The sequence below is a fragment of the Achromobacter sp. 2789STDY5608621 genome (assembly GCF_001299375.1).
In the GTDB taxonomy this organism is placed as follows: Bacteria; Pseudomonadota; Gammaproteobacteria; order Burkholderiales; family Burkholderiaceae_B; genus Achromobacter; species Achromobacter insuavis.
This window is the reverse complement of the sequence record NZ_CYTU01000002.1, coordinates 312278-357283: the sequence shown is the minus strand read 5'-3', so window position 1 is coordinate 357283 and position 45006 is coordinate 312278. Positions and strand designations below refer to the sequence as shown.

Below are 45006 nucleotides of genomic sequence, written 5' to 3'. Positions count from 1 at the left end.
AACGCCGGCAAGGCGCGGCAGGCGGCGTCGATGCGCACCACGGTGGGCATCGCGCTCAGGTCGCATTCGAAGCGGCGCGCGTTGGCCACCTGCGGCACCAGGCACAGATCGGCGATGGTCGGCGTGTCGCCATGGCAGAACGCGCCGGTGGCGGCCGAGCCGGCCAGCTGCGCTTCCAGGGCTTCCAGCCCCTGGCGCACCCAGTGCTGGTACCAGGCCGTCTTGGCGGCCTCGTCCACGCCCAGCGTGTGCTTCAGGTATTTCAACACCCGCAGGTTGTTCAGCGGATGGGTATCGCAGGCGATGCCCAGCGCCAGGTCGCGCACGCGCGCGCGGCCGATCGCGTCGGCCGGCAGCAGCGGCGCCTGCGGATGCGTTTCCTCGAGGTACTCGATGATGGCGAGCGACTGGCCGATGACCGCATCGCCATCGACCAGCGTGGGCACCAGTGCGGTCGGGTTGACCTTGCGATAGTCGGCCGACAATTGCTGGCCGCCGTCCTTGAGCAGGTGCACCGCCAGGTATTCGTACGGCAGGCCCTTCAGGTTCAGCGCGATGCGCACGCGATACGCGGCCGAGCTGCGGAAATAGCTGTACAACTGCATGGAGTCTCCTCGATTCTTGTTCTGCGCGACGCCCGCGGCGGGCGTCGCGCTCATTCCAGCGATTCGGTCTGCGCGGCCTTGCGCGACAGGCCCTTGGGCAGCGGGAACGCCACGTTCTCTTCCAGGCCCGGCATGGTGCGCACCGACACCGCGCCCAGTTCCTTGACCCGCGCGATCACCTGCTGCACCAGGATCTCGGGCGCCGACGCGCCGGCGGTCACGCCGATGCGCTTGCGGCCCTCGAGCCAGGCCGGGTCGATGGAATGCGCGCCGTCGATCAGGTACGACGCCACGCCCTTGCGGTCCGCCACTTCGCGCAGGCGGTTGGAATTGGAGCTGTTGGGGCTGCCGACCACCAGCACCAGGTCGCACTCGGGCGCCAGCACCTTGACCGCGTCCTGGCGGTTCTGGGTGGCGTAGCAGATGTCGCTTTTCTTGGGCTCGACGATGCTGGGAAAGCGCGCCTTGAGCGCCTTGGACACGGCCGCGGCGTCGTCCACCGACAGCGTGGTCTGCGTGACGTACGCCAGGTTCTCGGGATCGGTGACCTGCAGGCTGGCCACGTCGTCGACGGTCTCGACCAGGTACATGCCGCCCTGGGCCTGGCCCAGCGTGCCTTCGACTTCCGGATGGCCCTTGTGGCCGATCATGATGATCTCGCGGCCGGCCGCGCGCATGCGGGCCACCTCGATGTGCACCTTGGTCACCAGCGGGCAGGTGGCATCGAACACCTGCTGCCCGCGCGCCTCGGCTTCGGCCCGCACCGCCTTGGACACGCCATGGGCCGAGAACACCACGATGGCGCCGGAAGGCGCATCGTCCAGTTCGTCGATGAAGATGGCGCCCTTGGCGCGCAGGTCTTCGACCACGTAGCGGTTGTGGACGATCTCGTGGCGCACGTAGATCGGCGCGCCGTGCAGCTCGAGCGCGCGCTCGACGATGTCGATGGCGCGATCGACGCCGGCACAGAAGCCGCGCGGCTGCGCCAGCAGGACTTCGGCGCCGGCGGCGGTGACAGCCTGGCTCATCAGAGAACTCCCAGCAGCGCCACGTCGACCCGCAAGCTGATGCCCGCGAGCGGGTGGTTGAAATCGAACAATGCCGATTCCTCGTTGATTTCCTTCAGGACGCCCGAATAGCGGCCGCCGTTGGGCGCCGCGAACTCGACCAGGTCGCCGGGCTCGAAGGTGGCGTCGGCGCCGGCGTGCTCGGCGAGCATCTTGCGCGTGACGCGCTGGATCAGCTCGGGGTTGCGGTCGCCATAGGCGTCGGCCGGCTCCAGCGTGACGCTGAAGCGGTCGCCCTCGGCCTTGCCCAGCAAGGCGGTCTCCAGGCCCGGCGCCCATTGGCCGCTGCCCATCTGCAGCGTGGCGGGACGGCCGTCGAAAGTATCGGTGAACACCGAATCCTTGCCGGGGCCCGAAGCCAGGGTGATGCGGTAATGCAGCGTCAGGTAGGAGTCCGGACGGACCAAAACATTCATTTCGTTAGAGGCGATGCTCAAGATCTGCCACCGTAGTCAGACAGTAAGTGAACCCTGATTTTAGAGCCTCTTATGAAATTGTCTGTCCAGGTGTCCAAACACGAGCGTCCCCGCGAGCGCCTGCTGCGCCTGGGCGCCTCGTCGTTACAAAATACCGAGCTGCTCGCCATCGCCCTGCGCACCGGGGTGCCCGGGCTGAATGTGCTGGACCTTTCCAGCCAGCTGCTGGACCGGTTCCGCGGCCTGCGCGGGCTGCTGGGAGCCTCCCCGGAAGAGCTGCTGGCCGTGCCCGGCCTGGGCACGGCCAAGGCCTGCGCCCTGGCGGCGATCCTGGAACTGGCCAAGCGCGCCATCGAGGAGGAACTGACGCTCGCCAGCACTCTCGACCATCCTTCGCAGGTGAAACAATATTGCAAGGTCACGCTGGCCCACCGCCGGGTCGAACATTGCATCGCGCTCTACCTGGACAGTCAGCTGCGGCTGATCGCCAGCGGCGAACTGGCGCGCGGCACGCTGTCGCAGGCCTCGGTCTATCCGCGCGAGGTGGTGCGCGAGGCCCTGCGCCATCACGCGGCGGCCCTCATCATCGCCCACAACCACCCGTCCGGCCTGGCCCAGCCCAGCGCCGCCGACCTGGCGTTCACCCGCCACCTGAAGCAGGCGCTGGCGCTGGTCGACGTCGCCCTGGTCGACCACCTGATCGTCGCCGGCGACGAAGTCGCCTCGATGGCGGAACACGGCCGCATGTAAGGCTGCGCCCGCGGCGGGAATTCGTTAGACTACGGCCCGATATTGTTTTAGGCTTAACCTAATTTCCGCTTCCGCGACCTCGCGCCTCCATGAAACGCCTGTGGGATATCTCCCCTCCCGTCTCCACGGCCTCGCCCGTGTTTCCTGGCGATACGCCGTATCGCCAGCAATGGAAGTGGTCGCTCGAACCCGGCTGTCCGGTCAACGTCAGCGAAATCACGATGTCGCCGCACGTCGGCGCGCACGCCGATGCGCCGCTGCACTACCAGAACGGCGGCGCCGCCATCGGCGCGGTCTCGCTCGAACCCTTCCTGGGCCCCTGTCGCGTCATCCACGCCATTGACTGCGGGCCACTGATCACCCCGGAGCACCTGCTCCACGCCGCCAACAACCTGCCCCCGCGCATCCTGGTGCGTACCGCCAAGCATGCCGCGCAGGAATGGTGGACGGACGACTTCTCGGCCTACGCGCCCCAGACCATCGAATGGCTGGCCGAACGCGGCGTCATGCTGATCGGGTTGGACACCCCCAGCATCGACCCCGCGTCCAGCAAGACCCTGGACAGCCATCACGCCATCCTGCGGCACGACATGCGAGTACTGGAGAACCTGGTGCTCGACGACGTGCCGGAGGGCGATTACGAACTGATCGCACTGCCGCTGGCTTTGATCCAGGCTGACGCCAGCCCGGTGCGCGCCGTCTTGCGCGAACTGGGCTGATACCGGCCACCGGGCAGGCTGCGCGCGAGACGCGGCGCGATGAGCGCGCCGCCCCGTCACGCGCGGCCCGCCTTTTCGAAGAAGCACGACCATGAAGACTCCCTCCGATCCGCGCATGGCGCTTGCCTGCGCCCGCCTGCCGCATTCCGGCTGGCGCAGCCTGCCCGCCTCGGCCCGCCGCGCCGCCCCGCCCTGCCAGGGAGGCCGCGCATGAGCCAGAGCCAACGCCCCGAAGACATCGTCCGCGAGGAAAAGGCGCAGCTGGATTTCACGCGCGACATGACCTACGGCGATTACCTGCACCTGGACGAACTGCTGGGCGCGCAGCATCCGCTCTCGCCCGAGCACAACGAGATGCTGTTCATCATCCAGCACCAGACCAGCGAGCTCTGGATGAAGCTGATGCTGCACGAGTTGCGCGGCGCCATCGCCAACCTGGCGGCGGACCGCCCGCAGCCGGCCTTCAAGATGCTGGCCCGGGTCAGCAAGATCATGGAACAGCTAGTCCACGCCTGGGACGTGCTGGCGACCATGACGCCGCCCGAGTATTCCGCCCTGCGCCCCTACCTGGCGCGCTCCAGCGGCTTCCAGAGCTACCAGTACCGCCAGATCGAATTCCTGCTGGGCAACAAGAACGCCGCCATGCTCAAGCCGCACGCGCATCGCGCCGACCTGCTGGCGCAGGTGCAGCAGGCCTACGAGACGCCGTCGCTGTATGACGAATCGCTGCGCCTGCTGGCGCGGCACGGCGTGGCGGTCCCCGCCGACCGCCTGGAACGCGACTGGACCCAGCCCTACCAGGCGTCGGAAGGCGTCGAGCAGGCCTGGCTGACGGTCTACCGCGACACCGACCGCTACTGGGACCTGTACCAACTGGGCGAGAAACTGACCGACCTGGAAGATGCCTTCCGCCTGTGGCGTTTCCGCCACGTCACCACGGTCGAGCGCGTCATCGGCTTCAAGCGCGGCACCGGCGGCACCTCGGGCGTGGATTACCTGCGGCGCATGCTGGAGGTAGTGCTGTTCCCGGAGATCTGGAAACTGCGCACCGATCTCTGATCGTCGCTTCGATCCGTCCCCGGATGAAAAATCCGGGCCTCCCCACCCGGACGGCCCGGATTGCCTGTTCCGGCCGGACGATCCCATGCTAGAATCCACAGTTACTTTTCGGATACGTGGCAAGAACGCCTGAAAAAGCGATTCGTGCTGGCGACCCTAACTTTTGACATGACTCCCTTGAGGGAGTCCTAGGAAAGCACCATGAAAGAAGGCATTCACCCCGAATACCGCGAAGTCGTCTTCGCCGACCTGCAAACGGGCAGCAAGTTCATCACCCGCTCGACCGTGCAAACGCGCGAAACCATCGAACTCGATGGCAAGACGTACCCGCTCTTCAAGTGCGACGTGACCTCCGAATCGCACCCGTTCTACACGGGCGCCCAGACGCGTATCGTCGAAACCGGCCGCGTGGAAAAGTTCCGCGCCCGTTTCGCCCGTACCGCCGGCACGGTCAAGTCCGCTTCCTGATCCTGTCGCTCCTACGGGAGTCACAGCAAAAAGGCAGCCTCCGGGCTGCTTTTTTTTCCCCTGATCCCGCTCCTACGCAAACCGGGGGCTGGCGCTTCCCGATCACTCGGTTACATTAACGCCCGTGTCCCCACTTTCCATTTCCACTCCGGCCAGGCTGACGTCCGTGGCCACCGCGAAACTGCCCAGGCTGATTCTGCTTGGGCTGGCGCTGGCGTACATCATCGCCGGCCTGTTCATGCGCGACCCGTGGAAAACGGACGATGCGGTCGGCCTGGCGACCATGATCACCGCCATCCGTGAAGGCGGGATCACATGGCTGCTGCCGCAAGTGGGGCACCTGGCTCACGCCGAGGAAGGCCCGCTGATCACCTGGATCGGCGCGATCAGCATCTGGCTGTTCGGCCCCTTCATCGGCGACATCACCGCCGGCCGCCTGCCCAACCTGCTGTGGTTCGGCGTGACGGCGATGAGCGTCTGGTACGGCACCTACCTGCTCGGCCGCCGCGCCGAAGCCCAGCCGCTGGCGCTGCCCTTCGGCGGCGAACCGGAGCCGCGCGACTACGGCCGCATGCTGGCCGACGCCGCGCTGCTGCTGCTGCTGGCCACCATCGGCATCCTGCAGCGCACCCATGAGACCACGGTGGTGCCCGCCATCATGGCCTGCCAGGCGCTGGCCTTCTACTCGCTGGCGCGCACCGTGGACCGGCCCGTCACCGGCTCGACCACGCTGGGCATCGCGCTGGCCGCCAGCTTCCTCACGCGCGGCTGGATCGGCGCCCTGCCGATCATGGTCGCCGCCCTGCTCGCCTTCTATCCGCGCGGCCCGCTCTGGAAGTGCAAGCGCTGGCTGCCCTGGGCCGCGCTGGTCGCCGCCGTCCTGATCCTGGCCTGGTGGATTCCCGCCAGCCAGAGCAGCGAGTACTGGATCCGCAACTGGAAGACCTGGAACCTGGCGTCCTTCGCCGTGCCCACCTGGCACGACGTAGGCCGCACCCTGCGCGACCTGCCCTGGTACCTGTGGCCGACCTGGCCGCTGGCGCTGCTGGCCATCTGGCGCTGGCGCGCCTGGATCTACGCCCCGCACATCTGGCTGCCGCTGATGCTGCTGATCTGCTCGACCCTGGGGCTGTTCGGGCTGGACGAGGCCAGCGACTCCGAATACGTGCTGCTGGCCGTGCCCTGCGCGGTGCTGGGCGCGTTCTCGCTGCCAACCCTGCGGCGCGGCGTAGTCAACACGCTGGACTGGTTCGCGGTGATGTGTTTTTCGCTGACCGCCGCCACCGCGTGGCTCGGCTGGATCGCCCTGCACTTCCAATGGCCCGCGCAGATCTCCCGCAACATCGGCCGCCAGACGACCGGCTATGAGCCCGTCATCTCGTGGGTGGCGTTCGCGCTGGCGGTGGTCTTCACCATCGGCTGGATCGCGCTGGTGGTCTGGCGCCTGCGGGTCAAGCCGCAAGCCCTGTGGCGCGGCACCGTGCTGTCCGCCGGCGGCCTGACGGTCACCTGGATCCTGCTGGTGCTGTTGTGGCAGCCCGCGGTCGACTATGCCCGCAGCTATCGCACCGTGTCCGGCGAGCTGGCGCAGGCCCTGGAGCAGAACATCCGGCCGGGCGAATGCGTGCGCGGCCTCAGCCTGGGCAGCGGCCAGCGCGCCTCGTTCCTGATCTTCAACAACCTGACGTTCACGTTCGATTCCAAGTGCACGCTGGTGCTGCAGCAGACCACCAACCAGAGCCTGCGCGACAACACCGCCGCCTACAGCGACAGCGCCGACGTGCTGTGGCAAGACGGCCGCCGCGCCGATCGCCAGGAAGTCTTCCGCCTGCTGCGCGTCGGCCCCACGCGATGACCCCCGTCCACGCGGCGCCGGCCAGTTTCGGCGCCACCCTGCGCTGCATCGCCAAGCAGGCCTGGCCGGTCCTGATCAGCCAATGGGCCGGCATCTCGTTCGGCGTTCTCGACACCGCCATGACCGGCCACGCCAGTGCCAATGACCTGGCGGCGATGGCCCTGTCGGCCTCCATCTACATCACCGTCTTCGTCGGCCTGATGGGCGTGGTCCACGCCCTCATCCCGATCCTGGCGCAGCACTTCGGCGCCGGCAACAACCGCGAAGTCGGCCGCAGCTGGGGCCAGGGCGTATGGCTGGCGCTGGGATTGTCGGTGGTGGGCGGCATCCTGATGCTGTTCCCGGACTTCTGGCTGTCGATGTCGGGCAACGTCGATCCCGGCGTGCGCGAGCGCATCGCTTCGTACCTGCGGGCGCTGATCCTGGCCCTGCCGGCCGCGCTGGTGTTCCGCACCATCTACGCGCTCGGCACCTCGGTCTCGCGGCCCAAGCTGGTGATGGCGATCAACCTCACCGCCATCGGCTTCAAGGCCTTCTTCAACTGGCTGTTCATCTACGGCAGCCTGGGCCTGCCCGCCATGGGCGCCACCGGCGCCGGCCTGGCCACGGCGGTGGTGTCGTGGATGAGCCTGGGGCTGGGCCTGTGGGTCATCACTCACGACCGCTACTACCGCCGCTTCCACCTGCACGTCGGCCGCCCCGACTGGAAGACGCTGAAGGAACTGCTGCGCCTGGGCATCCCGATGGGCGGCTCGTACCTGGTCGAGGTCTCGGCCTTCACCTTCATGGCGCTGCTGGTCGCGCGTGAAGGCACCTTCGTCACCGGCGGCCACCAGATCATGGCGAACCTGGCGGCGCTCTGCTACATGATGCCGATGGCGCTGGGGGTGGCCACCGCCGCCCTGACGGCGCAGGCGATCGGCGCCGGCAACCTCGCGCACGCCCATCGCACCGGCATGGCCGGCCTGGCGCTCGGGCTGATGGGCGCGCTGCTGACCGCGGCGGTGCTGCTGGCCGGCCGCCCCCTGATCCTGGCGGCCTACACCGACAACCCGCAGGTGACCGCCGTGGCCACCACGCTGCTGGCGGTGCTGCCGCTGTTCCACCTGTTCGACTCCATGCAGTGCATCAACTCGTACCTGCTGCGGGCCTACAAGGTCGCGGTGGTGCCGCTGCTGCTGCAGACCGTGGCGCTGGCCGGCGTCGGCCTGGTCGGCGGCTGGTGGTTCGGTTTCGGGCCGGGCCAAGGCGGCCTGGACGGGCTGCGCGAGATCCTGGTGCCGGGCTCGCCGCAGGGGGCGGGCAGCATGTGGCTGATGGCCATGGTCGGCCTGGCGCTGTCGGCCACGCTGCTGCACTTCTGGTACCGCCACATCGTGCGCGACGTGACGCGCCAGGCCTGACGGCGCGCCCGGCGGGAAACGGCGGCGTCGAAAAAAAAGCAGCCCGAGGGCTGCTTTTTTCATGGCGGCGTGGCCGTCCCGCCCCGTTGCCGGCGGCGGGGACGCGCAGCGCGCTCAGCCCTTCGGGCGCTTGTCGATCACGCGGCGGGCCTTGCCCGTCAACGTACGCTCGACGTGGCCGGCATCCGACACCTGGATGCGGGCGCTGACGCCGATGTGCGTCTTGACCGCGTGCTGCAGCTGCTTGCCCAGCGCCGCGCGCTCGGCGTCCGACAGGGTCGAGAACTCGGCCCGGACTTCCGTCAGGATCTCGAGTTCGTCCATATTGCCGGTGCGCGACAGCACCAGCTGGTAGTGCGGCGCCAGCTGCGCGATCTTGAGCACCAGTTCCTCGACCTGGGTCGGGAACATGTTCACGCCGCGCACGATCAGCATGTCGTCGCTGCGGCCGGTGATCTTGCCGATGCGGCGCATGCTGCGCGCGGTGGGCGGCAGCAGGCGGGTCAGGTCGCGGGTGCGGTAGCGGATGATGGGCATCGCTTCCTTGGTGAGCGAGGTGAACACCAGTTCGCCCGGCTCGCCGTCCGCCACGGGTTCGCCCGTGTCCGGATTGATGATCTCGGCGTAGAAGTGGTCTTCCCACACCACCGGGCCGTCCTTGGTCTCGACGCACTCGCTGGCCACGCCCGGGCCCATCACTTCGGACAGCCCGTAGATGTCGACCGCATCGATGCCGGCCTCGGCCTCGATGTCGGCGCGCATCTGCCCGGTCCAGGGCTCGGCGCCGAAGATGCCGATGCGCAGCGAAGTTTGACGCGGATCAATCCCCTGGCGGCGCTGCTCCTCCAGAATATTGCAGAAATAAGAGGGCGTGACCATGATGATGTCCGGACGGAAATCGTTGATCAGCTGCACCTGCTTTTCGGTCTGCCCGCCCGACATCGGGATGACGGTGCAACCCAGGCGTTCGGCGCCGTAATGCGCGCCCAGGCCGCCCGTGAACAGGCCGTAGCCGTAGGCCACGTGCACCGTGTCGCCGGGCTTGCCGCCGGCCGCGCGGATCGAGCGCGCCACCAGGTTGGCCCAGTTGTCCAGGTCGCGCTGGGTGTAGCCCACCACGGTCGGCTTGCCGGTCGTGCCGCTGGACGCGTGGATGCGCGAGATACGCTCGCGCGGCACCGCGAACATGCCGAACGGATAGTTCTCGCGCAGTTCCTTCTTGGTGGTGAACGGGAACTTCGAAATATCCGACAGCTGCTTCAGGTCGTCGGGATGCACGCCCATCTCGTCGAACGCCTTCTTGTAGTGCGGCACGTTCTCGTAGGCGTGCTTGAGCGACCACTTCAGGCGCTCGAGCTGCAACGCGCGCAGCTCATCCTGGCTGGCATGCTCGATGGGGTCCAGCCCCGGCTTGCTCATGGTGTTGGACATGGTTATCTCTCTCCTGGAATGCTCTACCCTCCGTGCCGGAGGACGCGCCGCGCGCCCGCCTCGGCCGGTGGCCTTGTCTCTGATTGGTTGACGCGTTCAAGCCTCGGCTGGCGTGCCGACGATCTGCCCCTTGATACGATAGGAACGGCCCCGGAACAGGGCGACGTTGCGGCCGTCCTGATTGGTGACGGTCACGTCGTACACCCCGGTGCGTCCCGCCAGCGAGCGCTCCTGCGCCACCGCGGTCAGCAGGTCGCCCTCGAAGCCGGGGGCCAGGTAATCGATGGTGCAGCCCGACGCCACGGTGCTGACGTTGCGCGAGTTGCACGAAAAGGCGAAGGCGCTGTCGGCCAGCGCGAAGATGAAGCCGCCGTGGCAGGTCTTGTGGCCGTTGAGCATGTCGGGACGCACCCGCATGGTCAGGCGCGCATAGCCCGGCGCCATTTCCTCGACCTTCATGTTCAGGCCCTGCGAGGCCGCGTCGCCGGCATACATCACCGCGCCCACGGCCTGCGCCAGTTCCTGCGGATCGGTCGGCGCCTCGACGGGCGGAACGTGCGTGCTGCTCATCATTGCCCCTTGAACTGCGGTTCGCGTTTGCCCAGGAACGCGGCCACGCCTTCGGCGTAGTCGGCGCTGCGGCCCAGTTCGCGCATCATGTCGCGCTCCAGGTCCAGCTGGGTCGCCAGGTCGTTGCCCAGGCTGGCCTGCAAGGCGCGCTTGGTGAAGGCCAGGCCCTTGGTCGGCGCGCGCGAGAAGTGCCGCGCCAGGTTCTCCAGCGTGGCGTCGAACGCGTCGTCGGCCACGCATTGCCAGATCAGGCCCCAGGCCTCGGCCTGGCGCGCGCTGAGCTTGTCGCCCAGCATCGCCAGCCCCATGGCGCGGGCGCGGCCCACCAGGCGCGGCAGCACGAAGGTGCCGCCCGTGTCGGGAATCAGCCCCAGCTTGCAGAACGACTGGATGAAGTTGGCCGATTCCTTGGCGATGACGATGTCGCCGGCGAACGCGAGGTTGGCGCCCGCCCCCGCCGCCACGCCATTGACCCCGACCACCACCGGCATCGGCAGCGCGTTCAGGCGGCGCACCAGCGGCGCGTAGAACTTGTCGACGGTCTCGCCCAGGTCGGGCGGCGTGCCATCGGGCGCCGGCTTGCGCTCGCTCAGGTCCTGGCCGGCGCAGAAGCCGCGGCCGGCGCCGGTCAGCACCAGCACGCGCGCGCCTTCGGTCTCGACGCGGGTCAGCGCATGCGCCACTTCAGCGTGCATGTTGGCGGTGAAGCTGTTGAGCTTGTCCGGACGGTTCAGCGTCAGGCGGGCGATGCCGTCGGCCAGTTCGAATTGGATGTCTTGGTAGGTCATGTCCGGTCCAACGCTCAGATGTGACGGCGCGTCTGCACCACGCGGAAGCGGTTGGACACGTAGGCCGAGTCGGACAGCGCCGCGTTGGCCGCCGGGTTGGCGCCGGTGCCATGGAAATCGCTGAAGGCCGCGGTCTGGTTGACGAACACCGCGCCGGTCAGGTTCAGCGACAGCGACACGCCGGACTCTTCCGCCGCGTCCTGCACCTGCTCGGCCACGTCGTTGCTGGTGGTGTAGGCCGACAGCGACAGCGCGCCGTGTTCGATCACGCTGTCGCGCGCGATCTGGATGCTGTGCGCGGTGGAGTCGGTGGCGACCACGAAGGCGATCGGGCCAAACCATTCCTGGCTGATGGCGGCGTTGCCGGCCTCGGCGCGCAGCAGCAGCGGCGTGCGCACGCGGGCGTTCTCGAACTGCGGGTGCGTCAGCGTCTTGCTGTCGGCGACCACCGGCAAACCCAGCGCGCGCGCCTTCTCGATGCGTTCGACGATGCCTTCGTTCTGGATCGCGCCGGTCAACTCGACGGCCTTGGCGGCGTCGGCGCCGAGCTTGTCGACCGCGGCGCCCAGGGCGGCGGCGACCTCATCGAAGCTGACGCGGCCTTCCGGCGTCTGGATGCCGTCGCGCGGCACGTAGATGTTCTGCGGCGCCGTGCACATCTGGCCCGAGTACAGGGCCAGCGAGAACGCCAGGTTGCGCGCCACGCCCTTCAGGTCGGCGGCCGAGTCGATGATGACCTGATTGACGCCGGCCTTCTCGGTGTAGACCAGCGCCTGGCGGGCGTTGTTCTCGAGCCAGTCGCCGTTGGCGGTGCTGCCGGTGAAGTCGATGATCTTGACGGCGGGATCCAGCGCCAGCTGGCGCGCGGTGTCTTCCTCGGCGGTGTGCGCGGCCAGCAGCACCACGTCCGGGTCGAAGCCGGCCTCCTGCAGCACTTCGCGCGCCACCTTGACGGTCAGCGCCAGCGGCAGGATCGCGCCCGGGTGCGGCTTGACGATGACGGTGTTGCCGGTCGCCAGGCTGGCGAACAGGCCGGGATAGCCGTTCCAGGTCGGGAAGGTCGAGCAGCCGATCACCAGCGCCACGCCGCGCGGCACCACGGTGAAGTGCTTTTCCATGCGGATGGGATCATTCTTGCCCTGCGGCTTTTCCCAGATGGCGACGCCGGGGATGCGCGACATTTCCTGCCAGGCGTAGGCCACGGCCTCGAAGCCGCGGTCCTGCGCGTGCGGGCCACCGGCCTGGAAGGCCATCATGAAGCCCTGGCCGGTGGTGTGCTGCACCGCGTAGGCCATCTCGAAACTCAGCTTGTTCAGGCGCGCCAGGATTTCCAGCGAAACGCCCACCCAGGCCTGCGGGCCGGCGCGGCGCCAGTCCTGCAACGCGCGCTTGGACGCGGCCACCAGCTTGGCGGCCGGCACGTGCGGATAGGTGATGCCCAGGTCGAAGCCAAAGGGCGACTTTTCGCCGCCGACGGTGCCGTCGGCGTCGTGCAGGTTCAGCGGAAACGGCTTGCCGCGCAGCGCCTCGAAGGCGGCGCGGCCGTCGTCATTGGCGGTCTCGCCATAGTTGCGGGGGCTGGGCGACTCGGCAAACGGGCTCCAGTAGCCGCGCAGCGCGGCGGCGGCCAGGGCTTGTTCCAGCAGGGGCTGATGGCGTTCGAAGAATTTCTGGGACACTGCGTCTCTCCAAATGGAATAGGGGTCTGACTGGCGCGCGCCGGGTCAGGTTTCCTGGTCGAAGTCGATCACCAGGCGGTCGCTGACCGGAAAGCTCTGGCAGCTCAGGATAAAGCCTCGCGCCACTTCGTAGTCTTCCAGGGCGAAGTTGGCATCCATGTCCACTTCGCCCTCGACCACCTTGCAACGGCAGGTGGAACACACCCCGCCCTTGCACGAATACGGCAGCTCGATGCCCTGCGCCAGCGCCGAATCCAGCACGCTGTCTTTGTTCTTGTCGATCACGAACTTGCGGCTGTGGCCGTCCTGCACCACGGTCACCTCGCACTGGCCCTTGCCGGGCGCCTGGCGGGCGTCCTGCCCCGTGCGCAACGCGCGCGGCCCCTTCGGGGCGCCGAACAGCTCGAACTTGATGTTCGACTTCGGAATGCCGCGGGCCTGCAGCCGCTCGACCACGCTCTCGGTCATGGTCTGGGGACCGCAGACAAAAGCGTAGTCGATATCCTCGGGGCTCATCCAGGCCGACATCAGCTGGTCGACCTTGTCGCCGTCCAGGCGGCCGTTGAACAGCTCGATGTCCTGGGTTTCGCGGCTCATGACGTAGACCAGCGAGAAGCGGTCCATGTACAGGTTCTTCAGGTCCTCGATCTCTTCGCGGAACAGCACGGCCGACGAGGCGCGGTTGCCGAAGAACAGCGTGAACTTGCTGTTCGGTTCGGTCGACAGCGCGGTCTTGACCAGCGAGAACACCGGCGTGATGCCGCTGCCGACCGCGAAGGCGACGTAGTGGCGCTGGTTCTGCGGCGCGAAATCGACGGTGAAGTTGCCGGCCGGCGCCATCACTTCCAGCGTCTGGCCCGGCTGCAGCTCGTGATTGGCCCAGCTGGAGAAGACGCCCTCATCGACCTTCTTGATCGCCACGCGCAGCAGCTTGTCGCGCGGCGCCGAACAGATCGAATAGGAACGGCGCAGCTCCTCGCCGTTGAGCTGCGTGCGCAGCGTCAGGTACTGGCCCGGCAGGAAGGCGAATTCATCGGCCAGCGTATCGGGCAGGTCGAACGTCACGACCACCGCGTCGCGCGTGTTGCGCGCCACCGAGGCCACTTTCAGGGGGTGGAATTGGTTCAGGCTCATTTTCGAAACCACTCTCAGTGAGTCTTGAAATAATCGAACGGCTCGCGGCAGCTGACGCAGCGGTACAGCGCCTTGCACGAGGTCGATCCGAAGTTGCTGACCAGGCGCGTGTCGCGCGAGCCGCAGCGCGGGCACTCGATGGCGGGCCCGGCGTTGCGCCGGCTGATGCCCGAGATGTCGATGGCCTGTTGCGCGGGCGCGGCGATGCCGTAGTCCTTGAGCGCGGCGCGGCCCTTCTCGCTCATCCAGTCGGTGGTCCAGGCGGGTGACAGGCGGGTCTCGACGCGCACCTCGCCGACGCCGTGGCGCGCCAGCACCTGGCGGATGTCTTCGGTGATCTCGCGCATCGCGGGGCAGCCGGAGTAGGTCGGCGTGATGACGACGACGCAGGCGTCGCCCTCGAACGCGACGTCCCGCACCACGCCCAGGTCCACCACCGACAGCACGGGGATCTCCGGATCGGGGACCTCCTGCAGCCAGGCGTAGACCTGCTCGATGGACACGGACGCCAGCATGTTCACCACGTCGCTCCCGGATAGGCGCGCGGCAGGTACTGCATTTCCGCCAGCACGTAGCCCAGCTCCTCGGTGTGCCGGCCCTGGCGGCCGCCGCTATGGGCCGGATGGTTCGCCGCCGCGGCGTCGGGCACCTTCAGCGTGGCTTCCTCAAGCACTTCGCACACATGCTGTTCCCAGGGCGTGCGCAGCGCGGCCAGTTCACAGCCGATGCCGCGCGCCGCCATGTCCTGGTCGATCGCGTCGTCGGTGAACAGTTCGCCGGTGAAGCGCCAGGCGTCGTCGATCGCCGCCTGCATCTTGGCGTGGCTGATCTCTGTGCCGTCGCCCAGGCGCACCACCAGGTCGGACGAGCGCCGCACGTGGTAGGTCACTTCCTTGAGCGACTTGGCGGCGATGCCGGCCACGCGTTCGTCCGACGATTGCGCCAGGCGCTGCAGCAGGAAGTAGTGCCAGACGTCGAACAGGAACTGCCGCGCCATGGTGTCGGCGTAGTTGCCGTTGGGCCGTTCGACCAGCAGCGCGTTGTGGAACTGGTGGGCGTCGCGCAGGTAGGCCAGCGCGTCTTCGTCGCGGCCCGCGCCTTCGACCTCGCCGGCCAACGTCAGCCACATGCGGGCCTGGCCCAGCAGGTCGAGCGCGGTGTTGGTCAGCGCCAGGTCCTCTTCCAGGATCGGGCCATGGCCGGTCCAGGCGCCCAGCCGCTGCGACAGGATCAGCGACGTGTCGCCCAGGCGCAGCAGGTATTCAAAGAAAGTCTTGTCCATGTCTCCCCCGCCGCCTTACATGTGCTTGATTTCTTCAGGCATCGGGAAGAACGTGGGATGCCGGTAGACCTTGCTGTTGGCCGGCTCGAACAAGGGATCCTTGTCGCCCGGGCTGCTGGCGGAGATGTCGGAGGCGCGCACCACCCAGATGCTCAGGCCTTCGTTGCGGCGGGTATAGACGTCGCGGGCGTGATTGATCGCCATTTCGGCGTCGGGCGCGTGCAGGCTGCCGACGTGCTTGTGCGCCAGGCCGTGCTGGCTGCGGATGAACACTTCCCACAGAGGCCAGTCTTTGCTCATGATGGATATCCTCGGATGCCGGGCGCGCGTCGCGCTCCGGGTATGGATGAGTAAGGAGTTGGAAGGCCGGGCGCCGCCCGGCCGAAGCTCAGGCCGCCTTGCGCTCGGCCTGCTTGTCGGCGTGGGCGACCAGCGCCTCGCGCACCCAGGCGCCGTCTTCGTGCGCCTTGACGCGCGCCGCCAGGCGTTCGCGGTTGCACGGGCCGTTGCCCTTGAGCACGGCGTAGAACTCGCTCCAGTCGATCTCGCCGAAGTCGTAGTGGCCGCGCTCGGCGTTCCACTTCAGCTCGGGATCGGGGACGGTCAGGCCCAGGTATTCGGCCTGCGGCACGGTCTGGTCGACCATCTTCTGGCGCAGTTCGTCGTTGGAGAACAGCTTGATCTTCCAGGCCATGGACTGGGCGCTGTTGGGCGAGTCCGCGTCGGACGGGCCGAACATCATGAGCGCCGGCCACCACCAGCGGTTCAGCGAGTCCTGCACCATCGCCTTCTGTTCGGGCGTGCCGTGCAGGCACATCTGCATCAGCAGGTCGTAGCCCTGGCGCTGGTGGAAGGACTCCTCCTTACAGACCCGCACCATGGCGCGGGCGTAGGGGCCGTAGGAGCAACGGCACAGCGGGATCTGGTTGATGATGGCCGAGCCGTCGACCAGCCAGCCGATCATGCCGATGTCGGCCCAGCTGAGCGTGGGGTAATTGAAGATGCTGGAGTACTTGGCGCGGCCGGCATGCAGGTCGTCGATCAGGTCGTCGCGCGACACGCCCAGGGTCTCGGCGGCGCTGTACAGGTAGAGGCCGTGGCCGGCTTCGTCCTGCACCTTGGCCAGCAGGATGGCCTTGCGCTTGAGCGACGGGGCGCGGGTGATCCAGTTGCCTTCAGGCAGCATGCCGACGATTTCGGAGTGCGCGTGCTGCGAGATCTGGCGCACCAGGGTCTTGCGGTAGGCCTCGGGCATCCAGTCCTTGGCCTCGATCCGCACGCCATCGTCGATGCGGCGCTGGAACGTCTGTTCGCGGCCTTCGAGCTGGTCCGCGGTCTTGACCTGCTTGACGCCGGTTTCGACGAGTTGAGCGTACATGGTTGTCTCCTTGAGACGGTTTGCGATAGCGCAAAGCAAACGCCGCGCAGTGCCGTCATGTCATAGGCGGATTATTTAATACAAAAAAACCATTGTCAAACTCAAATCTGTATCACATTGGATTTATGTATCATATCGAGGATCCCGATATCGGCCGTTCCCGGCCTCCCTTATGGCAAACCCTCAGTCGCCCCTGGACCGCTACCTGTCACGCCTCATCAAGAGCGATCCGCCGCGCGCCAAATCGCTCTGCGTCAGCCTGCTGGGCGACGCCCTGGCGCCCCATGGCGGCGCCATCTGGCTGGGCGACCTGATCGAGCTGCTGGCGCCCCTGGGCATCAACGAACGCCTGCTGCGCACCAGCGTGTTCCGGCTGGTGGCGCAGAACTGGCTGCAGTCCGAGCGCCACGGCCGCCGCAGCCTCTACCTGATTTCCGAACAAGGCCTGCGCCACACAGCGCACGCCTCGCAGCGCATCTACGTGGGCGCGCCGCGGGACTGGAACGGGGAATGGACACTGGTGGCGCTGCCGCGCACCGGCAACGGGCTGGCCGAGCGCGCGGAACTGCGGCGCGAGCTGGTCTGGGAAGGGTTCGGCATGATCGCGCCGGGCCTGTTCGCCCACCCGCACACCGAAGCGCGCGCGGCGCACGACATCCTGGAAAAGCTGGGCATCCCGGACAAGGCGCTGGTGCTGTCGGCGCGCGACCTGGCCGGCGCCGGCGGCCTGCCGATCGCCAGCCTGGCCTCGCAGTGCTGGAACCTGGACGACGTGGCCGAGCAGTACCGGCAGTTCACCCGTAATTTCGGACCATTGGAAAAGTTGCTGGAGACGCCACCGTCGCCATCCGATGCCTTCATCACCCGTGTGATGCTGCTGCACAATTGGCGCCGGATCGTGCTGCACGATCCCCACCTGCCCGGCCCCATGCTGCCCGACAACTGGCCCGGCCATGCGGCGCGCGAGATCTGCGGCCGCATCTACTGGCAGGTGTTCGACGCCTCGGAAGCGCACCTGAACACCCTGGCCGGCCGCGACAACGAACGCTACACGCCGCTGGCCGCCGACATCGCCGCGCGCTTCGGCGGCCGCCCGGGCTCAGGCGCCGGCGCCTGACTGCGGCAGGGTCACGCCCAGCGTCTCCAGGTGGGACTCGCCGACGGCGCCAGCCGTGGCATCCGCGAGCGTCAATCCCCTTGCCCGGCCAATGAAGGAGAGCGTCCAACGCGCCCGGATGGGCCGGCCCAGGGCCGCGCCGGTGTCGGCATCGATGCCGCTGGGCACATCCAGCGCCAGCACCGGCGCGTTCCAGGCGTTGACGCGGTCCACCAATGCCTGCCAGTCCGGCCCCAGGGGACGGTTCAGGCCAATCCCGAACAGGCCGTCGATGACCAGGTCCGGCGCCGCATCGGGCGTCAACAGGCGGCTGGTGGCGCCCCCCGCCGCGATCCAGCCGGCATGAGCAAGCGCGGCGTCGGCGGGCAGGGACTGCGCGCCCGAGGGCAGCACGACCCGCAAGTCGTACCCCATTTCATGCAGGCGGGTCGCCGCGACCAGGGCATCGCCGCCATTGTTGCCCGGGCCGGCCAGCGCCAGCACCCTGGCCCCAGGCGCGAACCGGGCCGCGACGAAACGCGCCGCGGCCGCCCCGGCCAGCGGCATGAGCCGCCGTCCCCGGGCCAGGGCCTCGTGTTCGGCGGCGCGAATGACGGCAACGGGATGGGATGACGGCATGACGGCTCGCAGGCGGGCGCCGCCGACGGGCGGCTTACACCTTCAGGAAGTGTTCGCGGTAGTACTTCAGTTCGTCGATCGATTCATAGATGTCGGCCAGCGCTTCGTGGCGGCTCTTCTTCTCGAAACCCTTGTACACGGCCGGCGCCCAGCGGCGCGCCAGTTCCTTGAGCGTGCTGACATCCAGGTTGCGGTAGTGGAAGAATTGCTCCAGGCGCGGCATGTAAGCAAACATGAAGCGGCGGTCCTGGCTGATGGTGTTGCCGCACAGCGGCGACTTGCCGGCCGGCACGTGCTGCGCGAGAAACGCCAACAGCGTATCCTCTGCCTGCGCTTCGGAAATCGTCGAGGTGCGGACCTTGTCGATCAGGCCGCTCTTGCCGTGGGTGGATTTGTTCCAGCTGTCCATGGCGTCGAGCTGGCTGTCCGATTGGTGCACGACCAGCACGGGGCCTTCGGCGACCACGGTCAGGTCGGCCTCGGTCACCACCACGGCGACCTCGATGATGCGCTCTTTCTCAGGGTCCAGGCCGGTCATTTCCATATCGAGCCAGACCAGGCGGTTTTCGTTCACAGCCATATAATTTGCCTATAAAAGACGCGATTTTCAAACCCGCGATTTTCGCACATACCCATTTGAGCCGGCCGTATCGCCCATGTTCACATTGCTGTTCGTTGCCTTCCTGCTGACCGATATCGCCGTGCGCATGTGGCTGGCCAGTCGCCAGATCCGCCACGTGGCGCGCCATCGCGACCAGGTACCGCCGGAATTCTCCCACCGGATCGGCCTGGCGAGCCACCAGCGCGCCGCCGACTACACGGTCGCCAGGGTCAGGCTGGGCATGTTCGAACGCACCTATGATGCCATCCTGCTGATCTGCCTGACGCTGATGGGCGGCCTGCAGCTCATCGACCTGTGGGTAGGCCAGCTTACCAGCAATGACTTCCTGCGCCAGATGCTGCTGCTGGTGGCCGTGGCGCTGCTGCTGGGCCTGCTGGGGCTGCCCTTCACGCTGTGGCGGCAGTTCAAGCTGGAGGCCCGCTTCGGTTTCAACCGCATGACGCCCGAACTGTTCATCTCGGACGCGGCCAAGGGCCTGCTGGTGGCGGCGGTGCTGGGGCTGCCGCTGGCGGCCGCGGTGCTGTGGCTGATGGGCAGCGCGGGGCAATACTGGTGGATCTGGGCCTGGGCGCTGTGGACGGCGTTCAACCTGGCGCTGCTGATCGTCTACCCGATGTTCATCGCCCCGCTGTTCAACAAGTTCACGCCGCTGTCCGATCCCGAGCTGGCGGGCCGCATCCAGCGCCTGGCGCAGCGCTGCGGCTTCGCGCTCAACGGCCTGTTCGTGATGGACGGCTCGCGCCGCTCGGCCCACGGCAACGCCTATTTCACCGGCTTCGGCCGCTCGCGCCGCATCGTGTTCTTCGATACGCTGCTGGCGCGCCTGAACGCCGACGAGATCGAGGCGGTGCTGGCGCACGAGCTGGGCCATTTCGCCAAGCGCCACATCATCAAGCGCATCCTGTTCAGCTTCGCCGCCGCGCTGGGCTTTTTCGCCATCCTGGGCTGGGTCGCGCAGCAGCCGTGGTTCTACGTGGGCCTGGGCGTGCTGCCGCAACTGGGCGGACGCAACGACGCCATGGCGCTGCTGCTGTTCTTCCTGGCCATTCCCGTTTTCACCTTCGTCTTCACGCCGCTGGCCAGCTGGTATTCGCGCCGCGACGAGTTCGAGGCCGACCGCTACGCGGCCGAGCAGAGCTCGCCCGACCGCCTGGTGTCCGCCCTGGTCAAGCTCTACGACGACAACGCCGCCACCCTGACTCCCGATCCCGTGCACTCCGCCTTCTACGACAGCCATCCCCCCGCCGCCGTGCGCATCCGCCACCTGACGGCGCCCGCGGCATGAGCATGAACGACCGGAACAAGGCCGCCTTCCAGGACGCGCCCCAAGGCAGCGCGCCCGCCAACGCCGCCAACGAAGGCCGCATCATCGCGGCGCACGGCCGCCATTACACCGTCGAACTGGCCGACGGCAGCCTGCGCAAGTGCTTTCCGCGCGGCAAGAAAGCCGGCGCCGCCGTCGGCGACCGCGTCCGCATCACGCCCCAGGGCCAGGACGAAGGCGCCATCGACGCCATCCTGCCGCGCCGCAACCTGCTGTACCGCTCCGATGAAATGCGGTCCAAGCAGTTCGCCTCCAACGTCGACCAGTTGCTGATCGTGGTGGCGGTGCAGCCGACCTTCTCCGACGATCTCACCGGCCGCGCGCTGGCCGGCGCCTGGAGCGCCGGCATCGAGCCGCTGATCATCCTGAACAAGACCGATATCGTCGACGCGCTGCCCGCGGCCCGCGCCCGCCTGGCGCCGATCGCCGCGCTGGGCGTGGACATCATCGAACTGAGTGCGCTGGAACCCGAAAAGGTCCACACGCTGCTGGCGCCGCGCCTGGCCGGCCGCACCAACCTGCTGCTGGGGCAAAGCGGCATGGGCAAGTCGACCCTGCTGAACGCGCTGGTGCCGGACGCCGCCGCGCCCACCCGCGAGCACTCGACCGCGCTGGACATGGGCAAGCACACCACCACCAGCACGCGCCTCTATCACCTGCCCGCGCCGGGCGGCGACCTGATCGACTCTCCGGGTTTCCAGGCCTTCGGCCTGCAGCACCTGAGCCGCGAGGACATCATCCGCGGCTTTCCGGAGTTCACCAAGCCGATCGAGTCGTGCCGTTTCTATAACTGCACCCATCGCCACGAGCCGGGCTGCGGAGTGGTCGCGGCGCTGGACGCGGGCGCGATCGACCCGGCGCGCTACGCGCTGTACCTGCGGATCCTGGACGAGAATCTGGCGGGGCAGCAGCGTTATTGACGCGGCAGGCCGGCACGGCGGTCCGCGGTCTCAGCGCGGCTGGAAGCCGTTGCGCAGCAGGTGGTACAGGTTGCGCAGCATGCCGGCGGTGGCGCCCCAGATGAAGTGCCGGCCATAGGGCATGCCGTAATAGTGGCGCACCCGACCGTCTTCGAGCCGCGCCTCGTACAGGCGGTGATTGGCCGGGTCCATCAGGAACGACAGCGGCACCTCGAACACCTCGGCCACTTCGAACGCATCCGGCGCCAGCTGGAAACCGGGGGTCACCAGCGACACCACGGGAATGATCGAGAAACCGGTGGCCGTCAGGTACGGCGGCATGCTGCCCAGCACCTCGACGTGGTTGGCCGGCAGGCCGGTTTCCTCCTGCGCCTCGCGCAGGGCGGCGTCGATCGGCGTTGCGTCGCTGGTTTCGATGCGGCCGCCGGGAAAGCTGATCTGGCCGGCGTGATCGTGCAGATGCGCCGCGCGCTGGGTCAGCATGATGTGCACGCCGTTCTCGCGCGTCACCAGCGGAATCAGCACGGCCGCCGGCACCGGCGTGCCTTCGCGGCCCGGATAGCGCAGGTCGTTGTCGCGTGACAGCTCGAGCGTCCAGGTGGACGGCTGGCTGAGCGTGCCGCGCAGCTGGTCGGGCGTCAGCAGGCCGGACGGCACCGCCGGCAGGGAATCGTTGGCGACGACCCAGGGTTGCGACGCCGGATCGAATCCGGGACGCGCCAGTGGCCGTCGTGGCCGAGCGGAAGACGAGGAATCAGACATTCGGCTTTTCAAAAAGAAAAAGGCACCCTCGCAGGTGCCTTTTTAACCCGGAAACCCGTGCCGAACGAAAACGCTGGATGGCGTGTGCGTCCGACACTGGTAGGGCCGTGTGCCGATAAGCGATCAAGCCGCCGAGGCTTGCTTGCTGACCAGCTTTTCCTTGATACGCGCCGACTTGCCCGAGCGGTTGCGCAGGTAGTACAGCTTGGCGCGGCGCACGTCGCCGCGGCGCTTGACTTCGATGCCGGCGATTTGCGGCGAGTACAGCTGGAACGTACGTTCCACGGCTTCACCCGACGAAATCTTGCGCACGGTGAACGCGGAGTTCAGGCCGCGGTTGCGCTTGGCGATCACGACGCCTTCGAAAGCCTGCACGCGCTTGCGGGTGCCTTCGACGACGTTCACGCTCACGATGACGGTGTCACCAGGAGCAAATTCAGGCTTGGCTTGGCCGCCGGTCAGGCGGGCAATCTCTTCCTGTTCCAGGATAGCGATAAGGTTCATTGAGAACTCCTAGATCATCATGCCTTTGCGGACTAAAAAAGCTTTGCCGTTCGATGTTGTTCACGCCCGCCAAAAAGGCCAGGCCATGTACCGCAAGCAGAGGATGAGATTTGGCAAACCAATGATTCTACACCAAAAATTGGCCGACGCCTCAGGTAACATGGCGCCCTGCCCGCGGGTTTGCGGTACCCTAGCGGTTTCTGTAACAAACACGTCATAAGACGCTGTTCCCTCATGTCGTATTCGTCCCTGTTATTGGTCGTCCTGGCGGCGATGGCCCACGCAACGTGGAATCTGCTAGCCAAGCGCGCGGCCATGGTGGGCGCTCCCTTCGTCTTCGCCTACGGGCTGTGCGCCTCGGTGCTGTATGCGCCGTGGGTCGTGTGGGTGCTGCTGCATGACGGCATGACCTGGACCTGGCCCGTGGTCGGGGCGATCCTGACCTCCAGCCTGTTGCATCTGGGCTACAGCCTGTGCCTGCAGCGCGGCTATCAGGTCGCGGACCTGTCGGTGGTGTATCCGATCGCCCGCGGCACGGGCCCCCTGCTCTCGACCACCGGCGCCTTCCTGCTGCTGCGCGAACCGGCCACCACCACCGGCATCGCCGGCATGCTGTGCGTCGTGATCGGGGTGCTGCTGATCGCCACCCAGGGACGGCTGTCGATTTTCCGCAACGCCCAGGCCTGGGTGGGCGTGCGCTGGGGCATGGTGATCGGCCTGTTCATCGCCGCCTACACCGTGGTGGACGCCTATGGCGTCAAGGTGCTGCTGATCAGCCCGGTGCTGTTCGACTGGTTCACCTGTGTCACCCGCACCGCCATGATGACCCCGCACATGGTGAAGCGCCGCGCCCAGGCGTGGGAACTGATGCGAGGCCACTGGCATCTGGCGCTGGCGGTGGGCCTGCTGTCGCCGCTGGGCTACATCCTGGTGCTGTATGCCCTGCGCAACGGCGCGCCGCTGAGCCTGGTGGCCCCGGCGCGGGAAATGTCGATGATGCTGGGCACCTTGGCCGGCATGTTCCTGCTGCGCGAGAAAGTCGGCCCCGGCCGCCTGGCGGGCTGCCTGTCGATCCTGGCGGGCGTGGTGCTGCTGGGCTCGACCTGACGCCGCGCCGGCATCGTGCGCGGGCCGGCGCCGCCTTCAATCTGGATATCGTGCCGAGGGTGTTGACCCCGGGCACTACCGTCGCCTCAGAAGCCGCCGGCCACGCCGAGCCACATGAGGGCGGGAATCATCGCGCCCCACGCCAGCACCAGCACCACGTCCAGCACCATGCTTTTGACGCTGACCTGATCCGACACCGGTTCGACCGTGGCGTTGCCCAGGCTGCGCTCGCGCGGCGCCTGGACGACGTTGCCGACCGGTGCGGCATCAGCCGCGGCCGGCGGAAACGGCCACCTGCCGGGCAGCGTACCCGCCCGCTTGCGCGGCTCGACTTGCGCGGGCGTCGCCACGCCGCCGGCGATGGGAGCGGCAAGATCGATGGACGCGGCGCCATCCGCATGACCGCCCGCCGGCGCGGCCGACCAGGGCATGGCCAGCCCCGTGAAACGGGCATAGACGGCGCGGGCGCGTTGCGCCGCGCGACGCAACGGCGTCAGGGAAACGGCGGCGAGATCATCCGGCAGGACGGAAAGCTGAGCGGTGTTCATGAGGAACTCCTAGTAACGCGGTCAAGAACCACGGCAACGCGCCGCGGCGGCAACCCACGGCCGGGCCGTGGGTCAATCGAACAACGACAATTGCCCGGCAACCATGGCGCGCAATTGGCGCGCGCCGCGCCCATAGGCGCCGGCGACCGGCAAGGCACTGGGAAAAGGGACCCCTGAAGACGCTTTCGCGCCAGCCGGGGATGGGGAAACGGGGGCGCCGGCTGCGGCCGGCGGGAACAAGGCGGCGGAACCGCCGGCGGACGCCGGCGGCTGGAAGCGGTCGCAATCGAGCGCCAGCCGGTGGCGGTTCAGGCCGAGCTTGCGGGTGGCCACGGCGAAGCGCTGGCGCAGCAGGTCGGCCCAGATGCCGGTGCCGCGCATGCGCGAACCGAAGTTGGGATCGTTGCGGCGGCCGTTGCGCAGGTCTTCGATGCGATGGAGCACGCGTTGGGCGCGATCCGGGAAGTGGGCGTTGAGCCAGTCCTCGAACAGGGTTTTGACTTCCCAGGGCAGGCGGATGACGGTGTAGCTGGCGTAGTGCGCGCCGGCCGCCTTGGACTCCTGCAGGATGTGCTCCATGGCGTCATCGTTGATGAACGGGATCACGGGCGCCACCAGCACGCCGACCGGCACGCCGGCGGCGGTCAGGTTGCGCACGGCTTCCAGGCGGCGCCAGGGGGCGGCCGCGCGCGGCTCGAGCGTGCGGGCCATGTCGGCGTCCAGCGTGGTGATGCTCATGTAGACCACCACCAGCTTGTGCTCGGCCAGCGCGGCCAGCAGATCGAGGTCGCGGGCCACCAGGGCGTTCTTGGTGACGATGGTGACCGGGTGGCGGGTTTCGAGCATCAGCTCGAGCATGCCGCGCGTCAGGCGCCAGTCGCGCTCGATGGGCTGGTAGGCGTCGGTGGCCGAGCCGATGTTGATGGGCGACGGCTTGTAGCCGGGGCGGCTGATCTCCGCCCGCAGCGCCTCGACCGCGTTGGCCTTGGCCACCAGCCGGGTCTCGAAATCGAGGCCGGGGGAATAGCCCAGGTAGGAGTGGGTCGGGCGGGCGTAGCAATAGACGCAGCCGTGCTCGCAGCCTCGGTAGGGATTGACGGCCACGTCGAAGGGGATGTCGGGCGAATCGTTGCGCGACAGGATCTTGCGGGCCTCTTCGGCCGTGACGATGGTCTTGGGGGCGGCGGGCGCCCGGCGGACGTCGGGCAGGATGGGGATGACGGAAGTATTGGGGACAGCATCGACGAAATCAGCCGGGAGGCCCGAAGCGGACCAGCCATCGTCGACCTGCACGCGGTCATCTTTCTGGAAGCGATGCCGAACATTAGTAACCGCACCCCGACCGCGCAAGGCGGCGGGGGCGGCAGCCGGGGACCCAGAACCGGCGGGAAAAGAATGATCGGTGCGTGCCATGAAAACTACTGTACAAAAACACAGTGGTTTTGACAAGCACCAAAAGCCTTTTCGTAAGACAGCCCCACTTTACCGCAAGACGAAGACGGCGTCCGGACAATTCGATTTCATCTTGCGATATCGCCCGGGAACCCGCGCCAGCATTGGGTTTGGAATAAAAACAACACCCAAAAACCGGTACGGGGCGGGCCCTTCCCGCCCCGACTTGCGGTTTACCGAAGCATGCCCGCCGCCGCGGTCTGATGCGTGGCTTGGTCGATCAGGATGAAGGCGCCGGTGGCGGGCACATCGGCGTATCGATCGACCGCCAGCGACTCGCGCGTGGTGAACGCGACGCGGCCGATGTCGTTCATGCGCAGCGTGCCTTCGGTGTTCTCCACTTCCTGCAGTTCGTGGATGTCGCGATGCGAGAGCACCGCGCGGATCTTCGCCGACGTCAGTCGCGTGCCATGCTTGAGCAGATACTTGCGCGCGGGGTTGAGCGCCTGCGCATCGAGCCAGCAGAGCTCCGCCTCGAACTCGCGCGCGACCTGCGCCGGCGCGGCCGCGTGCACGATCACGTCGCCGCGCGACACGTCGACGTCGCGGTCCAGCACCAGCGTGACCGAGTCGCCCGCCACCGCTTCATCGAGCGCGCGATCGAACAGCCGCACTTCCTGCACGCGCGCCGTCACGCCCGACGGCTGCACCACGATCTCATCGCCGGGGCGCAGCACGCCGCTGGCGATGCGGCCGGCGTAGCCGCGGAAATCGTCCTTGCGGCTGCCGTCGTGGCGCGCCACCCATTGCACCGGAAAGCGCAGCGGCCCAGCGCCGCCATCACCGGCCAGCTCCAGCGATTCCAGCAGCGTCAGCAGCGGCTGGCCGGCATACCACGGCGTCTTGTCCGACCGCGTCACCACGTTGTCGCCGTTCAGCGCCGACAAAGGCAGCGCGTCGAAGTGCGCGATGCCGAGCTTGTCCGCCAGATCGGCGTAGGCGTCGCGGATGCGCTCGAACACGGCCGGGTCCCAGTCCACCAGGTCCATCTTGTTGACGGCCACCACGATGTGGCGGATGCCCAGCAGGCGGGCGATGGTGCTATGGCGCTTGGTCTGCGGCAGCAGCTTGCCGTCGGCCGCGCGGGTGGCGTCGATCAGGATCACGGCGACGTCGGCGGTGGAGGCGCCGGTGACCATGTTGCGGGTGTACTGCTCGTGGCCGGGCGCGTCGGCGATGATGAACTTGCGCGCCGGGGTCGAGAAGTAGCGGTAGGCCACGTCGATGGTGATGCCCTGCTCGCGCTCGGCCTCCAGGCCGTCCGTCAGCAGGGAGAAGTCGATGCCGCCCTCGGCCACGCGCTTGTACTTGGCGCGCGAAATGGCGTCGAGCTGGTCGGCGAACACGCCCTTGCTGTCATACAGCAGGCGGCCGATCAGCGTCGACTTGCCGTCGTCGACCGAGCCCGCGGTGATCAGGCGCAGCACGCCCGTGCCGGCGCCGGAAAGAAAAGAATCGTTTACTGCGTTCATATGCGTCCCCTGTCGGCCGGCCTGGCGCCGGCCAATCGTGCGATCAGAAATAGCCTTCCTTCTTGCGGCGCTCCATCGAGGCCTCGGAAGTCTGGTCGTCCATGCGCGTGGCGCCGCGTTCGGTGATGTCGGTCACCGCGGTCTCGGCGATGATGGCGGCCGTGTCGGCGGCATCCGAGGCCACCGGGCAGGTGCAGGAAATGTCGCCCACGGTGCGAAAGCGCACCGACAGGCGCTCGACCGTGTCGCCGTCCTGCGGCGGCGTCAGGCGCGTGACCGGCACCAGCAGGCCCTTGCGCCGCACCACCTCGCGCTCGTGACTGAAGTAGATCGACGGCAGCGCCAGCTGCTCGCGCTGGATGTACTGCCAGACGTCCAGCTCGGTCCAGTTGGAAATCGGAAACACCCGCATGTTCTCGCCGCGATGCACCTTGGTGTTGAACAGGTTCCACAGCTCGGGGCGCTGGGCCTTGGGATCCCACTGGCCGAACTCGTCGCGGAACGAGAAGATGCGTTCCTTGGCGCGCGCCTTTTCCTCGTCGCGGCGGGCGCCGCCGATGCAGGCGTCGAAGCCGAATTCCTCGATCGACTCCAGCAGCGTCACGGCCTGCGCCGCGTTGCGCGAATCGGTCTCGCGCCGCAGCACCACGCTGCCGCGCTTGATCGAGTCCTCGACGCTGCGCACGATCAGGGTCTCGCCCAGCTCGGCCGCGCGGGCATCGCGGAACGCGATGACCTCGTCGAAATTGTGGCCGGTGTCGATGTGCATCAGCGGGAACGGAAAGCGCCCCGGACGAAAGGCCTTTTCGGCCAGGCGCAGCAGCACCACCGAATCCTTGCCGCCCGAGAACAGCAGCACGGGCTTCTCGCTCTCGGCCGCCACTTCGCGCATGATGAAAATGGCTTCCGATTCCAGCCAGTCCAGATGGCTGCGTTGAATCACTGCGGACATAGGTATTCCCCTAAAACGAATTCTTGATACGTGACGGGCGTCAGGCGCGCGTGGTTTCCGCGACGATGCCAATGACCCGGTTGCCGGCATGCAGGCCGCATTCCTTGGAGTCCGACGACTCCCACCACCAGCGTCCGGCCCGCAGGTCTTCGCCCGGACGGATGGCGCGGGTACAGGGCTCGCAGCCGATGGACGGATAGCCCTGGTCGTGCAGCGGGTTGTAGGGAATGCCGAGCGCGCGGATCACGCCCCAGACTTCCGCCTCGCTCCACTCGGCCAGCGGGTTGAACTTGTAGAGACCGAAGGTCGGGTCGTGCTCTTCCAGGTGCAGCTCGCCGCGCGTGGTCGACTGCGCCCGCCGCTGGCCGGTGATCCAGGCGCCGCGTCCGGCCAGCGCGCGCTTGAGCGGCTCGACCTTGCGGATCTGGCAACAGGCCTTGCGCAGCTCGACGCTTTCGTAGAAGGCGTAGGCGCCATGTTCGGCCACGTGGCGCTCGACCGCGTCGGCCTCGGGCCGGTACACCGTGACCTCGCGGCCGTAGCGCGCGCGCACCGCGTCCAGCACGCCCAGCGTTTCGGCGTGCAGCCGGCCGGTGTCGAGCGTGAATACTTCGAGAGCCAGGCCGGCGCCATAGATGGCGTGCGTCAGCACCATGTCCTCGGCCGCCAGGGACGAGGCCAGCGCGGCGTCGGGATAGCGCTGGCTCGCGTCCGCCAGGCGCGCCACCAGCTCGCGCCAGCGCGCCGCGAGGGCCGGCTCCAGGCTGGCGGCGAGATCGGCGGCCGTCATGATTGCACCGCGAAGACACGCGCCCGGCGCGGGCGGGCCAGCAGGATGTCGCCATCGCGCAGCGCCAGTTCGCGATAGAGGTGCTCGGGCACCTCGGCCTCGATGACGGCGTCGGAATCCTGGCTGGCCAGTTCCAGATACGCGCTGGGGCCGGCCAGGTAGGCATGCGACAGGCGCACCGGGATGCCCGCGCCATCGGCCCGGTAGCGCTCGATGTCGAATTCGTGCGGCCGCACATAGGCCGTGGCGCGTTGCGACTCGGCCTGCGCCAGCTCGGGCGCCGGCAGCGACAACCCCGCCCCTTCCCAGACGCCGCGGCTGGCCACGCCCTGCAACTGGTTGACGTCGCCCAGGAAGCCGTAGACGAACGGCGTGGCCGGCCCTTCCCAGACCTCGCGCGGCGTGCCGACCTGTTCGATCTTGCCGGCGTTCATCAGCACCACGCGGTCGGCCACTTCCAGCGCCTCTTCCTGGTCGTGGGTGACGAACACGCTGGCCACGTTCAGCTCGTCGTGCAGACGGCGCAGCCAGCGCCGCAGTTCCTTGCGCACCTTGGCGTCGAGCGCGCCGAACGGCTCGTCCAGCAGCAGCACGCGCGGCTCCACCGCCAGCGCGCGCGCCAGGGCGATGCGCTGGCGCTGGCCGCCCGACAGCTGCGCCGGATAGCGATCCGCCAGCCAGTCCAGCTGCACCAGGCCCAGCAGATCATGCACCTTGCGCCGGATCTGGTCCTCGGACGGCCGCTGCGAACGGTGCTTGACGCGCAGCCCGAAGGCGACGTTCTCGAACACCGTCATGTGCTTGAACAGCGCGTAGTGCTGGAACACGAACCCGACCTGGCGCTGGCGCACGTCGACCGCGGTGGCGTCCTCGCCGGCGAACAGCACGCTGCCCGTGTCGGCCGACTCCAACCCCGCGATGATGCGCAGCAGCGTGGTCTTGCCACAGCCCGACGGCCCCAACAGCGCCACCAGCTCGCCGGTCTCGATGTGCAGCGATACGTCGTTGAGCGCGCGGAACTGGCCGAAGCGCTTGGATAGATTGCGAACCTCGATACTCATGCTTGTCTCCGTCTGGCCGGCCGCGTCAGGCGACGGCCGGCTTGATGGCCGTCGCGGGGCCGGGATACTCGACCGGCAGTTCCGCCGCCTTCAGGTAGCGCGCGTTGCGCCACTCGACCACGTTCTTGGCCACCAGCGTCACCAATGCCAGCAGCGCCAGCAGCGAAGCCACCGCGAACGCCGCCGAATACTGGTATTCGTTGTAGAGAATCTCCACATGCAGCGTCATGGTGTTGGTCAGGCCGCGGATCTGGCCAGACACCACCGAGACCGCGCCGAACTCGCCCATGGCGCGCGCATTGCAGAGAATGGCGCCGTACAGCAGGCCCCATTTGATGTTGGGCAGCGTCACCCGCCAGAAGATCTGCCAGCCGCTCGCGCCCAGCGTCAGCGCGGCCTGCTCTTCCTCGCTGCCCTGCGCCTGCATCAGCGGGATCAGCTCGCGCGCCACGAACGGAAAGGTCACGAACAGCGAGGCCAGGATGATGCCGGGCACGGCGTAGACGATCTTGAAGTCATGGTCCTGCAGCCAGCCGCCGAACCAGCCCTGGGTGCCGAACAGCAGCACGAACACCAGGCCGGCCACCACCGGCGACACCGAGAACGGCAGGTCGATCAGCGTGATCAGGAACTGCTTGCCGCGGAACTGGAACTTGGTGATGGCCCAGGCCGCGGCCACGCCAAACACCAGGTTCACCGGCAGCGCGATCGCCGCCACCAGCAGCGTCAGCCGGATCGCGGCCAGCGCGTCCGGCTCGACGATCGCCTCCAGATAGAGCGCCCAGCCCTTGCGGAAAGCCTCGAAGAACACCGCGGCCAGCGGCACCAGCAGGAACAGCGCCAGAAAGCCCAGCGCCAGGAACAGCAGGATGCCGCGCACCCAGCGCGGCTCGGTCAGGTGGGCGGGACGGTCAGCAACGCTCATGACGATCTCCCGAGGCCGCGACGGGCCTGCCAGCCCTGCAGCAGATTGATGATGAGGAGCAGCACGAACGACAGCACCAGCATCACCGTGGCGATGGCGGCGGCGCCGGCGTAGTCGAACTGCTCCAGCTTGGCGATGATGAGCAGCGGCGTGATTTCCGACACCATCGGCATGTTGCCGGCGATGAACACCACCGAACCGTACTCGCCCACGGCGCGCGCGAAAGCCAGCGCGAAGCCGGTCATCAGCGCCGGCAGGATGGTCGGCAGCAGCACGCGGCGGATGGTCTGCCAGCGGTCCGCGCCGAGGCTGGCCGCGGCCTCCTCGATCTCGCGCTCGACGTCTTCCAGCACCGGCTGCACCGTGCGCACCACGAACGGCACGCCGATGAAGATCAGCGCGATCACGATGCCCAGCGGCGTGAACGCCACCTTCAGGCCGAACCAGTTGGCCAGCGGCGCGCCCAGCCAGCCCTTTTCGGCGTACAGCGCGGTCAGCGCGATGCCGGCCACGGCGGTGGGCAGCGCGAACGGCAGGTCCACCAGCGCATCCAGGATCTTCTTGCCGGGAAAGCGGTAGCGCACCAGCACCCAGGCCACGATGGTGCCGAACACCAGGTTCACCAGCGCCGCCAGCAACGAGGCGCCGAAGGTGAGTTGATAGGACGCCAGCACCCGTGGCGCCGTCACCGCGTCCCAGAAGCCCTGCCAGCCCAGCGATGCGCTCTTGATCGGCAACGCCGCCAGGGGAATCAACACGAGCACGCTCAGGTACAGCACCGCGTAGCCCATGGAAATGCCGAAACCGGGCAGCACGCCCGGGCTGTTGCGCCGAACGGCAAAAGGCGCCTGCGCGCCCTTTGCCGTCGGAATCGAGGCTGAAGTCATGGCCGTCGTCCGCTGGTTGTCCGCTTACTTCTTCTGCGGCTGGTAGATCTGGTCGAAGGTGCCGCCGTCGCTGAAGTGGTCCTTCTGCGCCTTGCGCCAGCCGCCGAAGATCTTGTCGTCGATGGTCACCAGCTTGACCTTGGGGAACTTGCTTTCGTACTTGGCGGCCACGGTCTTGTCGATCGGCCGGTAGTAGTTCTTGGCGATGATCTCCTGGGCGGCCGGGGTGTAGAGGAATTCCAGGTAGGCCTGGGCCGCGGCGCGGGTGCCCTTCTTGTCGACGATCTTGTCGACGATGGCCACCGGCGGTTCGGCCAGGATCGACAGCGACGGCACCACGATGTCGAACTTGTCCGGACCCAGTTCCTCCAGCGCCAGGAAGGCTTCGTTTTCCCAGGCCAGCAGCACGTCGCCCACGCCGCGCTCGACGAAGGTGGTGGTGGCGCCGCGGGCGCCGGTATCGAGCACCGGCACGTGCTTGAGCAGCTCGCCGACGTAGGCGCGCGCCTTGTCTTCGCTGCCGCCGTTCTTCTCCAGCGCGTAGGCCCAGGCGGCCAGGTAGTTCCAGCGGGCGCCGCCCGAGGTCTTGGGGTTGGGCGTGATCACCTGCACGCCGTCCTTGACCAGGTCATCCCAGTCCTTGATGTGCTTGGGGTTGCCCTTGCGCACCAGGAACACGATGGTCGAGGTGTAGGGCGAGCTGTTCTGCGGCAGGCGCGCCTGCCAGTTCTCCGGCAAGAGACCGCGGTCGGCGATGGCGTCGATGTCATAGGCCAGCGCCAGCGTCACCACGTCGGCTTCCAGGCCGTCGATGACCGAGCGCGCCTGGCGGCCGGAGCCGCCGTGCGACTGACGGATGGTCAGGTCGACGCCGGCCTTTTCCTTGTATTGCTTGATGAAGGCGTCATCGATGGCGCGATACAGCTCGCGCGTCGGGTCGTACGATACGTTCAACAGGGTCTGCTTCTGCTGCGCCTGCGCCGGCGCGATCGCGGCGAGAGACATCGTCACTGCGGCCAAGGCGGCCAACCATCCGGCTTTCCTGAAAGACATTCCTTGCTCCCTTCCCGTGTTTGGCAATGTGGAAGCAAGTGTGCAGGCGGCCTGTTCTGAACGGAACGAATCATTCTTTGATTGCTCATCGCTCCCAGGCATATAGCGCGGCCGTCGCCCCCTGTGAAAAAGCCGCGCATTCCCAGGGAATACGCGGCTTTGCGGGCGTTTTGCAAGCGCCATCCGGCAAGGCGGCGCGGGCCGCCTTGCGCACGGATTTCTTATTTACTTATTCGGTTGAGGCGTAATGCGCAGATAGGGACGCACCGCCTTGTAGCCCTTCGGGAACTTCTGCTTGATGACCGCCTCGTCCTGCAGCGACGGCACGATGATGACATCATCGCCGTCTTCCCAGTTGACCGGCGTGGCCACGCTGTGGCTGTCGGTCAGCTGCAGCGAATCGATGACGCGCAGGATCTCGTTGAAGTTGCGGCCGGTGCTGGCCGGATACGTGATGATCAGGCGCACCTTCTTGTTCGGGTCGATGATGAAGACCGAGCGCACCGTCAGCGTGGCGTTGGCGTTCGGGTGGATCATGTCGTACAGCTCGGACACCTTGCGGTCCTTGTCGGCCAGGATCGGGAAATTGACCTTGGTCGACTGGGTGTCGTTGATGTCCTCGATCCACTTGGTGTGCGAGTCGGTACCGTCCACCGACAGCGCCAGCACCTTCACGTTGCGCTTGGCGAATTCGTCGGCCAGCTTGGCGGTGTAGCCCAGCTCGGTGGTGCAGACAGGGGTGAAATCGGCAGGATGCGAGAACAGCACTCCCCAGCTATTGCCCAGATACTCGTGGAAACGGATCGGGCCGGCCGAGGATTCCTGTTCGAAATCGGGCGCGGTGTCGCCCAGGCGTAGATGACTCATGGTGTCTCCTGCTTGCGGATTCAGGTTACGGAATCGACCGGCCGCCAGGTCCGGCGGCCGGCTGGAAAAACGTCTCGATGGCGGCCTGTGCCGCCCCTCGAAACGATTCTTCCATCAAACCTGTTGCAGGGGAAATACGCAAGACATATAACCTTATGCAATATTCGCGGCCGCGCCGCAGGCGTCGGCCACCACCCCGGCGCGCACCGCCGCCGACAACGCCAGGGCGCGCGGCAGGATGTGGGCGGCGTAGAACAATCCGGTCGCCAGTTTCTCGCGATGGAACGGATCGGTCGACCCCGCGGCCAGGCGCCGGCGGCACACCAGCACCGCGCGCGCCATCTGCCAGCCGCCATGCACCACGCCGGCCAGCATCAGGTACGGCACGCTGCTGGAATAGACCGCGCGGATGTTCGCCGCCGACTGTTCCAGGATGAACTCCACCCCGGCCTCGTAGGCCTGGATCGCGCTGTCGAGGTTGTCGCGCAGCAGGCGCAGGCCGTCGCGCTCGGACGCCGCCGCGCGCGACGACTCGGCCTCGACCGCCCGCAGCGTCTCGCGCATGGCGGCGATGGCGGCATAGGCGGTGGCGCCGGCGTCGCGCTGGGTCTTGCGGCTGACCAGGTCGTTGGCCTGGATCGCGGTGGTGCCTTCGTAGATCGGCAGGATGCGGGCGTCGCGGTAGTACTGCGCCGCCCCGGTCTCCTCGATATAGCCCATGCCGCCATGCACCTGGATGCCGAGCGAGGCCACTTCCACCGCCGATTCGGTCGAGAAGCCCTTGACGATCGGCACCATGTATTCATAGAAGGCGCGGTTGCGGGCGCGCTGCTCGGGGTCGGGATGATGCGTGCCCTTGTCGTGCGCGGCCGCCGTCACGTAGGACACGGCGCGCGCGGCTTCGGTCAGCGCCTTCATCGTCAGCAGCATGCGCTGCACGTCCGGGTGGCGCGCGATCGCGACGGCCGCGGCCGAGCCTTCCACCGCCCGGCCCTGCACCCGTTCACGGGCATAGGCCAGCGCATGCTGGTAGGCGCGCTCGGACACGCCGATGCCCTGCTGCCCAACCGAGTAGCGGGCCGCGTTCATCATGATGAACATGTATTCCAGGCCGCGGTTCAGTTCGCCGACCAGGTAGCCGACCGCGCCCTCGCCCGCCTCGCCCTTGCCCGAGCCGTACAGCAGCACCGCGGTGGGGCTGCCGTGGATGCCCAGCTTGTGCTCCAGCGAGGCGCACCAGACGTCGTTGCGCGCCCCCAGGGCGCCGTCGGCGCCGACCAGGAACTTGGGCACGATGAACAGCGAGATGCCCTTGACTCCGGGCGGCGCGTCCGGCGTGCGCGCCAGCACCAGGTGGATGATGTTCTCGGCCAGGTCGTGCTCGCCGTAGGTGATGAAGATCTTCTGACCCGACAGGCGGTAGCTGCCGTCTTCCTGGCGCACCGCGCGGGTGGCGACCTGGGCCAGGTCCGAGCCGGCCTGCGGCTCGGTCAGGTTCATGGTGCCGGTCCATTTGCCGCCGATGAGGTTGGGCACGAACTTCTTGCGCTGCTCTTCCGAGCCGACGGTGAGGATGGCCTCGATCACGCCGTCGGTCAGCATCGGGCACAGCGAGAACGCCAGGCTGGCCGCCTGGATGTTCTCGCCGGGCGCGGCCGCCACCAGCTTGGGCAGGCCCTGCCCGCCCCAGGCCTGCGGATGCTGCAATCCCTGCCAGCCGCCGGCCGCGTAGTCCTTGAAGCCCTGCGCGTAGCCTGGCGTGGCGGTGACCTGGCCGTCGTTCCAGACCGGCGGCCGCGTATCGCCGGGCACGTTCAGCGGCGCGATCGCCTGCTCGACGAAGCGGCCGTTTTCTTCCAGGATGGCGTCCACCAGGTCGGGCGTCACCTCTTCGAAGCCGGGCAGTTTGAGGACGTCGTCCAGGCCGGCCAGTTCGTTCAGCGCGAAGCGGAAATCCTTCAGCGGGGTAAGGTAGGGCATCTTGTCTCCATGAGCCTGCTCCCGTGACGGCGGGGGCGGCGGGGTGCGATGGGATGCCGCCTTGGGCGACGCGCATGGCGCGGTCGATGGCGGTCTCGGTAGTTTCCCTAGCCTATGTTAAACCCTCGCTCCGCGTCATGGGGCGACGCGCCCTGCCGACCTCACCCCCCGAGATGATGCGCCAGCGACACGATGATCGGCCCCAGCACCGGCAACAGGACGTTGGCGATGGCGTAGGTCACCGTGTAGCCCAGCAGCGGCACCGCGCTGCCGCTGGCGCCCAGGATGGCGCTGATGGCCGGCGTGCTGACGTGCTGGCCGGCGATGGCGCCGACCAGCAGCGGTCCCTCAATCTTGAGTATCTTGTGCCCGACCCACAGCGACAGGCAGGCCGGCCCCAGCGACACCAGCAGGCCGATCAGCGGCAGCACCGCGCCGTGCTCGCGGATCAGCGCCACCGCCTCCGGCCCGGCCGACAGGCCGACGCAGGCGACGAACACCGCCAGGCCCAGGTCCTTGAGCAATTGCACCGCGTGCTCGGGCATGTGGCCCAGCGCCGGCCGCTTGGCGTTGATCCAGCCGCAGACCAGGCCGCTGACCAGGGCGCCGCCGCCGCTGCCCAGCGACACCGGAATGCCCCACAGCCGCGCGCCCAGGGCGCCGATCATCAAGCCCGCGAGGATGCCGAAGGCCAGGAACACCAGGTCGGTGACGCCGCTGCGCCGCAGCTCGTTGCCCAGCGCCGCGCCCGCCTGCGACAGCTCCGGCTCGGCGCCCACCAGCGTCACCAGGTCGCCGTACTGCACCACGGTGGCCGGCGTGACCGGCAGCATGTGGCCGGAGCGCTGGATCGACTGCAGGAACACGCCCCGCGCCCGCTGTGCGCGCGGCCGCCTGGCCAGTTCACCGACGGTGTGGCCATTGACCTCTTTCTTGTTGACGATGACCTGCAGCTCGGCCAGCTGCAGGTCATCGGCATGCGCCTCGGGCAGCTGGATCTCTGGCCCGATGACCGAGCCCGCGCGCAGCGCGAAGCGGCGCAGGCCCAGCACCACCACGATATCGCCGGTGGCCAGGCTGTCCTCGGGCGTGGGCTCGATCGCCTCGCCGTTGCGCAGGATGCGGCTGATGGCGGTGCGCCCGCCCAGCTCGGCCTCGATCTCGGCCACCGTCTTGCCGTCGGCGTCCTTGACCACGTGCGAACGCCCCACCAGCCGCGGCAGGGTCGGCAGCAGGTTGTCGTCCGACTCGCCCGGGCCCGCGCCCAGCTTTTCCTCCAGCGCCTTGGAGGCCTCGCGCAAGTTGATGCGCAGCAGCGCCGGCGCCACCTGGCTGGTGAAGAACACGATGCTGATCAGGCCCACCAGGTAGGTCAGCGTGTAGGCCGTGGCGATGTTGGCCTCCATCCGCTGCACCTCGGCGTCGGCCAGGCCCAGGTGCTTGAGGGCCTCGGCGGCGGTGCCGACCACCGCGGACTCGGTCGCCGCCCCCGCCGCCAGTCCCGCCGCGGTGCCCGCGTCCAGCCCGAACAGCGGCACCGCCAGCAGCACGATGGTCAGCACCAGCAGCGCCTCGATCACCGGCAGCACGATGTAGCGCAGGCTGGAGCGGTTCAGGTTGGCGAAGAACTGCGGCCCGCCCGAATAGCCCATGGCGAAGATGAACAGGGCGAACGCGACCTCCTTCAGGTCGCCGCGCATCTGGCAGCCGGTCTGGCCGATCAGCAGGGCGACGATGAGCGTGCCGCACACGCCCCCCAGCTGGATCGGCCCGACCTTGAGCTTGCCGATCAGGTATCCCAAGCCCACCGTCAGGAACAGCACCGCGATGGGAACGTTATTGAAAAACCCGACTGAGCACGTCATGAGGTCATGTCACCCTGGATGTGGTGGCGGCTGGCTACGACTTGATCCCTTTCTTGGCCGAGCGCTCGGCCTTGGCGGCCTTCTTGACCGCCTGTTTCACCGCCTTCTTGGCGGCCTGCTTGCCGGCGGCCTTGCGCTTGGCGGCGGCGGGCTTGACCGTCTGGCCCTTGCCGGCGGTCGGACCCGAACGCACCAGCTGGCCGGCCTTCCACGCCTCGACGTATTCCGTGGCGGCATCGACCATGTGCTTGCCGATCTTGGAATAATCGCCGTCGTCCAGGTTGGCCAGCGAGATGCGGATCGACCACGGCGGCCCGCCGAAACCGCCGCCGTCCATCAGCACCACGCCGGATTTCTCGGCCAGGCGGAACAGGAAGTCAACCGGCTCGTAGTTCGACGTCATGTACTTGCAGAAGGCATCGCCGTAGGTGTTCTTGGCCCACACCATGAAGTCCAGCTCGACGTAGTACCAGCCGCGCATCGGATCTTCCGGCGGCAGCGGCGCCCCCAGCCCGCGCCACAGCGCGTCGCGGCGCGCGCGCACGATCTGCATGGTCAGATGCTTGTAGGCGTCCTTCAGATCGAGCAGGTGCGACAGCGCAAAGAAGCCCATCTGCACCTGCTGCGGCAGCGACAGGCCCGCCGTGTGGTTCAGCGCCACGTTGCGGCTGTCGGCCACCAGCCGGTCGATGAATTTGAGCTTCTCCGGCTCCATGGTCATGGCGCCGTAGCGCTTGTTCAGGCGCTTCTTCCACGACGCCGGCAGCTCGGCGATGCGGCGGTCCATGGTGTTCTGCTCGTGGGTCGCGATCACGCCCAGGCGCCAGCCGGTGCAGCCGAAGTTCTTCGAGAACGAATAGACGCAGATGGTGTTGTGCGGCACCTCGGCCATCAGCGAGCGGAAGTTGGGCACGAAGGTGCCGTAGACGTCGTCCGTCACCAGCACCAGGTCCGGATTCTTGCGGATCAGGCCCACGATCTGCTTCATCTCGACCGGGCTGAAGGCGACCGACGGCGGGTTGCTGGGGTTGACCGTCACCGCCAGCTTGATCTTCGGATTCTCGAGCTTGGCGATTTCCGTGGCCGGATAGTGCCAGTCGTGGGTGCCATCGGCGCGCACGCTGCTGGCATTGATGGCGACGATCTTGAACTGGAAGCGCTCCAGGTGCGCGATCTCGATGTAGGGCGTGAAGGTCGGCAGGAACAGCGCGATGGTGTCGCCCTGCTTGAGCAGGCCGTTCTGCATCAGCGAGTCGAAGATGTAGCACATGGCCGCCGTGCCGCCCTCGACCGGGAACAGGTCGAACTTGCCCTTGGGCGGCCGGCCGTCGCACATTTCCTTGATCAGGTAGTCGTGCACCACCTGCTCCAGGTGCACCAGCGCGCGCGGCGGCACCGGGTAGTTGTCGCCGATGACGCTATCGGTCAGCTCGTGGATCCATTCGTCCGGCACGAAGTTCTTGATCTTCACGCCGTACTCCAGCACCCCGGCCAGGAAGTCCGCGCCCGCCGCGCCCTTGTTCTTGGACAGGAACTTGCGCAGGCGGTCGGCGCAGCCCTTCTTGGGCGGCATGCCCGCCAGGATCCCGTCATCGCGCACCCGGCGCGCTTCCTTCATGGCGAACTGGCCCAGCAGGAAGAAGGCGTCGCGCGGCTCGGTGGCGATCCAGTTGGGATTGCCGCGGCCGGCGTTCAGCATGGTCAGCGCGGCGGTCTGCTGGCTGTCCTTGGCCAGCGTGATCAGATAGTCCTTCAGTTCGAAGGGTGACAGCTGTTCCAGGTCGCGTTGGCGCGAACGCGTGGTTTTCAGGGCCGAGGCCAGGCTGACGGTGAGAGGCGCGGTGGAAGCCATTGTTCAGTACTCCTGGTTTGCGATTGACAGGCGCTTGCGGCGGGGAATGCCCCGGATCCGCTGGCCGGTCCGCCGCGAGGGGGACGGCCGGGCAGCGGCAATCCCGGTCCCCGGCAAGGCGCGGCCGCCCCGCCGGGGACCGGGCCTCTAGGTCATGAGCATGACGATGACAATGCCCCAGATGATGAGCAGGGTATTGCCGATGGCGTAGGGCACGGTGTAGCCCAGGGCGGGCACCTGGCTCTTCGCGGTTTCGGTGATCTGGCCGATGGCGGCCGTGGTGGTGCGGGCCCCGGCGCAGACCCCCAGCACGATGGCCGGATGGAACTTGAACACGTAGCGGGCGATGTACACCCCCAGGATCATCGGGATGCTGGTGGCGATGATGCCGGCGATGAAGAGCTTGGCCCCCAGTTGCTGGAAGCCCTGCACGAAGCCCGGCCCGGAGCTGATGCCCACCACCGCCACGAACGCGGTCAGGCCGACCGAAGTCAGGAACCAGTGCACCGGTTCCGGCACGCGGCCGAAGGTGGGATGCACCGACCGCAGATAGCCGAAAATCAGGCCGGCGATGAGCGAACCGCCCGAGGTCGACAGCGTGATCGGAATGCCGCCCACGGTCAGCACCAGCGTGCCGAACAGGCCGCCCAGCAGGATGCCGAAGCCCACGAACACCATGTCGGTCTGCTCGGTGGCGCGGTCCACGTAGCCGACCTTGCCGACCACCCGCTCGACGTCGCGCTTGGCGCCCAGGATGAAAAGACGGTCGCCGCGGTCGAGCTTCAGGCCCCAGTTGACCGGCATCTCATGGCCGCCGCGCACCACTTTGCGCAGGAACACGCCCCGCCCCAGCTCGCGCACCTGCTCCATCTCGGAGATTTCCTTGACGGTCTTGCCGGCCAGGTTCTTGTTGGTCAGCACCACCTCGACGATCTCGGCGGGCAGGTTGATCAGGTCACGGTCCTCGACTTCGGCGCCGATGATCCCGGCCGCCTGCAACACCAGCGCATCGTGCCGGCCGGCCACGCCGAGGACGTCGCCGGCCTGCAGCACGGTGGTGGAATCGGTGTCGAGAATCTGGTCGCCGCGGCGGATGCGTTCGACGAATACGCGCGCCTCGACGAAGCGCGACTCGATATCGCCCACGGTCTTGCCGACGAATTCGGAATGGTCGAGCTTGTAGGCGCGGGAGATGAACTTGCGATAGCCCGACAGTTCCATCGAGTCGGCGCCGCCGGACATCTTGGCCTCGTACTCCTGGCACTCCTTGACGATGTCCACGCGCATCAGCTTCGGGCCGAGCGAGGCCAGCAGCCAGGCGCTGCCGACGGTGCCGAAGATGTAGCAGACCGCGTACGCCACCGGGATGCTGTCGATCCATTTCTTCTTGGTGGCCGCATCGATGCCCAGGCCGTTGATGGTGTCGGTCGCCACGCCCATCACCGCGGAAATAGTCTGCGCACCGGACAACAGGCCCGCACCGGTGCCGGCGTCGAAACCGAATCCGACGGCGGTGCCCCAGGTGACCAGCAGGCAGATGACGCAGATGACGACGGCGAAGATGACCTGCGGCAGGCCATCGCTTTTCATGCCGCGGAAGAATTGCGGGCCGACGCCATAGCCCAGTCCGAACAGGAACAGCAGGAAAAAGACTTGTTTGACGATCGGGGCGATCGTGATGTCGAGCTGGCCGACCAGCACACCGACCAGCAAGGTGCCAGTCACCGCCCCCAGATTGAATCCGAATATTTTCTTGGCGCCGATCCAATACCCGAGACCCAGGGTAAGGAAAATCGCAAGCTCCGGATATTTTCGCAGAGTGTCAAAGAACCATTCCATCCCGAATCTCCTTCGTTATGTACCGGTCAAGCACTTACGCCGTGTCTAGCTGCGCGCGAGACACATTATCAGAATCCTTCAAAAGATCAAAAGATTTGGATAGTAAATATCAAATAGTTTCGATTGTCAGGCAAACAGGAAAAACAACCGGCGCATAAAAACCAGGCATGAAAAAGCCCGCGGGCGTAACGCGCGCGGGCTCGGGGACTGCCGGTAATGACGCTTTACAGCGCGCCGGTCAGTTCGGGAACGACCTGGAACAGATCACCCACCAGGCCATAATCGGCCACGCCGAAAATCGGCGCCTCGGGATCCTTGTTGATGGCCACGATGACCTTGGAATCCTTCATGCCGGCCAGGTGCTGGATGGCGCCGGAAATGCCGACGGCCACGTACAGCTGCGGCGCAACAATCTTGCCGGTCTGGCCGACCTGCCAATCGTTCGGCGCGTAGCCGGCGTCGACCGCGGCGCGCGAGGCGCCCAGGGCGGCGCCGAGCTTATCGGCCAGCGGATCCAGGATCTTGAAGTTCTCGGCGCTGCCCAGGCCACGGCCGCCGGAAACGACGACGCGGGCGCCGGCCAGTTCCGGACGGTCGCTCTTGGCGACTTCGCGGCCGACGAAGCTCGACAGGCCGGAATCGGCCACGGCGGCAACGTCTTCCACGGCGGCCGAGCCGCCCTGCGCGGCCACGGCGTCAAAGCCGGTGGTGCGCACGGTGATGACTTTGACCGGGTCGGCCGATTGCACGGTGGCGATGGCATTGCCGGCGTAGATCGGGCGCTGGAACGTGTCGGCGGATTCCACGCCGATGATGTCGGAGATCTGGGCCACGTCGAGCTTGGCGGCGACGCGCGGGGCGACGTTCTTGCCCGAGGCGGTGGCCGGGAACAGGATGTGGCTGTAGCCGGAGGCCACGGCCAGCACCTGGGCGGCGACGTTCTCGGCCAGGCCGTCGGCCAGCTGCGGAGCGTCGGCCAGCAGCACCTTGGCCACGCCGGCCGCTTGCGCGGCCTGGTCGGCCACGGCGCGGGCATTGGCGCCGGCGACCAGCACGTGGACGTCGCCTCCGATCTTGGCAGCGGCGGCGACGGCGTTCAGGGTTGCGCCCTTGAGCTGGGCGTTATCGTGTTCGGCAATAACCAGCGTCGTCATCTCAAACCACCTTCGCTTCGTTCTTGAGTTTGTCCACCAGGGCCGCGACATCGGCCACCTTGATGCCGGCCTTGCGGGCGGGCGGCTCGCTGACCTTGAGCGTCTTCAGGCGGGGCGCCGGATCGACACCCAGTTCATCCGGGGTGACGGTGTCCAGCTGCTTCTTCTTGGCCTTCATGATGTTGGGCAGCGTGACGTAGCGCGGCTCGTTCAGGCGCAGGTCGGTGGTGATGATGGCCGGCAGCTTGAGCGTCAGCGTTTCCAGGCCGCCGTCGACTTCGCGCGTGACCGTGGCCTTGCCGTCGGCCAGCTCGACCTTGCTGGCGAACGTGGCTTGCGGCCAGTCCAGCAGCGCGGCCAGCATCTGGCCGGTCTGGTTGGCGTCGTCGTCGATGGCCTGCTTGCCCAGGATCACCAGTTGCGGCTGTTCCTTGTCGACCAGCGCCTTGAGCAGCTTGGCCACGGCCAGGGGTTGCAGTTCGGCGTCGGTCTGGACCAGCACGCCGCGGTCGGCGCCGATGGCCATGGCGGTGCGCAGCGTTTCCTGGCATTGCGCAACGCCGCAAGAAACCGCCACGACTTCGGCCACGGCGCCCTTTTCCTTCAGGCGGGTGGCTTCCTCGACGGCGATCTCGTCAAAGGGGTTCATGGACATCTTCACATTGGCGATATCCACGCCGGTCTGATCAGACTTGACGCGCACCTTGACGTTGTAGTCAACGACGCGCTTGACAGGTACCAACACCTTCATCCCGCTGCCTCCAAATGGAAATAGTTACCCGGGGGAGTTAACGATCCGCCGGGATCGCATTGCACAATTTTTTCCTGATTCTACAGCTTCGCCAGCGCCCGTATATGGGCCACGACGCTGCGTCCCAGGGCGGACAGGTTGTAACCGCCCTCGAGCGTGCTGACGATCCGCCCCTGGCAATGGCGCTCGGCCACGTCCACGAGCTGCTCGGTGATCCATGCATAGTCGGCCTCCACCAGCCCCATTTGACCCATGTCATCCTCGCGATGGGCGTCGAAGCCGGCCGAAATCAGAATGAGTTCCGGGCGGTGCGCCTCGAGCCGCGGCAGCCAGGTGTCGGTGACGATGCCGCGCACGGCCGCGCCCGCCGTATAGGCCGCCACCGGCACGTTGACCATGTTGGCCGCCGGGTGCTCGGTGCCGCTGTTGGGAAAGAACGGGTGCTGGAAAATGCTGCACATCAGCACCCGCTCGTCGCCGGCGAAGACGTCCTCGGTGCCGTTGCCGTGGTGCACGTCGAAGTCGACGATGGCCACCCGCGACAGGCCATGGAAGTCCATGGCGTGGCGGGCCGCGATGGCCACGTTGTTCAGGAAGCAGAAGCCCATCGCCTGCGAGCGGCAGGCATGGTGCCCTGGCGGACGCACCGCACAAAAAGCGGTGCGGGCCTCGCCGCCGATGACCGCGTCGACCGCCGCCACCCCGGCGCCGGCGGCGTACAGCGCGGCCTCGTAGGTGTGCGGATTCATCAGGGTGTCGGGATCTATCGGGTAATACCCTTGCTCGGGCGTATGTTCGCGCAGACTGTCCAGGTACTGGACAGTGTGCACCCGCAGCACGTCATGGCGGGACGCCTGGGGCGCCTGCCGGTCATCCAGATAGGGCATCAGGCCGCTGGCGAGCAATTGGTCGGAAATGGCGTCCAGCCTCTGCGGGCTTTCCGGATGCCAACTGCCCATTTCATGCAAGCGGCATGCCGGGTGGGTAAGATACATGGTCTCCATAAGGAAGATTATGTTCATCTGTCGGCGATTACTGCAACTCGGCACCTTGTCGGCCCTCCTGGCCGGCTGTTCCACCACCGCTCCCACCGCCTCGAATCCGTCCGCCGCCCTGCCCCCCGCGGCCACCGCCGGCAACCCCGCCCCCATCCGCATCGGACCCGCGGCGCCGACCCCCGGTCCCGAACTGGCGGACGATGGCCCGGCCGCCCTCACCCCCAGCGGCGTCCTGCGCCCCGAGGTGCGCAGCTTCGTCGAAAGCCTGGCCGCCGAGCGCAACCTGCCGCTCAAGCCGATGGTCTCCGCCCTCGAAAGCACGCGCTACAACGCCACGGTGGCGCGCCTGATCGCGCCGTCGCCCCCGGGCAAGAAGGTCTGGCGCAGCTGGCTGACCTACCGCTCGCGCTTCGTCGAGCCCAAGCGCATCGGCTGGGGCGTGGAGTTCTACAACGAGCATCGCGACCAGCTCAACCAGGCCGCGCAGCGCTTCGGCGTCCCGGCCCCGATCATCGCCTCGATCATCGGCGTTGAAACGCTGTATGGCCGCAACATGGGCAATTTCCGCGTGCTGGACGCGCTGACCACGCTGGCCTTCGACTATCCGGACCCGGCCAAGCCCGAGCGCGCCACCATGTTCCGCGGCCAGCTGGCCGACTTCCTGACGCTCGCCATGACCGGCAAGCTCGATCTCGAAACCCGCGGCTCCTATGCCGGCGCCATCGGCATGCCGCAGTTCATGCCCACCAGCATCAAGCACTACGCGGTGGACGGCGATGGCAGCGGCCATATCGACCTGACCAACAATACCCGCGACGCCATCATGTCGGTCGGCAGCTTCCTGTCGCAGCATGGCTGGCAACGCGGCCTGCCGGTGTTCGCGCCGGTGGCGCTGCCGGCCGACCCCACCGCGCTGGTGGACGGCGGCCTGGAACCCAAGCAGACCTGGGGCACGCTGACCGCGGCCGGCGCCCGGCTGCAG

Annotated in this window: 45 protein-coding genes; 12 read left to right on the top strand and 33 right to left on the bottom strand. The window is 67.4% G+C overall.

What is annotated here, in order from left to right; translation table 11 throughout:
* From maiA to AOZ53_RS04060, 3 genes are all read right to left on the bottom strand, one after another.
* Positions 1 to 605: maleylacetoacetate isomerase (gene maiA, locus AOZ53_RS04070; protein WP_054486906.1), on the bottom strand; the 605-nt coding region annotated here is incomplete at its 3' end.
* Positions 606 to 655: 50 nt separating this feature from the next.
* On the bottom strand, positions 656 to 1633 hold the full coding sequence (gene ispH, locus AOZ53_RS04065; RefSeq protein ID WP_054429447.1) for a 4-hydroxy-3-methylbut-2-enyl diphosphate reductase: 978 nt from the start codon (positions 1631 to 1633) through the stop codon (positions 656 to 658).
* On the bottom strand, positions 1633 to 2109 hold the full coding sequence (locus tag AOZ53_RS04060) for an FKBP-type peptidyl-prolyl cis-trans isomerase (RefSeq protein WP_175142229.1): 477 nt from the start codon (positions 2107 to 2109) through the stop codon (positions 1633 to 1635). Before AOZ53_RS04060 ends, ispH begins: the two co-directional genes overlap by 1 nt.
* A 51-nt stretch (positions 2110 to 2160) precedes the next feature.
* Here AOZ53_RS04060 and radC point away from each other — a divergent pair, with 51 nt between their 5' ends.
* The 7 genes from radC to AOZ53_RS04030 all read left to right on the top strand — a co-directional run bounded on the left by radC (position 2161) and on the right by AOZ53_RS04030 (position 8342).
* Positions 2161 to 2838 carry a RadC family protein gene (gene radC, locus AOZ53_RS04055; protein WP_054486904.1) on the top strand — a complete coding sequence of 226 codons (678 nt, stop codon included), beginning with the start codon at positions 2161 to 2163 and terminating at the stop codon, positions 2836 to 2838.
* A gap of 89 nt (positions 2839 to 2927) precedes the next feature.
* Positions 2928 to 3557 carry an arylformamidase gene (gene kynB / locus AOZ53_RS04050; RefSeq protein WP_054429449.1) on the top strand — a complete coding sequence of 210 codons (630 nt, stop codon included), beginning with the start codon at positions 2928 to 2930 and terminating at the stop codon, positions 3555 to 3557.
* Between the two features lie 91 nt (positions 3558 to 3648).
* On the top strand, positions 3649 to 3771 hold the full coding sequence (locus AOZ53_RS35160; RefSeq protein WP_255353143.1) for a hypothetical protein: 123 nt from the start codon (positions 3649 to 3651) through the stop codon (positions 3769 to 3771).
* A complete protein-coding gene (gene kynA, locus AOZ53_RS04045) occupies positions 3768 to 4616 on the top strand; it encodes a tryptophan 2,3-dioxygenase (protein WP_054429450.1) in 849 nt (282 codons plus the stop codon). Before AOZ53_RS35160 ends, kynA begins: the two co-directional genes overlap by 4 nt.
* A gap of 201 nt (positions 4617 to 4817) precedes the next feature.
* Complete coding sequence (locus AOZ53_RS04040; protein WP_006388310.1) at positions 4818 to 5084, top strand: type B 50S ribosomal protein L31; 267 nt, start codon at positions 4818 to 4820, stop codon at positions 5082 to 5084.
* Positions 5085 to 5208: 124 nt separating this feature from the next.
* A complete protein-coding gene (locus AOZ53_RS04035) occupies positions 5209 to 6939 on the top strand; it encodes an ArnT family glycosyltransferase (protein ID WP_054486902.1) in 1731 nt (576 codons plus the stop codon).
* On the top strand, positions 6936 to 8342 hold the full coding sequence (locus tag AOZ53_RS04030; protein WP_054486900.1) for an MATE family efflux transporter: 1407 nt from the start codon (positions 6936 to 6938) through the stop codon (positions 8340 to 8342). The genes AOZ53_RS04035 and AOZ53_RS04030 overlap by 4 nt, the downstream gene beginning before the upstream one ends.
* A 114-nt stretch (positions 8343 to 8456) precedes the next feature.
* On the opposite strand, the gene paaK is transcribed toward AOZ53_RS04030, so the two are convergent.
* From paaK to paaA, 9 genes are all read right to left on the bottom strand, one after another.
* The gene (gene paaK, locus AOZ53_RS04025; RefSeq protein WP_054429453.1) at positions 8457 to 9773 is read right to left on the bottom strand and encodes a phenylacetate--CoA ligase PaaK; all 1317 of its coding nucleotides are present in this window, start codon (positions 9771 to 9773) and stop codon (positions 8457 to 8459) included.
* A 96-nt stretch (positions 9774 to 9869) separates the two neighbouring features.
* Entirely contained in the window at positions 9870 to 10343 is a 474-nt protein-coding gene (gene paaI / locus AOZ53_RS04020) for a hydroxyphenylacetyl-CoA thioesterase PaaI (RefSeq protein ID WP_054486899.1), read from the bottom strand.
* A complete protein-coding gene (gene paaG, locus AOZ53_RS04015) occupies positions 10343 to 11131 on the bottom strand; it encodes a 2-(1,2-epoxy-1,2-dihydrophenyl)acetyl-CoA isomerase PaaG (RefSeq protein ID WP_054429455.1) in 789 nt (262 codons plus the stop codon). The genes paaI and paaG overlap by 1 nt, the downstream gene beginning before the upstream one ends.
* 14 nt (positions 11132 to 11145) lie before the next feature.
* Entirely contained in the window at positions 11146 to 12810 is a 1665-nt protein-coding gene (gene paaN / locus AOZ53_RS04010) for a phenylacetic acid degradation protein PaaN (RefSeq protein WP_054429456.1), read from the bottom strand.
* A 45-nt stretch (positions 12811 to 12855) separates the two neighbouring features.
* Positions 12856 to 13944: a 1,2-phenylacetyl-CoA epoxidase subunit PaaE gene (paaE, locus tag AOZ53_RS04005; protein ID WP_054429457.1), complete on the bottom strand. Its 1089-nt coding sequence runs from the start codon at positions 13942 to 13944 to the stop codon at positions 12856 to 12858.
* Between the two features lie 14 nt (positions 13945 to 13958).
* A complete protein-coding gene (paaD, locus tag AOZ53_RS04000) occupies positions 13959 to 14459 on the bottom strand; it encodes a 1,2-phenylacetyl-CoA epoxidase subunit PaaD (protein ID WP_156333222.1) in 501 nt (166 codons plus the stop codon).
* Between the two features lie 2 nt (positions 14460 to 14461).
* Positions 14462 to 15226: a 1,2-phenylacetyl-CoA epoxidase subunit PaaC gene (gene paaC / locus AOZ53_RS03995; protein WP_054429458.1), complete on the bottom strand. Its 765-nt coding sequence runs from the start codon at positions 15224 to 15226 to the stop codon at positions 14462 to 14464.
* 15 nt (positions 15227 to 15241) lie between these two features.
* Positions 15242 to 15526 (bottom strand): 1,2-phenylacetyl-CoA epoxidase subunit PaaB, encoded by a 285-nt coding sequence (gene paaB, locus AOZ53_RS03990; RefSeq protein ID WP_006388300.1) that lies wholly within the window; start codon positions 15524 to 15526, stop codon positions 15242 to 15244.
* A gap of 88 nt (positions 15527 to 15614) precedes the next feature.
* On the bottom strand, positions 15615 to 16604 hold the full coding sequence (gene paaA / locus AOZ53_RS03985; RefSeq protein WP_054429459.1) for a 1,2-phenylacetyl-CoA epoxidase subunit PaaA: 990 nt from the start codon (positions 16602 to 16604) through the stop codon (positions 15615 to 15617).
* A 172-nt stretch (positions 16605 to 16776) separates the two neighbouring features.
* Between paaA and paaX the strand changes: the two genes are divergently transcribed.
* Entirely contained in the window at positions 16777 to 17721 is a 945-nt protein-coding gene (gene paaX, locus AOZ53_RS03980) for a phenylacetic acid degradation operon negative regulatory protein PaaX (protein ID WP_054429460.1), read from the top strand.
* Here paaX and AOZ53_RS03975 read toward each other — a convergent pair.
* Together AOZ53_RS03975 and orn are read right to left on the bottom strand one after the other, a co-directional pair.
* Positions 17704 to 18339, bottom strand: a complete 636-nt coding sequence (locus AOZ53_RS03975; protein ID WP_054429461.1) for an NAD(P)H-hydrate epimerase — start codon at positions 18337 to 18339, stop codon at positions 17704 to 17706. The genes paaX and AOZ53_RS03975 overlap by 18 nt on opposite strands.
* 34 nt (positions 18340 to 18373) lie before the next feature.
* On the bottom strand, positions 18374 to 18919 hold the full coding sequence (orn, locus tag AOZ53_RS03970) for an oligoribonuclease (protein WP_054486897.1): 546 nt from the start codon (positions 18917 to 18919) through the stop codon (positions 18374 to 18376).
* A gap of 76 nt (positions 18920 to 18995) precedes the next feature.
* Here orn and AOZ53_RS03965 point away from each other — a divergent pair, with 76 nt between their 5' ends.
* On the top strand, positions 18996 to 20246 hold the full coding sequence (locus AOZ53_RS03965) for a M48 family metallopeptidase (protein WP_049072380.1): 1251 nt from the start codon (positions 18996 to 18998) through the stop codon (positions 20244 to 20246).
* A 2-nt stretch (positions 20247 to 20248) separates the two neighbouring features.
* A complete protein-coding gene (gene rsgA, locus AOZ53_RS03960) occupies positions 20249 to 21205 on the top strand; it encodes a ribosome small subunit-dependent GTPase A (RefSeq protein ID WP_054429463.1) in 957 nt (318 codons plus the stop codon).
* Between the two features lie 30 nt (positions 21206 to 21235).
* Here the strand turns inward: rsgA and AOZ53_RS03955 are convergent, their stop codons facing one another.
* The gene (locus tag AOZ53_RS03955) at positions 21236 to 21967 is read right to left on the bottom strand and encodes a CoA pyrophosphatase (protein WP_054429464.1); all 732 of its coding nucleotides are present in this window, start codon (positions 21965 to 21967) and stop codon (positions 21236 to 21238) included.
* Positions 21968 to 22090: 123 nt separating this feature from the next.
* Positions 22091 to 22471, bottom strand: a complete 381-nt coding sequence (gene rplS, locus AOZ53_RS03950; RefSeq protein WP_006218237.1) for a 50S ribosomal protein L19 — start codon at positions 22469 to 22471, stop codon at positions 22091 to 22093.
* Positions 22472 to 22705: 234 nt separating this feature from the next.
* On the opposite strand from rplS, the gene AOZ53_RS03945 reads away from it, so the two are divergent.
* Complete coding sequence (locus AOZ53_RS03945; protein ID WP_006393647.1) at positions 22706 to 23578, top strand: DMT family transporter; 873 nt, start codon at positions 22706 to 22708, stop codon at positions 23576 to 23578.
* Between the two features lie 86 nt (positions 23579 to 23664).
* On the opposite strand, the gene AOZ53_RS03940 is transcribed toward AOZ53_RS03945, so the two are convergent.
* The 17 genes from AOZ53_RS03940 to AOZ53_RS03860 all read right to left on the bottom strand — a co-directional run bounded on the left by AOZ53_RS03940 (position 23665) and on the right by AOZ53_RS03860 (position 44030).
* On the bottom strand, positions 23665 to 24126 hold the full coding sequence (locus AOZ53_RS03940) for a hypothetical protein (RefSeq protein ID WP_054429465.1): 462 nt from the start codon (positions 24124 to 24126) through the stop codon (positions 23665 to 23667).
* A 72-nt stretch (positions 24127 to 24198) separates the two neighbouring features.
* Positions 24199 to 25539: a PA0069 family radical SAM protein gene (locus tag AOZ53_RS03935; protein ID WP_054429466.1), complete on the bottom strand. Its 1341-nt coding sequence runs from the start codon at positions 25537 to 25539 to the stop codon at positions 24199 to 24201.
* 212 nt (positions 25540 to 25751) lie between these two features.
* A complete protein-coding gene (locus tag AOZ53_RS03930; protein WP_054486895.1) occupies positions 25752 to 27050 on the bottom strand; it encodes a sulfate adenylyltransferase subunit 1 in 1299 nt (432 codons plus the stop codon).
* Between the two features lie 43 nt (positions 27051 to 27093).
* Positions 27094 to 28002, bottom strand: a complete 909-nt coding sequence (gene cysD, locus AOZ53_RS03925) for a sulfate adenylyltransferase subunit CysD (protein WP_054429468.1) — start codon at positions 28000 to 28002, stop codon at positions 27094 to 27096.
* Positions 28003 to 28042: 40 nt separating this feature from the next.
* A complete protein-coding gene (locus AOZ53_RS03920) occupies positions 28043 to 28792 on the bottom strand; it encodes a phosphoadenylyl-sulfate reductase (RefSeq protein WP_054486893.1) in 750 nt (249 codons plus the stop codon).
* A complete protein-coding gene (locus AOZ53_RS03915; RefSeq protein WP_054486892.1) occupies positions 28789 to 29853 on the bottom strand; it encodes a sulfate/molybdate ABC transporter ATP-binding protein in 1065 nt (354 codons plus the stop codon). Before AOZ53_RS03915 ends, AOZ53_RS03920 begins: the two co-directional genes overlap by 4 nt.
* 25 nt (positions 29854 to 29878) lie before the next feature.
* Positions 29879 to 30778 (bottom strand): sulfate ABC transporter permease subunit CysW, encoded by a 900-nt coding sequence (cysW, locus tag AOZ53_RS03910; RefSeq protein ID WP_054429471.1) that lies wholly within the window; start codon positions 30776 to 30778, stop codon positions 29879 to 29881.
* Positions 30775 to 31665: a sulfate ABC transporter permease subunit CysT gene (gene cysT / locus AOZ53_RS03905; protein ID WP_054429472.1), complete on the bottom strand. Its 891-nt coding sequence runs from the start codon at positions 31663 to 31665 to the stop codon at positions 30775 to 30777. The genes cysW and cysT overlap by 4 nt, the downstream gene beginning before the upstream one ends.
* Positions 31666 to 31689: 24 nt before the next feature.
* A complete protein-coding gene (locus AOZ53_RS03900; protein WP_054429473.1) occupies positions 31690 to 32718 on the bottom strand; it encodes a sulfate ABC transporter substrate-binding protein in 1029 nt (342 codons plus the stop codon).
* 225 nt (positions 32719 to 32943) lie between these two features.
* Positions 32944 to 33585 (bottom strand): peroxiredoxin, encoded by a 642-nt coding sequence (locus AOZ53_RS03895; RefSeq protein ID WP_006388282.1) that lies wholly within the window; start codon positions 33583 to 33585, stop codon positions 32944 to 32946.
* 153 nt (positions 33586 to 33738) lie between these two features.
* Complete coding sequence (locus AOZ53_RS03890; protein WP_054429474.1) at positions 33739 to 35565, bottom strand: acyl-CoA dehydrogenase; 1827 nt, start codon at positions 35563 to 35565, stop codon at positions 33739 to 33741.
* A gap of 161 nt (positions 35566 to 35726) precedes the next feature.
* On the bottom strand, positions 35727 to 37430 hold the full coding sequence (aspT, locus tag AOZ53_RS03885) for an aspartate-alanine antiporter (protein ID WP_054429475.1): 1704 nt from the start codon (positions 37428 to 37430) through the stop codon (positions 35727 to 35729).
* A 34-nt stretch (positions 37431 to 37464) separates the two neighbouring features.
* A complete protein-coding gene (locus tag AOZ53_RS03880; RefSeq protein ID WP_054429476.1) occupies positions 37465 to 39282 on the bottom strand; it encodes a bifunctional aspartate transaminase/aspartate 4-decarboxylase in 1818 nt (605 codons plus the stop codon).
* 147 nt (positions 39283 to 39429) lie between these two features.
* A complete protein-coding gene (gene aspT, locus AOZ53_RS03875) occupies positions 39430 to 41121 on the bottom strand; it encodes an aspartate-alanine antiporter (RefSeq protein ID WP_054429477.1) in 1692 nt (563 codons plus the stop codon).
* A 224-nt stretch (positions 41122 to 41345) separates the two neighbouring features.
* A complete protein-coding gene (locus tag AOZ53_RS03870) occupies positions 41346 to 42275 on the bottom strand; it encodes an electron transfer flavoprotein subunit alpha/FixB family protein (RefSeq protein WP_024068180.1) in 930 nt (309 codons plus the stop codon).
* A 1-nt stretch (position 42276) separates the two neighbouring features.
* Complete coding sequence (locus AOZ53_RS03865) at positions 42277 to 43026, bottom strand: electron transfer flavoprotein subunit beta/FixA family protein (RefSeq protein WP_054473879.1); 750 nt, start codon at positions 43024 to 43026, stop codon at positions 42277 to 42279.
* An 80-nt stretch (positions 43027 to 43106) separates the two neighbouring features.
* Complete coding sequence (locus AOZ53_RS03860; RefSeq protein WP_082385492.1) at positions 43107 to 44030, bottom strand: histone deacetylase family protein; 924 nt, start codon at positions 44028 to 44030, stop codon at positions 43107 to 43109.
* 10 nt (positions 44031 to 44040) lie between these two features.
* On the opposite strand from AOZ53_RS03860, the gene mltB reads away from it, so the two are divergent.
* On the top strand, positions 44041 to 45006 hold a 966-nt coding region (mltB, locus tag AOZ53_RS03855), incomplete at its 3' end, for a lytic murein transglycosylase B (protein WP_054486890.1).

Bases quoted from the DNA above. Each gene is read 5' to 3' on its own strand.
- ispH (WP_054429447.1), bottom strand. From the start codon at position 1,633: ATGAGCCAGGCTGTCACCGCCGCCGGCGCCGAAGTCCTGCTGGCGCAG.
- paaB (WP_006388300.1), bottom strand. From the start codon at position 15,526: ATGAGCAAAGACTGGCCTCTGTGGGAAGTGTTCATCCGCAGCCAGCAC.
- AOZ53_RS03975 (WP_054429461.1), bottom strand. From the start codon at position 18,339: ATGCCGTCATCCCATCCCGTTGCCGTCATTCGCGCCGCCGAACACGAG.
- rsgA (WP_054429463.1), top strand. From the start codon at position 20,249: ATGAACGACCGGAACAAGGCCGCCTTCCAGGACGCGCCCCAAGGCAGC.
- AOZ53_RS03955 (WP_054429464.1), bottom strand. From the start codon at position 21,967: ATGTCTGATTCCTCGTCTTCCGCTCGGCCACGACGGCCACTGGCGCGT.
- AOZ53_RS03865 (WP_054473879.1), bottom strand. From the start codon at position 43,026: ATGAAGGTGTTGGTACCTGTCAAGCGCGTCGTTGACTACAACGTCAAG.
- AOZ53_RS03870 (WP_024068180.1), bottom strand. From the start codon at position 42,275: ATGACGACGCTGGTTATTGCCGAACACGATAACGCCCAGCTCAAGGGC.
- orn (WP_054486897.1), bottom strand. From the start codon at position 18,919: ATGGCTGTGAACGAAAACCGCCTGGTCTGGCTCGATATGGAAATGACC.
- AOZ53_RS03930 (WP_054486895.1), bottom strand. From the start codon at position 27,050: ATGAACGCAGTAAACGATTCTTTTCTTTCCGGCGCCGGCACGGGCGTG.
- AOZ53_RS03915 (WP_054486892.1), bottom strand. From the start codon at position 29,853: ATGAGTATCGAGGTTCGCAATCTATCCAAGCGCTTCGGCCAGTTCCGC.
- aspT (WP_054429475.1), bottom strand. From the start codon at position 37,430: ATGACGTGCTCAGTCGGGTTTTTCAATAACGTTCCCATCGCGGTGCTG.
- AOZ53_RS04040 (WP_006388310.1), top strand. From the start codon at position 4,818: ATGAAAGAAGGCATTCACCCCGAATACCGCGAAGTCGTCTTCGCCGAC.
- paaE (WP_054429457.1), bottom strand. From the start codon at position 13,944: ATGAGCCTGAACCAATTCCACCCCCTGAAAGTGGCCTCGGTGGCGCGC.
- radC (WP_054486904.1), top strand. From the start codon at position 2,161: ATGAAATTGTCTGTCCAGGTGTCCAAACACGAGCGTCCCCGCGAGCGC.
- cysD (WP_054429468.1), bottom strand. From the start codon at position 28,002: ATGTCCGCAGTGATTCAACGCAGCCATCTGGACTGGCTGGAATCGGAA.
- AOZ53_RS03900 (WP_054429473.1), bottom strand. From the start codon at position 32,718: ATGTCTTTCAGGAAAGCCGGATGGTTGGCCGCCTTGGCCGCAGTGACG.
- rplS (WP_006218237.1), bottom strand. From the start codon at position 22,471: ATGAACCTTATCGCTATCCTGGAACAGGAAGAGATTGCCCGCCTGACC.
- AOZ53_RS03895 (WP_006388282.1), bottom strand. From the start codon at position 33,585: ATGAGTCATCTACGCCTGGGCGACACCGCGCCCGATTTCGAACAGGAA.
- AOZ53_RS03935 (WP_054429466.1), bottom strand. From the start codon at position 25,539: ATGGCACGCACCGATCATTCTTTTCCCGCCGGTTCTGGGTCCCCGGCT.
- cysW (WP_054429471.1), bottom strand. From the start codon at position 30,778: ATGAGCGTTGCTGACCGTCCCGCCCACCTGACCGAGCCGCGCTGGGTG.
- aspT (WP_054429477.1), bottom strand. From the start codon at position 41,121: ATGGAATGGTTCTTTGACACTCTGCGAAAATATCCGGAGCTTGCGATT.
- AOZ53_RS03920 (WP_054486893.1), bottom strand. From the start codon at position 28,792: ATGACGGCCGCCGATCTCGCCGCCAGCCTGGAGCCGGCCCTCGCGGCG.
- AOZ53_RS03860 (WP_082385492.1), bottom strand. From the start codon at position 44,030: ATGGAGACCATGTATCTTACCCACCCGGCATGCCGCTTGCATGAAATG.
- AOZ53_RS03890 (WP_054429474.1), bottom strand. From the start codon at position 35,565: ATGCCCTACCTTACCCCGCTGAAGGATTTCCGCTTCGCGCTGAACGAA.
- AOZ53_RS03880 (WP_054429476.1), bottom strand. From the start codon at position 39,282: ATGGCTTCCACCGCGCCTCTCACCGTCAGCCTGGCCTCGGCCCTGAAA.
- paaG (WP_054429455.1), bottom strand. From the start codon at position 11,131: ATGACCTACCAAGACATCCAATTCGAACTGGCCGACGGCATCGCCCGC.
- paaD (WP_156333222.1), bottom strand. From the start codon at position 14,459: ATGCTGGCGTCCGTGTCCATCGAGCAGGTCTACGCCTGGCTGCAGGAG.
- AOZ53_RS35160 (WP_255353143.1), top strand. From the start codon at position 3,649: ATGAAGACTCCCTCCGATCCGCGCATGGCGCTTGCCTGCGCCCGCCTG.
- kynA (WP_054429450.1), top strand. From the start codon at position 3,768: ATGAGCCAGAGCCAACGCCCCGAAGACATCGTCCGCGAGGAAAAGGCG.
- kynB (WP_054429449.1), top strand. From the start codon at position 2,928: ATGAAACGCCTGTGGGATATCTCCCCTCCCGTCTCCACGGCCTCGCCC.
- paaX (WP_054429460.1), top strand. From the start codon at position 16,777: ATGGCAAACCCTCAGTCGCCCCTGGACCGCTACCTGTCACGCCTCATC.
- AOZ53_RS03940 (WP_054429465.1), bottom strand. From the start codon at position 24,126: ATGAACACCGCTCAGCTTTCCGTCCTGCCGGATGATCTCGCCGCCGTT.
- paaI (WP_054486899.1), bottom strand. From the start codon at position 10,343: ATGAGCAGCACGCACGTTCCGCCCGTCGAGGCGCCGACCGATCCGCAG.
- cysT (WP_054429472.1), bottom strand. From the start codon at position 31,665: ATGACTTCAGCCTCGATTCCGACGGCAAAGGGCGCGCAGGCGCCTTTT.
- paaA (WP_054429459.1), bottom strand. From the start codon at position 16,604: ATGTACGCTCAACTCGTCGAAACCGGCGTCAAGCAGGTCAAGACCGCG.
- AOZ53_RS04030 (WP_054486900.1), top strand. From the start codon at position 6,936: ATGACCCCCGTCCACGCGGCGCCGGCCAGTTTCGGCGCCACCCTGCGC.
- AOZ53_RS03965 (WP_049072380.1), top strand. From the start codon at position 18,996: ATGTTCACATTGCTGTTCGTTGCCTTCCTGCTGACCGATATCGCCGTG.
- AOZ53_RS03945 (WP_006393647.1), top strand. From the start codon at position 22,706: ATGTCGTATTCGTCCCTGTTATTGGTCGTCCTGGCGGCGATGGCCCAC.
- paaC (WP_054429458.1), bottom strand. From the start codon at position 15,226: ATGGACAAGACTTTCTTTGAATACCTGCTGCGCCTGGGCGACACGTCG.
- paaK (WP_054429453.1), bottom strand. From the start codon at position 9,773: ATGTCCAACACCATGAGCAAGCCGGGGCTGGACCCCATCGAGCATGCC.